The sequence below is a fragment of the Flavivirga jejuensis genome, from assembly GCF_030540765.1.
Lineage (GTDB): Bacteria > Bacteroidota > Bacteroidia > Flavobacteriales > Flavobacteriaceae > Flavivirga > Flavivirga jejuensis.
Window position 1 is genome coordinate 881,835 of the sequence record NZ_JAUOEL010000002.1, and the last position, 52,057, is coordinate 933,891.

General features: G+C 33.3%; 30 protein-coding genes, 1 tRNA gene and 2 pseudogenes. 9 read left to right on the forward strand and 24 right to left on the reverse strand.

The features are described from left to right. Nucleotides 1–1,799 (reverse strand): BspA family leucine-rich repeat surface protein (locus Q4Q40_RS08690; protein WP_303301395.1); only part of this gene is annotated, 1,799 nt, incomplete at its 3' end. Between the two features lie 379 nt (nucleotides 1,800–2,178). Here Q4Q40_RS08690 and Q4Q40_RS08695 point away from each other — a divergent pair. The 3 genes and pseudogenes from Q4Q40_RS08695 to Q4Q40_RS08700 all read left to right on the forward strand — a co-directional run. Continuing rightward, nucleotides 2,179–2,631, forward strand: a pseudogene (locus Q4Q40_RS08695) (IS6 family transposase); the annotation flags it as partial. 70 nt (nucleotides 2,632–2,701) lie between these two features. After that, a pseudogene (locus Q4Q40_RS24060) lies at nucleotides 2,702–2,926 on the forward strand (DUF2188 domain-containing protein); the annotation flags it as partial. A gap of 282 nt (nucleotides 2,927–3,208) precedes the next feature. Then, a complete protein-coding gene (locus Q4Q40_RS08700) occupies nucleotides 3,209–4,297 on the forward strand; it encodes a Fic family protein (RefSeq protein ID WP_303301396.1) in 1,089 nt (362 codons plus the stop codon). Between the two features lie 161 nt (nucleotides 4,298–4,458). Here the strand turns inward: Q4Q40_RS08700 and Q4Q40_RS08705 are convergent, their stop codons facing one another. Further along, nucleotides 4,459–5,019, reverse strand: a complete 561-nt coding sequence (locus tag Q4Q40_RS08705; protein WP_303301397.1) for a BfmA/BtgA family mobilization protein — start codon at nucleotides 5,017–5,019, stop codon at nucleotides 4,459–4,461. 787 nt (nucleotides 5,020–5,806) lie between these two features. Here Q4Q40_RS08705 and Q4Q40_RS08710 point away from each other — a divergent pair. Together Q4Q40_RS08710 and Q4Q40_RS08715 are read left to right on the forward strand one after the other, a co-directional pair. Continuing rightward, nucleotides 5,807–6,883 (forward strand): hypothetical protein, encoded by a 1,077-nt coding sequence (locus tag Q4Q40_RS08710; RefSeq protein WP_303301398.1) that lies wholly within the window; start codon nucleotides 5,807–5,809, stop codon nucleotides 6,881–6,883. Nucleotides 6,884–6,894: 11 nt separating this feature from the next. After that, on the forward strand, nucleotides 6,895–7,200 hold the full coding sequence (locus Q4Q40_RS08715) for a hypothetical protein (protein ID WP_303301399.1): 306 nt from the start codon (nucleotides 6,895–6,897) through the stop codon (nucleotides 7,198–7,200). A 99-nt stretch (nucleotides 7,201–7,299) separates the two neighbouring features. Here Q4Q40_RS08715 and Q4Q40_RS08720 read toward each other — a convergent pair whose 3' ends face one another. The 3 genes from Q4Q40_RS08720 to trxB form a co-directional block, all read right to left on the reverse strand. After that, a complete protein-coding gene (locus tag Q4Q40_RS08720; RefSeq protein WP_303301400.1) occupies nucleotides 7,300–8,364 on the reverse strand; it encodes a site-specific integrase in 1,065 nt (354 codons plus the stop codon). 249 nt (nucleotides 8,365–8,613) lie between these two features. Beyond that, nucleotides 8,614–8,688 (reverse strand) — tRNA-Pro (locus Q4Q40_RS08725). A gap of 65 nt (nucleotides 8,689–8,753) precedes the next feature. After that, nucleotides 8,754–9,701 (reverse strand): thioredoxin-disulfide reductase, encoded by a 948-nt coding sequence (gene trxB, locus Q4Q40_RS08730; RefSeq protein WP_303301401.1) that lies wholly within the window; start codon nucleotides 9,699–9,701, stop codon nucleotides 8,754–8,756. 118 nt (nucleotides 9,702–9,819) lie between these two features. Between trxB and Q4Q40_RS08735 the strand changes: the two genes are divergently transcribed. After that, a complete protein-coding gene (locus Q4Q40_RS08735) occupies nucleotides 9,820–10,005 on the forward strand; it encodes a hypothetical protein (RefSeq protein ID WP_303301402.1) in 186 nt (61 codons plus the stop codon). Between the two features lie 163 nt (nucleotides 10,006–10,168). Here Q4Q40_RS08735 and Q4Q40_RS08740 read toward each other — a convergent pair whose 3' ends face one another. The 15 genes from Q4Q40_RS08740 to Q4Q40_RS08805 all read right to left on the reverse strand — a co-directional run bounded on the left by Q4Q40_RS08740 (nucleotide 10,169) and on the right by Q4Q40_RS08805 (nucleotide 34,816). Further along, nucleotides 10,169–11,065 carry a DUF6999 family protein gene (locus tag Q4Q40_RS08740; protein ID WP_303301403.1) on the reverse strand — a complete coding sequence of 299 codons (897 nt, stop codon included), beginning with the start codon at nucleotides 11,063–11,065 and terminating at the stop codon, nucleotides 10,169–10,171. Between the two features lie 9 nt (nucleotides 11,066–11,074). Beyond that, nucleotides 11,075–12,919 (reverse strand): beta-ketoacyl-ACP synthase III, encoded by a 1,845-nt coding sequence (locus Q4Q40_RS08745; RefSeq protein ID WP_303301404.1) that lies wholly within the window; start codon nucleotides 12,917–12,919, stop codon nucleotides 11,075–11,077. Between the two features lie 3 nt (nucleotides 12,920–12,922). Further along, the gene (locus tag Q4Q40_RS08750; RefSeq protein WP_303301405.1) at nucleotides 12,923–13,642 is read right to left on the reverse strand and encodes a sterol desaturase family protein; all 720 of its coding nucleotides are present in this window, start codon (nucleotides 13,640–13,642) and stop codon (nucleotides 12,923–12,925) included. 176 nt (nucleotides 13,643–13,818) lie between these two features. Beyond that, a complete protein-coding gene (locus Q4Q40_RS24065; RefSeq protein WP_367892780.1) occupies nucleotides 13,819–14,079 on the reverse strand; it encodes a type II toxin-antitoxin system RelE/ParE family toxin in 261 nt (86 codons plus the stop codon). A 69-nt stretch (nucleotides 14,080–14,148) separates the two neighbouring features. Continuing rightward, nucleotides 14,149–15,570 carry an alkaline phosphatase D family protein gene (locus tag Q4Q40_RS08755; protein ID WP_303301406.1) on the reverse strand — a complete coding sequence of 474 codons (1,422 nt, stop codon included), beginning with the start codon at nucleotides 15,568–15,570 and terminating at the stop codon, nucleotides 14,149–14,151. A 174-nt stretch (nucleotides 15,571–15,744) separates the two neighbouring features. Then, nucleotides 15,745–18,738, reverse strand: a complete 2,994-nt coding sequence (locus Q4Q40_RS08760) for a CBM96 family carbohydrate-binding protein (protein WP_303301407.1) — start codon at nucleotides 18,736–18,738, stop codon at nucleotides 15,745–15,747. A 185-nt stretch (nucleotides 18,739–18,923) separates the two neighbouring features. Next, nucleotides 18,924–20,558 carry a right-handed parallel beta-helix repeat-containing protein gene (locus tag Q4Q40_RS08765; RefSeq protein ID WP_303301408.1) on the reverse strand — a complete coding sequence of 545 codons (1,635 nt, stop codon included), beginning with the start codon at nucleotides 20,556–20,558 and terminating at the stop codon, nucleotides 18,924–18,926. Beyond that, on the reverse strand, nucleotides 20,558–21,349 hold the full coding sequence (locus Q4Q40_RS08770) for a sialate O-acetylesterase (protein ID WP_303301409.1): 792 nt from the start codon (nucleotides 21,347–21,349) through the stop codon (nucleotides 20,558–20,560). Before Q4Q40_RS08770 ends, Q4Q40_RS08765 begins: the two co-directional genes overlap by 1 nt. Before the next feature lie 6 nt (nucleotides 21,350–21,355). Next, nucleotides 21,356–22,945, reverse strand: a complete 1,590-nt coding sequence (locus tag Q4Q40_RS08775; RefSeq protein ID WP_303301410.1) for a sulfatase — start codon at nucleotides 22,943–22,945, stop codon at nucleotides 21,356–21,358. 13 nt (nucleotides 22,946–22,958) lie between these two features. Next, entirely contained in the window at nucleotides 22,959–24,380 is a 1,422-nt protein-coding gene (locus Q4Q40_RS08780) for a glycoside hydrolase family protein (protein ID WP_303301411.1), read from the reverse strand. 24 nt (nucleotides 24,381–24,404) lie between these two features. Further along, on the reverse strand, nucleotides 24,405–25,826 hold the full coding sequence (locus Q4Q40_RS08785) for a sulfatase-like hydrolase/transferase (protein ID WP_303301412.1): 1,422 nt from the start codon (nucleotides 25,824–25,826) through the stop codon (nucleotides 24,405–24,407). 105 nt (nucleotides 25,827–25,931) lie between these two features. After that, nucleotides 25,932–27,566, reverse strand: coding sequence for a RagB/SusD family nutrient uptake outer membrane protein (locus tag Q4Q40_RS08790; protein WP_303301413.1), 1,635 nt, complete (start codon nucleotides 27,564–27,566; stop codon nucleotides 25,932–25,934). A 23-nt stretch (nucleotides 27,567–27,589) separates the two neighbouring features. Next, complete coding sequence (locus Q4Q40_RS08795) at nucleotides 27,590–30,544, reverse strand: SusC/RagA family TonB-linked outer membrane protein (RefSeq protein WP_303301414.1); 2,955 nt, start codon at nucleotides 30,542–30,544, stop codon at nucleotides 27,590–27,592. Nucleotides 30,545–30,560: 16 nt separating this feature from the next. Beyond that, nucleotides 30,561–31,760 (reverse strand): glycoside hydrolase family 88 protein, encoded by a 1,200-nt coding sequence (locus tag Q4Q40_RS08800; RefSeq protein WP_303301415.1) that lies wholly within the window; start codon nucleotides 31,758–31,760, stop codon nucleotides 30,561–30,563. Nucleotides 31,761–33,004: 1,244 nt separating this feature from the next. Then, on the reverse strand, nucleotides 33,005–34,816 hold the full coding sequence (locus Q4Q40_RS08805) for a glycoside hydrolase family 2 protein (RefSeq protein WP_303301416.1): 1,812 nt from the start codon (nucleotides 34,814–34,816) through the stop codon (nucleotides 33,005–33,007). A gap of 258 nt (nucleotides 34,817–35,074) precedes the next feature. Between Q4Q40_RS08805 and Q4Q40_RS08810 the strand changes: the two genes are divergently transcribed. Next, the gene (locus Q4Q40_RS08810; protein ID WP_303301417.1) at nucleotides 35,075–39,169 is read left to right on the forward strand and encodes a hybrid sensor histidine kinase/response regulator transcription factor; all 4,095 of its coding nucleotides are present in this window, start codon (nucleotides 35,075–35,077) and stop codon (nucleotides 39,167–39,169) included. Nucleotides 39,170–39,481: 312 nt separating this feature from the next. After that, the gene (locus Q4Q40_RS08815) at nucleotides 39,482–43,981 is read left to right on the forward strand and encodes a DUF8693 domain-containing protein (protein ID WP_303301418.1); all 4,500 of its coding nucleotides are present in this window, start codon (nucleotides 39,482–39,484) and stop codon (nucleotides 43,979–43,981) included. 319 nt (nucleotides 43,982–44,300) lie between these two features. Here the strand turns inward: Q4Q40_RS08815 and xylE are convergent, their stop codons facing one another. The 4 genes from xylE to Q4Q40_RS08835 all read right to left on the reverse strand — a co-directional run bounded on the left by xylE (nucleotide 44,301) and on the right by Q4Q40_RS08835 (nucleotide 49,721). Beyond that, nucleotides 44,301–45,719 (reverse strand): D-xylose transporter XylE, encoded by a 1,419-nt coding sequence (gene xylE / locus Q4Q40_RS08820; protein WP_303301419.1) that lies wholly within the window; start codon nucleotides 45,717–45,719, stop codon nucleotides 44,301–44,303. Between the two features lie 29 nt (nucleotides 45,720–45,748). After that, the gene (gene xylA, locus Q4Q40_RS08825; protein WP_303301420.1) at nucleotides 45,749–47,074 is read right to left on the reverse strand and encodes a xylose isomerase; all 1,326 of its coding nucleotides are present in this window, start codon (nucleotides 47,072–47,074) and stop codon (nucleotides 45,749–45,751) included. Between the two features lie 146 nt (nucleotides 47,075–47,220). Further along, nucleotides 47,221–48,705, reverse strand: coding sequence for a xylulokinase (locus Q4Q40_RS08830; protein ID WP_303301421.1), 1,485 nt, complete (start codon nucleotides 48,703–48,705; stop codon nucleotides 47,221–47,223). Between the two features lie 2 nt (nucleotides 48,706–48,707). Further along, nucleotides 48,708–49,721: a GntR family transcriptional regulator gene (locus tag Q4Q40_RS08835; protein WP_303301422.1), complete on the reverse strand. Its 1,014-nt coding sequence runs from the start codon at nucleotides 49,719–49,721 to the stop codon at nucleotides 48,708–48,710. A gap of 580 nt (nucleotides 49,722–50,301) precedes the next feature. On the opposite strand from Q4Q40_RS08835, the gene Q4Q40_RS08840 reads away from it, so the two are divergent. Then, entirely contained in the window at nucleotides 50,302–51,858 is a 1,557-nt protein-coding gene (locus tag Q4Q40_RS08840; RefSeq protein ID WP_303301423.1) for a T9SS type A sorting domain-containing protein, read from the forward strand. The last annotated feature ends 199 nt before the right edge of the window (nucleotides 51,859–52,057 follow it).

A 52,057-nucleotide genomic window follows, 5' to 3' on the forward strand; every position in this document is an offset into this window, starting at 1 on the left:
ATGTTTTCCACCTTGCTTACATTCCAATCGCCGATGTCCGCATTGAAGGCTCTGGCATACCGGAACATATTAGTCATAATGGTGACCTGGCTTACATTCCACTTTCCTAGATTCTCTCCTTCGAACTCATAGGCCTCATTAAACATGGAAAACATATTTCCCACTTTACCCACATTCCAGGCACCGAGGTCTTGATTGAATTTTTCGGCATGTTGGAACATATATTCCATCTGGGTTACATTGCCTACCTTCCAATCGCTGATGTCTGCATTGAAGGAGGTTGCTCCGTTAAATACACTGTACATGTTTTTGACATTGCTCACATCCCAGTCGTTGAAATGCTCGTTTCCTACCAGCAAGGAAGCATTATGGAACATAGAAGCCATATTGGTTACATTTGACAAATCGGGTACATCTTCGGCTATGACATCCAGGTTAGAACATCCATAGAAGGCTCCTTCCATACTCTGCCACACGATGTCACCCCAGGCATTGACTAATATTATCTTCTCTTTGTCCGATGAACTGCTATTGTTAAAAAAGATCCTGGGGAAATCTCCGGCAATGGAAATTGTTTTCTCTCCAGCACTTGTGTATTCATGGGTAAGAAGATCGGAAGAATAATTGGGATCACTGGTATCAATATCTGTTGCCGTACTGCCATCGCCCCAGTCCACGGTAAAGTCATAATCACCATTGATAGGGATCGTGACCGTCCGGTCTCCGTCTCCATAATCATCGTCCCCTACCATCCAGGTGGTGACGAAAGGAAGAGGTACGCGGATGTTGAAGCCCGTCCAGCCGTTAGCCAAATATGCTTGTAATGTGCCCGTGGGCACTACGAGGTCTATTTGAACAGGGTTTGAAAAGCTATTGCCTTGAATATCTGGAGGAGTCGTGGCTAATGCCGTTACTTTTGTGATTGGATTGTTGGCAAAGGCTTCTTCACCAATACTGGTAATACCATCAGGTATGATCACATGGGTCAATTGATTGTCCGCAAAAGCGTCATCGCCAATAGCGGTCACGGCAAAGTCGGTATCAAGGTACTGGACTGTCTGAGGGATGGCCAGAGTGGTTCCTCCCTCAGTGTCGTAGTCTACCACTGTTACCTCTTTAACGGGGTTTAGTTCAGTGACTAAGTAGGTGATATCGTCGGCCATGAACTCGTCATTGACTCTGACATCCAATATGGATTGGAAGCCCGTCCAGCCGTTATCCAAATATGCTTGTCCTGTGCCACTGGGTACGAGTACATCTATTGCACCACGGCCATCATTAGTTGAAAAGGCATTGCCTCCAAGGCTTGGAGGGTCTGTGGCCAGTACCTCTACTTGGGTAAGATCTCGGATGGAACCAAAGGTACCTTCCCCAATAGCGGTGATCCCTGCCGGAATGGTCACATGGGTCATCTCATCATTGTTCCAAAAAATGTATTCCTCTAGTGTGGTTAAACCCTCAGGAATCTCCACACTGCCCAAAGCGCAATTAAAAAAGGCTCTTTCTCCAATGCTGGTCACCGTATTGGGCATGACTACGCTGGCCAACTCATCATTACCAGAAAAGGCATACCCTCCAATGCTGGTCACGGTATAGGACGTAAGATTATATTCAACCGATTCAGGGATGGTCAAATGCCCTCCGGAACCTTCGTAATTGGTCACTTCTACGGTATTGGGACTGGTGGATATCACATTATAGGTGAAATCACCATCCATAAAAGATTGGCCGTAGGTGGCCGTGCCCAACAGGGCAAAGAAAAGTAAGAGCGAAAATTGTAAAAGTAGTTTTGTTCTCATAATAGCGTATAATTTTTACCAAGGCTAGTTTGTGTATACAAAATCCCTAAAGACCTAACATTTGATTAAAATTTAGAAACAAATGGTAATTCTGATTTTACTTTGCTTCTATTTTAAATATTGAAATATCAAGAATAATACTTTCCTTAAACCTTTTGTTAAAAAAAGTGCCAAAAACTTTTAAATATGGGACGAGCTAATGGTTTTTAGGGATTTCTTTAAAATAGCTGCAGGTAGTTACTGCCAATATCATTTATAAAAAATGAATTAATTGGAGGGGGCTATATTTTTTACCAGTTTTAAAGTGGTTTTAAGTTTGCTAAAGAGATTGAGTACAATATCAATCAGCGTAAAAAGCAAGTAACTAAATAGTTGGAGGTTAGATGAAACTTATATTAAAGTCTCTGGTAATGACAGGTTCTTATATAGAGCTGTTGACAAACAAGGAAATACTATAGATTTCCTACTAACCAAAAGAAGAATGAAAGGTTCTGCTCAGAAGTTCTTGAATAAAGCGATTAGAAACAATGGTAAACCTAGAATCATAAACATAGATAAAAGCGGTGCCAATACTGCTGGAATAAAGACTTGGAATAAAAGAAGCTTCACTAGAAAAAAGATAAAGATTAGACAAGTCAAATACTTGAACAATATGATAGAGCAAGACCATCGGAGCATTAAAAGAAGAATATTAATTTCAACAGGGTTTAAAGAATTTGAGTCAGCACAAAGAACACTAGCTAGAATAGAAATAATAAACATAATTAGAAAGAATCAAATCTTGAAACCTAAATCTTCAACGTTTAAAACATTCTGCGCTCTAGCTTCGTGAATTCAGATTCTCTTTTAAAAATACAACTCTTTCTAATTAATGCGACAGAACCGCAAATTATCATGTTACCCAAAAAAAAGGACAAAAAGATTGGAATGTTCAAAAGGAAGGTGGGCAGAAAGCCTCGGCAAAAGCACAAACCCAGAGAGAAGCAGAGAAAATTGCAAAGCAGTTTTCAAAGAATAACGGAGGAGGCGAAGTTAGGATTCATAAGCCAAATGGAGGTCCAATTCGAGATAGTGATACGGTAAAACCAGGAAATGACCCTAGGTCGGTAAAGGATACGAAATATTAATTTATCTCATTCCATACACATTACCACTTCGCTCCTATCATCGCTTTGGCAAAGAGTATTTCATTACATTTTTAGGAAGTTTATAGAAAGGAAAAAAGGAAAGAGAAAGCAGAGAATACCAAGCACACTAGTGCTTATCTTTGTTTTCTCTTTCCTTTTTAACATTATAGTTCAGACACTATTAAAACGAAGGTAATATTTACCCTTATAATTTGAACGAGTGTAATATTTTGCTATATTTACTCTCGTTTAATTTACAGATGTAATCATTACTCTTGAAAAATGACTAAATTTAGTAGAACAATACCGTATAACAATTTACCTTCATTACCACCAAAGAAGGATTTAGAAACTACAAAAGTATTACGCAAAACTATTGATGCTAGTAGAGCTTTGGCTCAGCTTAATGGCATGCTTACCAATTTGCCAAATCCTACATTGTTTTTAGATACTATACACTTACAAGAGGCTAAAGCTAGTTCTGAAATAGAAAATATCATTACGACTAATGATGATTTATATAAAGCTATAGTGGCTGACAAAAAATTTGATAATCCTGCAACCAAAGAAGTTATAAGTTATAAAGAAGCACTTTGGGATGGTTTACGAGACATTGAGAAACGCCCTTTTATAACTACTAATTTATGTGTAGACATCGTACAAAGCATAAAAAAGAATACTGCTGGTATAAGAACAACCCCAGGAACTGCTCTTAAAAATGCAAAAGGAGATACTATTTATACACCGCCAACTGGGGAAGACACTATAAGAGAAAAACTAGCTAATCTTGAAAATTTCATTAATGGAGAAGACACTATTGACCCACTGATTAAAATGGCGTTAATGCATTACCAATTTGAAACCATACACCCCTTTAGTGATGGTAATGGTAGAACTGGTCGTATTTTATTATTACTTTATTTAAAGATTGAAAACCTATTAGATACGCCTGCTATTTATTTGAGTGAATATATTATTAAAAATAAAGCAGATTACTATGTGAAATTACGAAATGTTACAGAAAATGAAGATTGGGAAGCATGGATAATTTATATGCTTGAGATGATAAAGTTTACTGCAAATAAAGGCTTAAAGCGTTTAAAGGATGTAACAGCACTTATGAAGATTATGGCGGAAGAGGTAAAAGCAACAATACCCAAAGTATATTCTAAAGAACTTATAGAAATATTATTTAGATTGCCTTATACAAAACGTCAATTTTTAATTGATGCGGGACTAGGAACTCCAAAAACTGTTGGTAATTATCTTATGGAATTAGAACATGCTGGTTTTTTAACTTCTGAAAAAGTAGGTAAAGAAAAATTATACTTAAACCATCGTTTGATGGCTGTTTTAGAAAAAGAGTCATAAATTTATTTCACGAGGCAAAATGACATAGGTGCAAGTAATTTTTAACTACTTATTATTTAGATTTTTCTAACTAATTATTTTTAAGCAGGTTTGTTTTACTTTAAACATATCAAAAAAGCAAAATACAATACCTTTTAATAACATATAGCTATCCACATAATCTATGAATTTTTTATTACTCTTTTAAATTTTTCGATTTCTTGTTCATTAAGTCCTAACCTCAAATAATTTTTTCCAAAGCTGCTTTTTACAACTTTAACATTATCTAACACATAACTAAAATCCCTTTTTAGCTCACCCATTTTATACTCTAATCGTTCATATCGAATTCTGGGAACGGTGGTCTCTTCCATCCACTGTTCCTCATCATTACCATTTTCAAATTTCTTTTCTATAAAATCAAAGTCATCCTCAAAATCACTCTCCTCTTGTTCTTTAGAATTCTGTTCAAATAGAGAATGCAACATAGCCATAATTGGTAGAGTCTGGCTCTTTTCTATATCCTTTATGATGGCTATGGATGCATTGGTACGTTTTCGGTTCTTTATGATTTCCTCTACCATACTCTTCCCGAAACGGTCTGAAGGCAAAAAACCGTGCCACTCAAAAAAGTGCATGACCATATCTAAAGTTTTAGAATAGTTATTAGAAACCTTTCTTGAAAAGCTCTTAAACCTTATTAATGTTTTCTTTTTTATCCGTACTGTTTTAAAATCATCCATTTGAGTTCTATTTTATAGTCTATTGTGACAATATTTTTTAATGTTTATGGGGCTTATCAAAGGTTTTGTGACAATTTATTTTATTGCTTCAAAACACACGAAACCTCAAAACACCAATAAACAGGGGCTTTACGGAGTAAATGAGATATGTAGCGCTGCTTTAGCACGCTACCCTCTTGCTATTCCATTTTTCCCGTTGGTCAAAATTCCGAGCCAACTGACTAAAAAGTCAGTTACCTTACTCTTAAAAAATTACTTCTTCTTGATGGGTACTGTTATCTAGAAAGTCAAATCAAAAAAAGTGGATAACCGTACTTAAAAAAATGCCGCGTTCAGCTTCATAAATATAATCCATAAATAATTGAAATGAAAACAGTATTTGTTCCCATTTGATACGTTTTGACACTAAAAAAAATGATTTTAGAGTAATCGTAAATTCAAAGTGCCAATTTGGATTGTTCGGCTCTGTTTCCTAAGTGATTTTTTTATAAAATCAATATTAGAAAGTTTCCTTTCTCTTAATTTTTATTGCTCTTTCTTTAGTTTTAATAATCCCACAAACCTTTGATTACGTCCCATTTTTAAAGAATTTTAACACTTTTTATTGGATAATTTGTATAAAGAATTAACCTTATAACACAAATCACATTCCAATTCCTAGAATTGCCGCCAATGGAAATTCTAGGAATTGGTCTTCTATGTTATGGGCTATTAAGACGAGCATAACAATCTGAATTAGCTAAAAAAAGATAAAAACAGAAGTTAAGTATAATTAAAATTATTCAAAATGAAAGTAAAAAACCACAAAATTTACATTTTACTATTACTAAGCTTTTTAGCTTTAACTACAAATTCGTGTTCTAATTCGGAAAATGATGAAAATATAAACAGTGAGTCAAAATTAAGCAACAACTTATTAATCAAAAACTTTAATTCGAATGAATTAAATATATCTCAAACGTTTAAAAATACAATATTTTCATTTGAAGTTAATAAATCTGACCATGATATAAATTCAAATTTCACTATAGCTAATTTGGACAACAAGGTTATTTATGAAACACAATACGACATAAATACTTCAACAGAAAATTATAAATTATATCAAACAGAAAAAGTTATAGATATTGCTAATAACATTAATTATGACTTTAAACAAAGTACTTATGCAGAAATAGAATACAATATGCATATATTTTTAATAAATACACTCAACGAATTCCACAATAAAAATATTTCTCCAATTTTAAATTTATTGTATTTTCACAACTCCATTGTTAGTGTAAAAAAAAGAAGTAAAGAAACTTTCGAAAAAGATTGTGAATGCACATTGCATCCAGGGTATTTACTTGATAAGACAGGTTTTATTTGTCAGGAAGATTTTTTCGTTCCAATAGAAATCTTGAATGATTTATCGACTGATTCCAATGAGGATATATTTGATAATGAAACGGATGAGAAGAAAGTCTTCAAACAATACATAGAACCTCTAACAAATTCAAATGAAAAGTATGTAACATTTGACAAATTCTATTCATTTTTTGTTAGTAAGGAAAGATTTAATGCGTCAATAGAAATTTTTAAAAGAGAGCAAACAAAAATCACAGAAAAAAGTAATAGTTGGTGTTTGCTTGGTTCAGGTTCTTCTCATGGGTGTTGTGGTAATTATAGTGGTTGTTGCTATTATGTAAACCCTATTTGTTATGTTCATGACAAGTTATGTACCAATTGTACTCCTCGCTGGTTTTGTTTTAGTGGCTGCGTTCCAGATTATCAACAACCATATGAGGAATTACCATATTTTGAACCTGAGCTGTTACCTTCTAAAGGCGATTTAGATAATGGTATATTAATTAATCCTTAAATATGGAACTTATGAAACCTTCTTTAAACTTAAAAAAAACAACAAATAGTAAGTTAGTCCTTTTAGGTGCCATTATATGCTTAATTTACTTTATACTCTTAGTAATTCTTTCTATTTATAAAGTAGATATTATAATTTTAGGTGTGCTTATTGAATTATTTACAATTCCTTTTATCCTTTTATTACTTTTCTTAACATTTATATCTATAAAGAATAACATCAAAAATAGATTTAATATAAAATCAAATTATTTTTTTTCATTTTTACTTTTAGGGTTATCAATCATCATTTTAACAATTGCAACTATTTACGATTAAAAAAAACAATAAAACAATAATGATGTAATGCTTGTTGAACTGGAAACAACTCGACCTTAGGAAGAGTTGTTCTATTTCAACAATGCCACATACTGTTTTTCAATAATTGCTTACGGTTTTACTTCTCTTTTGCTCAAACCGCTCCAACAAGTTACCTATGTCCTCGCTTATTTTACTCTCTACTACCCTCGCATAGATTTGTGTAGTGGATAGCTTGGTATGTCCCAAAAGTTTGGATACCGTTTCAATAGGAACTCCATTGGACAGCATTACCGTTGTGGCAAATGTATGTCTGGCAACATGAAACGAAATGGTTTTATGGATACCACAAGACTCCATTATTTCTTTTAAATACGTATTTACTTTTTGGTTAGAGCTTAGGGGCAACAACCTGTCTTTGACAATCATTTCTTGGGATGTCCTATATTTTTCAATAATTGACCATGCTTTGGGCAATATGGGCACTTTTACCGATTCATCCGTCTTTTCTCTTTTGGTATATATCCAGTAGTTGTTATCTATCCCTTTAACGATGTTCTTTTCTGTAAGTTCCTTGACATCTATATAAGATAACCCTGTGTAACAGGAAAAAATAAAACAATCTTTTACTCGTTGTAAGCGTTCACTCCTAAAGTGAGTTTCCTCCAATAGTTTTAGTTCTCTCTCATTTAAATAGACCCTATCGTATTTCTTGAATTTTAGCTGGAATTGATTAAATGGTTTTTTGTTCATCCATTCCAGTTTAACAGCTAGGTTTGCCATTTTCTTTAAACGTTCCAGATGTTTCATCACTCCGTTATTTCCAAGAACAAGCTCCTTTTGAGAGTTTTTGTAGTTTCTTAAATAATGTTCAAAATCTGTAATAAACCTAAGGTTCAATTGTTTTAGGAAGACATCGTTTACCTTTCTTTTTTTCTGTAAAAACCGTTCTAGATACCTTTCTGTGGTGTAATAGTTCTTCATGGTTCCCGCTTTAAGCACATGAATCATATTATTGTTATGATAGGCTATTAAATCCTTTAGTGTTTTACTGTTCTCATCTTCCCCTAGGTATCGGGACTTAATGGCATCGGAAGTTATTATTTTATCCTCTTCTAATAGCTGTTTATGGCATTGGAGTAGTTTGCCATACACTTGGTCTAAATAGGCATTTAGGACTCTCATTTTCTCAGAATTTACCTTGCCATTTTACGTGATTTGTATTAAACAATAATTTGCAAAGACGAAAGTCAAATCACGCTTCAAAGCTCCATAAAGTTAGTGCATTTATGATTAAAAACTGCACACCTATTTGCACACCTTCTTATTGGTTTTATTTGGTATTATTTGGCATCAAAAAAAATGAGTAAAAACAAAAAAACACTGATAATCATACGATTAACAGTGTTTTGATAGTACCTATTTCTAGGTTCGTCGGGATGACAGGATTTGAACCTGCGACCACACGACCCCCAGCCGTGTACGCTAACCGGACTGCGCCACATCCCGAATTAATTAAGGAAAAAGCCTAGCATAAAACTAGGCAATTTAAATATTTTTGAGCTATTACAAATCTACCCTTTTGCTGCTAAATAGCGTTCGGCATCAAGAGCTGCCATACATCCTGTTCCTGCTGCAGTAACTGCTTGTCTGTAAACATGATCTGCTGCATCTCCAGAAACGAAAACACCTTCAACATTCGTTTTAGATGTTCCAGGTACATTAATAATATACCCTGTTTCATCTAAATCTAAGAATCCTTTAAAGATATCTGTGTTAGGTTTGTGCCCAATAGCAACGAAAAACCCAGTAGCTGGAATTTCATGCTTTTCATTTGTTTTATTATTAAAAACTCTAACACCAGTAACTACTTGATCATCTCCTAAAACCTCATCAGTTTCTGTATTAAATAGTATTTCAATATTTTCAGTGTCTTTAACTCTTTTAGCCATGATCTTAGATGCTCTAAATTCATCACGTCTCACTAACATAGTAACTTTAGAACATAACTTGGATAAATAATGAGCTTCCTCACAAGCAGAATCCCCTGCTCCAACAATGACAACTTCTTGACCTCTATAAAAGAATCCATCACATACCGCGCAAGCAGACACACCGCCTCCTAGTTTTAAATATTTTTGCTCAGAATCTAGTCCTAAATATTTTGCAGATGCTCCCGTAGAAATTATTACAGTATCACAATGAATTTCTTTAGTATCATTAACCCATACTTTATGAACATCACCAGAGAAATCAACTTTTGTAACCCAGCCATCTCGTACATCGGTATCAAAACGTTCTGCTTGTTTTTGTAATTCAATCATCATTTCTGGTCCCGTAACACCTTCTGGATACCCTGGAAAATTCTCAACCTCGTTAGTTGTTGTTAGTTGACCTCCTGGTTGTGTCCCTTGATATAAAACTGGCGACATATTAGCCCTAGCTGCATATATAGCTGCTGTATAACCAGCTGGCCCAGAACCTATAATTAAACATTTTATTTTTTCTATTGTATCAGACATAATATTTGTAAAATTTAATCAAAACAAAAGTAGAATTTTTGATTCAAAACTTACATAGAAGTTATTAACAGTTTTTATAATTATATATCTAAAATCTATAATGGTTTTATCTCTTGGTATGAGGCTCAATACATCTCTTCAATTTGGAACAAGTATTTGGACAGAAATGGTTGCAGATAACTTTATTGAACCAGTTGATCAAATAAAAGATATAAAACCTCAAAGACCAGCCCTGAACCCAATAATAGGTATCGACCCAAGGGTCGGGGTATTAAACTTAGACTCTACTAAAAAACAGGATTAGCCTACCATGGCAAAGGCGTGGTTCAACTTACAATTTTAAGTACCTTTTACAGACTTCTTAAAAATGGGGTTTCCAGACAGGCATTAAGCGTGGACTAATAAACTCAAATTAAAAAGCATGCTTATTTCTACAGGTCATGCCTTTTTAGACATTATAAAACGTTTTATGCTTTTGGAGTCACAACACCATCTGGATTTTTATTAAGTTTCATTTTTACCAATACTTCATGTAGTGTTTCTGCGGCCAGCCCATGTAAAACCAGTCTATAAGCGGCGCTATAAGTAGTAACAGGCACCATAGGGTGTTTATTATTAACTAATCCTAAATGACCAGGAGTACCTAAGATTTGTGAGGTATAAATCGCTATTGTTTCATCTAATTGTAATGAATTTGAAGCTCTTACAAAATCATTGGATGTTAAAAATAATTGATAAAAAGGCGTAAAAAGCTCAATGGCCGACCGTAGATCCAAAAAGTTTGTCCACTTATTAGGAAAACTAATATGGTCAAATTGATCTTCCGTAATCATATTTAAGTTGATTTTTTCGGGCGGGCTAATCGTTATATTTTTCTCCTTCAATTGGCTGTTTAAACGAATAACAAAATTGTATAGGTTCAAATCATGATTTAAAAACAAATCATCTTTTACATCTTCAAAATTTTTCGGTTTTAAAGGATTTCCTTTTACTTCTACATTCGGAATATTACCTCCTATAAACTGCAAAATTTCTGTGCCGACATGAAAATGCCTAAATATAAGCAAGTTCGCATCTGGACTAACAAATCTTCTAAGCCCCCATGCTAAAATGCGGTGTAAGAACTTTGAAGAGTTGATAAGTTTCGGGAAGAAAAACTTGAATATATGAATAAAAAACATGGTCATCTTAGACCCGAATTGAATTAATGGTAAAAAGTACTTCGCCGATTTTGAGGCGTTATCTTTCATCAACGCCAACTTTGTTGATTGATTAATAGGAATGCTATCGTCTAAAAATAATGCCAACCAAGGATTAGGATCCCTTTCATCGTGCATTGACATGTCCATGTTTTCGTCTATCATAATTTCAGTTTAATAATTTCCTAATTCTTCTAACTGCATTTTGTACAATTTGGCTGTAGTTTTAGCTGTTTTCACTATCTTTTTAGCGACTTCCATATTCATTTTAGGGTGGTTTAGTGCTTCTTCTAAGTTATGAAAATGGTTTTCATCGGCCACCCCATGATAGGTAAAAAAGGATACTTGATTGTCTTTCAGGTTTAATTGATCTTTAATCATGGCTCCCCAATAACCTGCTAAGCGTTTACCTATGCCTTCTATAATAAACATGGCGCCTAACAAATCGATAGGATTAGGTTTGCTCGCTTGTTGAAACATAAAAGAGGTTAACGCTATACTACCTATGTTCTTTTCACCTGTTCTTATGGTGTCTATAGGTTCTCCTAAAGCCTCAAAATTCCTTTCTAGCATTTGATAGTCTTTATGCTCTGTTGCGGTATGTTTTATGAATGCTGAGCGTAATTCAAATAGATCGATATCGATATTCGAAGCTGCACGAGAGATCCATTGAGATCCATCTATTACTTGTTGCCTAAGATCTATCAATAATAATTTATAGTCTGAAACACTCAGTTTTCCATCATGGATTTTCGCTACAATAGGTACTTTAAGTAGTTCTGTTTCAAAGTCAATCCAGATTTGAGCAAGGTTTCTAATTAACCATTCGGAGGTTTCATTTTTATTAATGATCAACTCTGGCGATTCAATTTTTCTTAAAGGATACCGCTTTGTGTTTACATTCCCTGTTACTGTGAGCTGCATATAGGATGTCACAAAACGACCACTTTCTGGTACCATACAAAGTATTTTATCATGCATCTTTAATTTCCCAGAATGCATCAATTCATCTAACATTATAAAAATAGATGCTGCTCCTGTATTTCCTTTTGAAGTCAGGTTGCTAAACCATTTCTCGTCCGCAATTTCACCACCACCTTTTAGCATGAGCTCTTTTATTGGTTCTTTAAATACCTCGGAAGAGTAATGGCAGCATAACCAATCTATAGAATCTTTGTTAATTTTTCCTTGATCGATTAAATCAAAATAGTGTGCTACTCCTGTTTTAATAACCTTATCTAACAGTCTTGTGTCTTGCTTTAAATTAATAGCACCTGCTTTAGATGCTTCTTCGTAACTTGGGTAATCTAACCAGGTTTTCTCGTTTTCATTTTTGTTATCTGTTTTTCCTGTATACATACAAACGGGAAATTCATTTGCATGAGATTTTATATCAATCCAATCAATTTTTAAGGAAATACCGTTTTCATTTTTCTTATTTTGAAGTACAAATGCACCAGCTCCATCAGATAGCATCCATCTTAAAAATTCGGCATCAAATGGCAATGAATCTACTTTCTGAGCTTCAAAACGTGATGCTTTAAACATTCTACTAGCCAACTCACTTCCTACGCAAACGGCATTTTGTTTTTCATCACTTTTAATTTGAGAGTATGCATTTTTTAATGCCATTATTCCACTAGCACATACACTTTGAAAACTGGCAACTTCGCACCTATTAAAATCTAAACCTGCATGCACCATACTGGCAAAACCAGGTATAGGTAAATCGCCTTGTGTTGTTCCTGTACATAGCAATTCAACATCGGTGCTTCTTAGACTACTTTTTTGCAATGCATCATTTACTGCATGTACTGCCAATTGTGAATTTGAATGTGTTGTTTCTTGGTTCTGATTTATGGCATAGTGTCGCGTTTTAATACCATTTTGTTTTAATACACGTTCTTTTGCTCGGCTATTTTCACCGTTTATTCGACCTAAGAAATCTTCCATTTCTTCATTAGAAACAGATTTGTTTGGCAAAAATGTACCCGAGCTTGTTATATAGACTTCGTTCATTTATTATTTATTATGCTTGGAGAATAATTTATCCAAGAAGTTAAGAGAAAACCCATAGTTTCTTCTGCCTCTACTATGGTGTTCGTTATGATAGGTTCCAAAAAGCTTCCAACTAGTACCTTTCCCATTTCCGAATCGGTAATTGCAATGTCCTGCAAAATTCAATAGAATACTCACCAATGGGTATATAGAGATCGCTACTATAGAAAAAGGAATAAACGGGACAATCGTTAATGGTATGGTACTTAACAACAAGGCTTCCAACCAATGAAAACTGTAAACAGAATATACTGTTGAAATTCTAGATTTATGATGAATAAAATGAACATGCTTCATCATAAATTTTTGATGCATTATTCTATGTACTATATAAAAATGGACTTCATTCCATAGTGTGAGTAAAATAACTCCTATTAATATATTAAGCCATGTATTTGGTAGTAGTTCTATTAAGTCAACCCTTATTAAATATACAATAGGTATAATTGAAAACCCAAAAACAACTATCGATTTTATGGAGTGTTTTATTTCAAAAGTAATCTGTTCTTTAGAAACTTCTTTATCTTTAATTTTATTGAGTAGGTGTTTCCGTTCTAAAATTTTACAAACAGATAAAAACAAAAAACCTATTCCAAAATATAGAAATGCAAAGTACCCAAAAGTCAACCCATATAAAACAGTATAGGAATAGTTAAATAAGATGTTTTCAATAAGGGACTCCAAAGTAATTATCTTATTTTATAGTTATTCTTATCAACGGGAATCTTTCGCATTTACTATATTTATAGTTCTGAGAATCTCGTATTTAATTTTTTCTCAGGCATTCCCCCAAATATACTTTAATTTAAAATAAGTTTTTGTACAGTCTTACTGGTTTACCAACTATATACTTAACTAAGTCAAGTGATTTTTTCTAAATCTTGTCTTCCAATGATAGACATAATTTCAACAATATCGTTTTCAATTTTATAGTAAATATTATCAGAACCACATGGGCACCGCCTATATCCAGTTTTTATAAAGCCAACAGCTTCAAAAACAAATGGTCTTTGAGATATAATATTACAATCTTCAAAAAAAGAATTAAAATATTTGTCAGCTTGTACTATTCCATTTTTTTTGACGCCATAATGATAAGCATTCAGGCTTATAAATTCGATATAAACATTAGTTTATAAACTGATATGATATATTAAAATATAAAATAGCGTTAATAAGTTACTGGTATCTTACTTTGACTTAATAATTTCTTCATGTACTACATTTCCATCAACATCATAATGGCTAAAGTTAATAGTCGGAATATTATCTTTTCTAAATACCGATACATAAAGAAACCCACCTTTTACTCTTAAAAATTGGTGCTCTGGCCTATAATCATTAGGATCCCAACCTTGTGCATGAACATCACTCGTTGGCCCTTGGCTAAACTCTAAAAGCCCTGTTACTAAATCTTTTGAAACGTATTGCCAATGCCTATCACCATTAACAACAAACGTGTTTTCTTGAGACGCAAGTAATTCTCGAAGCCAATTGCCTTCTGTTTTGTATGATTTGTTAGAATGATTATCTATTTTCCCCTTAGCTCTATCTGGACCAACAACTGGTGTTGGAGACATTAAAATTTTAAAGGTCGCATTTGAAGATTCAATGGAAGCCTTTAACCACGCTTTTTGTTCTTTTCCAAAAATTGACTTTTCATCGCCATCTGCATCTTTATTATCACTTCTAAATTCGCGAGCTTCTACTAACCAGACTTCCAAATCTTTTCCCCATCTAACGGTTCTAAAAGGTTTATCATTTAAAGGAACTTGCTCATGCCAAATTTGTAAAGCATCATCAAAAGTTAATTCTCCAAATGGTTCAGAATTTGGGGACGCATCGTCTTTTAAAATGTCGTGGTCATCTTTTTGTAAATAAGACGGTACTTTTGAGTAAAAATCAACTAATGAAGGCCAAGCGTTTATAGCATGCCACTTATGTCTTGCCAATGCTATGTTATATGACATTGGGCCTGGCTTATCATAATATACATAATCGCCTGTTTGGCAGTGAAAATCTGGATTCAATTCCTGCATACTATCATAAGCTTTAAACCCTCTAATTGGATCGTCATAATCCCAAAAGTATTGACAGGTAGATGATGTAAAACCTACTGGCTCTATTGTTTCTGATGAAGGTGCCGTCTTGAATGCCCCTGATATGTCTGTAATAGGGCTATTTTTGTCTTTTCTACCTTGTAACAAAACATGATACTCCGTATTGGGATTTAAACCATGTATTGCTTCCATAATGGTATAATCTTTATATGGTGATACATGTTTCCAGTCAATTGTAATAATGGTATCTTTGTTAAACACTTTTATTTTAACCTCCCCAAATGTCCCTTCTACAGCACCATCCATTTTATTGACAGGCATATTATTATTAAAATCAAGAGGTGTTCTAAAGGGAGCTTCTTTTTGTTTATGGGAAATTGGAACTGCGTTGGGGAACTTGCATAATCGCGTCCATATAATGGCACTTGTATTGGTTACTTCCTGAATTTTTAGTCCGTTTGTAAAATAAACTTCACCATCTTGTTTCAGAGCAAATGAGGTCATAAAAACAAAAAGAATGCCCCCTAATAACTTATACATTTGTTTATTCATTATATATTGAAATTTAATCATTATTTTCAAAAACACCTCTATTGGATCTACCTTATTGGGTTTCTATAAATAATCTAGTAACCTAGGTTAGTAATAAGGTATTAACCTTAGGGCAACCTCTGAACCTATTAAAACAGTATCACCCCAAGGAATTATTAATACTCCATTTTTATATTATTCTTTCAATATTCTCTTTATAACAGTACCAAAATCACCATCTAATTTCACAAGATAAATACCCTTTTGAAGTCTTAAATCATCCAAAGAGATACTTGTTGATGGTTTATTAAAAACAGTTACTAATTGCCCTACAGTGTTATATATACTTATTTTTTCTACTTCAACATCTGACAGCATATTTATTTTCATCTCATTAGAAACTGGGTTCGATAGTGACAAAAACTGGTTAACATCATTTTTCTCATTCAATGCGAGATCAAAATCACTTTCAAAGGGTCCTATATCTAATGATACACCTTTATATAGTGACTGGTTTTGAAAATCAACCAAAGGTATTTCTGTAATAGTATTGGTACTTCCTGCATCTATTGCTGGAGAAGATTCAGATAAACCAAACCCATTAAGAAAATCATAACTTACACTTCCTGTAGGCAATCCATCAGTATCTAATAAAACATAGCCTCCAATATCTTGGACTGGTACTGTACCATTTTCAAATAATGGATCAGCAGTTACCAAGTTAGCGTCGTTTGGGTATTGGTAAGTCGCATCTATACCATAATATAGATTATTACTGTATTTCACTTCTTCAAATCTAGTGTCGGTAGCTTCAACATCGGCTGTAAATGTACCGTTGTTATTCGTTGTATAAAAAATGTTATTTGTAACTACAGAGTTAATGGGACCTTGAGGAGTTACATTACTCAAATGTGTAAATACCAAACTATTGTCTTTACTTGCATCATCATAGTAAACTAAATTATTATGTACATAAAGATTGGTATTTTGGTTACAAATTCGAATACTATTAATGCCATTATTAATTAAAACATTATAACGAATAATTGTATTATCATTAAACGATCCGCCAAAGCTTCCACCTGTAGTAATAACACCTCCGTATTCATTATTATGACAGTAATTATATTCTATAAGCGTGTTTTTAGACCGAAGATCTGCGTCTATACCTGCTCCATCAGATTTTCCTTCGGTATATTCTGTAAAACAAGATTCATTGTACCTCCAAACAGCGCCTGTTGTTTTAGAATTAAAGCAAGCATTATCTGAACCTCTACCTATTGAACAGTAATAGAAAAGATTATACTCCATAATTGGATTTTCAGCCGTACGGATAATCATCCCCTGAGAATTAATATTTTCAAACCGATTGCGTTTTATAACCACATTTTTACTAGGCACAAAATTATGAATGTAATGCTCGTCTAAAGTTCCTGGTACTGTATTGCTACTAAAATCTGAATTCAATTCTAAATCGGACCAATGAGAGATATTAGCAAAACCTGTATTTGACACATCATAAAAATAGGTTTTATCCAGTAAGATATCGTCAAAATAGGTTTGAACATCGTCACCTCGTATTTCTAAAAGAATAGCTCCCGAACGTTTTTCGTCATCAGTATTAGCATAAACACCCGCATCAAGCCCATCGGTTCCATTTATATCGGTAAATTTAAGATTGGAAAAATGTAAATGATGAAGTACTCCAAAATTATCGGCAACCACATGAATACCTCTTCGTAACCCATCTTTTTCTAATCCTAAATTGGTTATATGGATGTTTGAAATTTCGATATATTCTTGATTAAACAATTTTATGAGTCCTGTTGATTGTCCTAACCCTTTTAATAATGGTTTATCGCCAGTACTATAAGCATCAATAACGATAGGATTTCCATCTGTTCCAGAACCTTTAAACACTATCTCTTGTCTGCTCCAAACACTTCCTCGTTTTAAAAGTATTTGGCTTCCAGGAGCAAGCGTAACGCCTTCTAGTTTTGTTAAATTTTGCCATGCTGTAGCTTCTGATGTTCCATTGTTATTATCATCGCCATTTTCTGAATCAAAATAAAAAGTTCCAAACATCGTTGTAGGCGCAACATAACTGCCAGAATTAGAACTTACCATTAATTGAGGTCCATCACTGGTTGCTTCTTTTGAGTTAAATGAAATTTTTGCGCCTTCATTTTCTTTTACAATCAGTGTTAAATCATCCCAACCTGCCTCAATAGCTTTATTGACATAGTTAGTAACATCTAACGTTACAAATCCTGTCGAGAAAATTGAATATATATCAATACGCTCGGTTGCCAATGGTTTACTAGCTCCTGTAATGGTTGTTTCACTCCAAGTAGCTTCTGTAGCGGTTCCATATACTGAAATTTCTGAAGCGCGTTCAACCTCAAAAGCATATAATTTTAAAAGTATTTTTTCTCTAGCTCCTGTAATACTGCTAATATCGAATTGAATATAGCTGTCTGTACAACTACTTACATTATCGTCATAACGAACAGATAAGTTGTCACTATCTCCATAATTTTTATCGTAAGAAGGTCTCCCCCAATAAAAAATTTCGGAATCTTGTGAGGCTGAAATAGCTGATAGATTAGGATCATCTATAGTAATTGCTATATGTGGTATATTAAGCCCTCCTTCTTTACTGTTAAAACCTATGGTGATTTTTGACTCATCAGGGTCGCCTAAAGCTATTGATACTATTTTATCTCCACTTAATTGAGTTTGTACATACGATGTAATATCCCACTCATAATACATACCACTATCTCCCATTACTACAGAAGCAATCTGCCCTCCTATGGTTGGTACATTATCCCAAGTTACTGTAGATTCTAACCAAGCATCATCTAATTCATAAGCGTTAATAGTTGCTAGTTCGGAATCGTTAGCATGCAAACGTAATACCGCTTTAGCAGAGCCACTCAAGTTATAGGATGTATCCGATAGGTCAAATTTAAGAATTGTTTTTCTATAATTGTTTTCATTGGATGGTGTTCCTTTTGCTAGCAGTTCTAGTTCACTACCATAATTCAAATCACTATTTTCTCCGCCTCTTATATAAGTATCTTCGTCTACCTCGTGTATAAACGTACCATAAGTTTGAGCTTTTAAGCAAAAAGAAGTTGTCAAATAGATTAAAGTAATAAAAATAATTTTGTTCAATTGTTTCATTGTTTTTAGTTTTTAGTAGAAGGGGTTTAAACTTTTTTAATGGGCTGCAAAATGCTCTTTCTTACTCAATTTTTGACTTTTTATTACGCCACAGCATTACTATGAATTGTAAAAAAATGCTTTAATTGATCATAAAAACAGTTACTTTTCATTTCAATCAAGAAGGTTTAGACCACTTCTTTAATTTAGTTATTGTTATGTTTTTCAAAAACACCTCTATCAGGTTTCCCAATTATGGGATTTCCCAAAAAATCTTTCATTGGGTGTCCTGCTATATCGATTCCTGTATCAATTTCGGGGGATTTAATTTGCAGTATAAATCGCAAATAAGGTTTCCAATTAGTTTCAGAATCAATGGCTCTTATAAACAAGGGATTTTCTTTACTTTTAGCTTCATCTTCGGGCTCATTTTTTATGTTGCCATAAAAAGTATTCGCCTCAAACATATTGTTGGTACTTTTTCCTAAATCAAACTCATTTCCTTCTCCTAAAGCGTAAAAAATATTGTTTGTATAGGATGTCGTGTCTGGAAAGCCTCCCCAACTTTTATGATATAACAACTGTACAGCATCTTGTTCTTTTCCTGCAAAAAAAACATTGTTATAAATTTTTGTATTGGTAGTTGTCCCAGAATTTCTAACAATATGGTGGTTGTTACTTTCAAAAATATTATATCTAATTATGGTGCCGTCATTAAAACTGGTTTTACTAGTGCCATTACAACAAATAAGAATACCTCCATGACCATTATGGTGGCTATAATTGTACTGAATGATTGTGTTCTTACAATTCCAATCACTATCAAAGCCTCCTGCATCTACATCTGGTTTATGATCCCAGCTTGTTGCTTCGGTATTATAAAACGTATATGACGCTTCATTATATTGAAAAAGGGCATCATCACAATTAAATGGAAATGAGGCGTTACCACTACCTTTTAATCCATTATGTTTAAATGAACAATACGTCACTACAGGTGATGAAGCTACCCGCACTATTAAAGCATTTGCACCAGCCCTTTCAAACTTATTGTTTCTATGTACAATCTGTTTACTTGGATACCAATTATGAATGCTACCATTTGCCAAAGTATCTCCTCGTTTACTATATAGTGATCTACGGTTCCAAACGGATCTATTAGACCAACCAGTACGATCTACATCATGAATGTAACAGCCTTCTGTATATAAGCCTTCAAAATTTGATTTTACGCGTTTGGTAACATCTTTGTTCCATGTAATTTCAGCGAAAACACCACCATTATTTTTTGTACTCATATCGCCGTTAACATCACAAATTTCTAAATTGATTAAATGAATATTATGAAGTGTCCCACAGTCTTTAGCTTCAATATAGATACCATTTTTGGGAGCGTTTACATAGGTGGTAGTGTGTTTTAAAACCAATTTTCGCGGTTCTTCAGAAGCTTTATAATTTCTAATTTTTAAATCTCTTATTTCTATATAGTCTTGATTGAAAAGACGGATGGTATGCGACGCCTTTTCGTTAATAGCAACCATGCCTTTTGCATCTAAAACAGGTGCTTTACCGTAACCATAAGCACCAATAACAATGGAGGCCTTTTTAGAACCACTTCCTCTGGGTATAAGGTTACCTATCCATTGTCCGCCTCTACGAAAAAGTACTGAATCTCCAGGTTTAAGATGTACCTTATTAATGATTTCCATACTTTTAAATGGCATTTTTTTAGATATGCCTTTATTAGTATCATCACCTATTAGATTATCTACAAAATAAGTTGTTTGTGTATGAGCAATTACACCCCAAAACAATAAACAACAGATGATTTCACTTTTCATTAGTATGGGGTAATTAGCTTTAACATGTTTTTTGCATACCTTTTCCCCAAAAGTCTTTGACTTGCGCTATCAAAATGTGTGCTATCAATAGTACTTAACTTTTCTGTTAGAACTACGCTCGCATTTTTTACATGATTGGGAAGTTCTAAAATCATTTTATTAAAATTATTCCGTTTCGGTTTATCTGATGAAAGTTGACCAACAACAAAAGGTAAATCTGGTAATTCTAAATCTTGACGTAATGCCGTGATTAATTCAATAATCTTAGGCATATACTCATTATATTTTGATGCATTTGCTTCGCCTTGATGCCATAAAACACCTTTTAAAACACCATGTTTTAGTGCTTTTTTTGTTTGGCTTAGGGCTTCATTGTAAAGAACATCTCCAGGTTTCCATGCTTCAATAGAAGTGCCCCCCTTTGCATTTACTACCAATCCTATTTTATTTCCTTCATTTGTCTTTGCCATTTCTTTTGCAAAACCATAACCAGGACCTAACTTCTGCATGGCTATTTTTTTACGAACAGTAGAATATTTATTTAAAGGATTTGCCGCTTTTTCCCAAGGTTTTTTTTCATTTCCTGTAAATAGAAATACATGGTTAATACTGTCTTGATCTTGAAGTTCTATAGCCGCTCGTCCAGCCATATTAGATTGACCAATCAACAAATAAATTTCCATAGGGTTGGATTGATTTTTAATCACTTCCTCCTCTCCTAAGTTTGTTGTTGTTTTACATTGATAAAAGAAAACAACTAACACGATTATAAGTATTCTATAATGCTTCATTTTTAATTATCTTAACCATAAAGGAATGGAGTCATTAGCAATCCAACCTTCAATTCTTCTATCTAAATTATCACCTTCCCATTTGGTTGAACCTGCTGGTAGTGCATCCTGTTTTGGCAACCATTTTTTATGTGCTTCAATAATCATAGCATATTCAGGGTTACCAGCTAAATTTATATGCTCGCCAGGATCTGTTTTATGGTTATACAATTCTTCGCCACCATCGCGATAATGTATGTACCTCCAATCATTACTTCTTACTGCATGGTTTTTATAGTACCAAGTAGTTAACACAGATCTATTTTGTATAGTTTCTGGCGCATTAATAAGCGGCACTAAACTTTCGCCTTCTACTTGTTCTACTTTTGGAAGGTTACATAATTCTGTAAGTGTTGGATAGATATCTAAAAGACTAACGACTTGACTGCTGCGTTGTCCATTTTTTTCATTATTTGGAATTTTAAAAAATAGTGGCACTTTAGTCGCTTCTTCCCAAAGGGCTTGTTTTCTAAAATGTCTTTTTTCTCCTAAATGCTGCCCATGGTCGGACCACAACACGATTATGGTATTTTTTGCATGCGGACTTTTCTCTAATGCTTCTACAACTTTGCCTATTTGATCGTCTACAAAAGACACACAAGCTAAATAGGACTGTACCAATTCTGGAAGTATTTCCTTTTTTTCTGAAACATCTTGCCACCCTCCTTTTGGTGTATAACCATGTGCAATAGCCTTACCCATTATAGGAATGTCTTCAAATTCATTTTCTGGAACAACAGGCACTTGTATATTTTCTATGGGATATAAATCAAAATACTTTTTAGGAGCTGTGTAAGGTACATGGGGTCTTATAAAACCTACTGCTAAGAAAAAGGGATCTTTATGTGGTTCGTTAATTTTGTTAATAGCCCAGTCTCTAATTTGTTCATCGTACATCCCTTTTTCTGGAATATCTTCTGCTTCTAAAGGGCCTCCACACAACGAATAAAATCTTTTTCGCGTTTTATAATAATTATTAATGGTATCTTTTCCATATAACTCTACTAACTGCCCACCATTTTTAGGAAACGGATAAAACATGGTACCTCTGTAACCGTATCCATTTTCTTTTATATGTGTTTCCATATTTTTCCAAAAATGGGGTGAAAATTCGGTCCAGTAATCTGTTTTTTTATCTGAGTAATCAGATTCCCCACTATGAAAAACTTTCCCAGTAGCGTAGGTATTATAGCCATTCGCTTTGAAATATTCTGGAAGCATCATATGATTTGCCATAACGGTATCATAATTCTTCTTCATGTTCTTAGTTGCACTATACCAACCAGATGACGTAGGGTGCACCCCACTTATTATAGAGTTTCTTGATGCGGTACATACAGGTTGCGAACAATGGGCATTTGTAAACAAAATACCTTCAGAAAAAAGCTTATCCATATTAGGTGTTTTAGCTTGTGGGTGCCCCAATAAGGCACCTTCCCAATCGTTTAAATCATCTACCGAAATAAAAAGGACATTCGGTTTTGTGTTTTCTTTAGCTTTATTACTATTACAATTCGTTAGTAATAAAAGCCCCAATACTAATATGATGAATTTCATAAAAAAATTATATTTATTGTTCTGTATCAAAGTATTCGATCAAATTATAAGCTTGTGTGTTTAATTCTTGCATTTTTTCCATCATAGGTGTCCACACTTGGTATTCATTGTTTACGATACCCTTGTTAGCATCAATATTTGAAGGGTCTACTCCTTTTGCGGTAGGGTCGTTATCTTGATATTTAAAATAGTGCCACCCCACGCAATTTTTAGATTCTAATAAAGCCAGGTTATAATTTTGATAAAAGAGACCTCGGTCTTTTTGTGTTCTTACTATCCAACCTGCTCCACTTGTGTTACCCATTCCAGAATCTTCTCCTTTGGTATAGTATTCGGTTATTATAAATGGTTTCCCCGTCCATTTGCCCCAGTTTTCCATTTGTTCTGTATCTGGTGTCCAATGGTTATAATAATTGTTTGAAATGATATCGAGATACTTGCCAGCAGCTTTCATAAATTCGGCATGATTCTTTTCATTTGAATAAAAACGAGATCCTATATACATATGGTTTGGATCGTATTTTTTAATCGCTTTGGAAACTATTGAAAAGTATTTATCTCCAACGTATGCCATAAATAGTTCTCGGTGGTTATCTGTAATCTGTTCTTTTGTTATGCCTTGCTTTTCCATCCATGCTTTAGCAGCCAAATGCCCATGGTCATTTTCGGGCAATCCCAAATAATTATCAAGGGCTTTAAATTTGAAAGGCATTTCATTATCTGAAAAATGACCAAACAAATTAGGATCCTCTTTGTAAGCTAATAATTGCTTGGCATGCGCATCACAAAACGTCTCAAATTCAGGGTCAAAAACAAAAATGGCATTATTAGGATACCCCGTATGCCCAGGTTGTTGATAGGTACCACCTCGCTTACGACCATAACTGCTCATAAAGTTCCAGTTTATGGTATAAGCAAATGGTTTTTTAAGGGTTTGGTTTGCTGCAACAATAGCTTCGGTATCAGACCATGATCCAGCACAATTAAAACCATTTTCTTGTAACATTTGTACGGTTTCATTAATCCAGTTTTTTTTTGTACCAAACTTATTCTTTAAAGACTCTTTATTTCTATCAGTTTTTCCTGTGTTAATACTGTTTAAAGCAATATTAAGGTATGGATATCCCAAGGGGTCTATACCCCACCAACGATTGCCTATTTTTTTTACATGGAAAAACCCAGTTGCATGGTTTTTGGGATGTTCTAATGCCCCACCATACTTACTTAATTTAATTTCTTTTACAAGCTTATAATCTGAGAGTAATTCTAAAGTCCGTGTTTTAAACGGCTTGTAATTTTTATAACTTCTGGTTCCATCATCATTATATACTTTTATTTTAGCATCAACTAACACATAGTCTTGTTTTGCTTTTTTTTCAGTGTTTTTACACCCAAAAAGAACAAATACCAGACTCACGATGATTATATTTTTCATTTACTATTTTGTTGTTTAAATCTTTTACCACCGATAATCTTGACCTTCTCTACTGGCTTTCCACGATGTTTTTACTTTTTCTAACTCTGCCATCATTGTTTTTAACAATTCTGGTTTTTCAGATGCTAGATTATGTGTTTCTCCTGGATCATTTTTTAAATCGAAAAGCATCATTTCTTTTCCTACTTCTGGTATGCAAATCTTATATTGTCCACTTACAAAAGCATATAATTCGGTGTTTTTATAAAGACGCTGATATCCAAAAGCAAGTGGGTTATCTGCAATAACAGATCCTCCATTTATTAGTGGTTTTAAACTAACCCCATCTATTGGAATTTTTTTATTGGGTTTAATATTTAAAAGATCAAGTATTGTTGGAAAATAATCGTTGGTAGATGTTTGAAGATTAGATGCTACTCCTTCTTTTATATGTCCTGGCCACGAAATTAAAGAGGGTACACGTAAGCCCCCTTCCCACATTTGATGTTTGTGACCTCTAAAAGGTCCTGCAGATGCAATGCCCTTTTTTGCTAGCGGATCTGAAGGGCCATTATCACTACAGAAAAAGATTATCGTATTTTCTTCTATATTCTTATCTTTTAAGAATTGGTTTAAACGACCAATTTGTTCATCCATGGCTGTTATAGCTCCATATAGATGTTTTTTACCTTCTGAAAGTTTTGGATATTTTGCCAAATATTCTGGTCCTGCAACTACAGGTTCATGTGGTGTGTGAAACCAAATAGTAGCAAAAAAAGGTGTTTCTTTTGAAATAGATTCTTCAATAAATGGAATGGCTCTATCCATTATAATACGGCTATCGTCGCCTTCTAAATTAGTGGTAACAGGTTTACCGTTTTGTACATAAATGGATCCTCCCCAAGACCCATCATCTTTTGCTCCAAAACTCGTCCATCCTTTGGGTGTTTTTGTAGGATCCCATGTTGGTACGGCACTTTTAGTAGCAAAAGTTTCATCATAACCATGATGCCACGGTGGCGAATACATGCCTCTAGATTCTACTTTATCTGGCTCTATCCACCCTAAGTGCCATTTGCCAAAAAACCCTGTTTTATAGCCTTCTTTTTTTAAAACCTCAGCAATGGTTTTTTCTGCTGGTCTCATACCTCCAGTATGGGCTGCAAAAATACCCTGTCTAAAAGGGCTTCTTCCTGTTAATACACTTGCACGAGTTGGTGAACATAAAGGGGCTGCTGCATAAAAATTTGTAAAAGTGATCCCTTCTTTAGACATTTTATCTAATGAAGGTGTTATTACGTTTTTATTTCCATTAAACCCTACATCCCCATAGCCCAAATCGTCAGCCATAATAAGGATAATATTAGGTTCTGTATTTTTTGAAATAGTTTTCTGGGCATAACAGCCTAGTATTAAAAAATTAATACTAATAGCAAGTATTAGCTTACAGTAAAATAGGTTTTTCATTTTCTACTTTATTTATTTAGTCTCTTAAAATACATATTTATTTATTTTTAAATAACACAAAAAAACGACCTCACTTTTTTTATAAAGGAGGTCGTTTTTTTAATATTAATTATAACCTGTGTTTTGCTCCATAGGTATTCCTGTATTGGCATCTATAATACCTTGCGGGATCGGTAAGTATTCATTGTACTCGTTTACTTTGCTAGCGTCTAATCGGGGATTATACATAATAGCCCATTCATAAAACTTATCTGTACGCACCAAGGTGTGTCTTCTATATTCTTCAGTAACTAATTCCCTGGAGCGCTCTTTAAGGATAAAGTCTAATGTAACATCGGCTCCAGATATTGCAGACGCATTAGATCTCGCTCTTAATATATTTAAATAGTCGGCGGCTCTATCATTTTTATTTTGCTTCATTAACGCCTCTGCAGCAAGCAGATATGTTTCGGCCAATCTCATAAACATTTGATCGTCATATTGACTTGCATTTGAAGCGTTTCCAAAAACAACAGGATCGTTATACTCCCATTTTCTTACCCATGGCCAAATATAATTATCCTCTAAATCACTGTCTTCATCAAAGTCTGTAGAGGTGTATTTAATAATATCAAAAGTTGTAGCTCCTTCATCTGCAGGATAGATATAATATTTTTTTACGGCATGTTCTGAATACCTATCATCAAAAGATTCATACCAATCGAAAGCAGCATCTGAAACGGAAATACGACCAGCTCCTTTACCTCCATTATAAGTGTACAGGGAATCTAAATCTAATTTTTTTAAAACGTTATCTTTTCCATAATGGGGTGTCCATGTATTTTTCACGTAACCAGACTCACTTCCTACCACATCTGCATAGGCATTGTTCATGACCCATAAAACTTCTTTATTCCCATCTTCTGGTTTTGGGTTATCAAAAATATCGGAAAACGCATTACCAGTTTCAGAGACATTCACTCCAAACCTGGAGGTCATTAGTTGGTATTCCGAACTATTTATAACCCTAAGCGCTTCAGTTTCTGCTTTAGAATCTTCTCCCATATCCAGGTACAATTCGGCCAACATAGTACTTGCCACAGCGCTGTTAACTTTTCCTGTTTGTTCTTTCATTTCCAGATGATCTCTAGCAAATGTTAAATCAATTTCCATTTGGGCGTTTATTTCTGCAATAGAGTTTCGTTCCCAATCATTACGATACGTGGTGCCATCAATTTCTTGAAGGCTTAAAGGAACAGCTCCCCAACCATAGCGTAAGTGACGATAAGACCAAGCCCTTATTAACCTTGCTTGTCCTATTATTTTATTTTGATTTATCAGGTCGTTCGCTTCATTTCCGCCCATCCAGTCAACATCTGTTGTTTCTGCTCTGTTAATAATTAAATTACTTGAATTAATAATTTTGTAGAGTAAATTAAAATTAGATGCTACTAAACTATTTTCAGAATTCAAATCATTATAATTGTTAAAAGGGTCTGTTTGTGCAGCGCCTCCGTTTACAAATGCATTATCTGTACCCATTTGCCATAAAGCTGCTCGTGTTACATTATTTTGCGATAACCTATCTTCTCGTACTAATGCATATAGTGCATTTAAACCGTTCTCAAAACCATCGTAATTAAGAAATAGGTTTTCGGCAAAAATATCATCTTTAGGTTCTTCCAATAAAAAAGTGTCTTCGTTACAAGAACTCATAAAAACCGAACCAATAACTGTTAATAATATCAGTATTTTTTTCATGCTGTTATTTTTTAATATTTTAATTATAAGCTAACTTTTAAACCTAACAAAAAAGAGGTCGTTTGAGGAGCTGCAGTTTGTCTGGAGACTCCACCAGAGGTAGGTGCATAAAATTCTGGATCTAAACCAATCCAATCTGTATTTGTATATAAGTTTTTTATATTGGCAAATAGTTCAAGGTTTTCAATTTTAAATTTCTTTAATGTTTCAGAAGGGAATTGATAATTGATGGTAATATCTTGCAACCTTATAAAATCTGTGCTGCGATAAAATTTCATACTACGCGGATTTACATTAGCGTGCCTATCATTTCTTGGGTAGCTATTGCTTTGGTTTTCTGGAGTCCAAAATGGGACATTATATCTATTTTCTCTCAGATCAATATCGTTAGTGTATAGTAATTCGTTGGAATATGTTATACCAGAAACCATATTTAAAAAGAAGCTTAATGTCCAGTTTTTGTATTCAAATGTATTGGTTAGTCCAGCAATAAAATCTGGTATTTGACGTCCAATAACTTGTTTATCATCTGGAGTAATTTCACCATCACCATCTGCATCTAAATAGCGAATATCTCCTGCTTCTACATCCCCTTGTGGTGTGTCTGTAGTGGCTTCCTGGTATATTCCATCAAAAACATAATCATAATTAACATTAACTGGCTCACCTATAAACCACTCATTATCAATATCATCAATATACTTCCCATCGTTATCTGTTAAACCAACATTAACAATTTTAGTATTATAATGTGCTATATTAAAATCGGTAGTCCATTTAAAGTTCTCGTTTCTCAAATTTACAGTTGATATTTGAAATTCAATTCCTGTATTGGAAGTTTCACCAATATTTTGGGTAATGGAACTCGTACCATTAACATTTGAGATTGATTTTTTTAATAAAAGGTCTGTGGTTTTTGATGAGTAGACATCAATTAACCCTCTAACTTTATTACTGAAAAATCCAAAATCCAGACCTGCATTGAAGGATGTTGTTGTTTCCCAGCCTAGTGTAGGGTCTCCCAAACTACTTGGATGAAAACCAAACAATGTGCCATCATCTCCATCTACATAATCAACTGATGTTAGAACAGGAAGTGTAGAATAAGCAGACACAGCCTCATTACCAGTTTCACCATAAGACAATCTTAGTTTCAAGTTATTTATATTATCGGAACCTTTCAAGAATTCCTCATTCGTCATGTTCCACCCTAGTGCTGCTGATGGAAAAACACCGAATTTGCTATCTGTTCCAAAAGCAGAATATCCATCACGTCGCATCGTTAATGTTACCAAATACCTAGAATCGTAAGCATAGTTGGTTCTTATCATTTGCGATAAGTGCGTTCTTTTTGTATAAGATGTACTAGGTTCTATAAGGTTGGCACTACTTGCCTGATAATATGTTCTTACATCATTAGGAAATCCTTCTGCACTAACATCATGGTCTTCAGACCATTCACTTTGTGCACTATACAATCCTGTTAAAAATATGTTGTGCTTACCAAACGTATTTTTATAACTGATAATATTCTCTACAAGCCAATCCTCATCATATTCGTTTTCTAAATCCAATGATCCTCCAACACTTAAACCTGTTCGTGTATTTCGGCCTCTATAGGTTTTCTTTAATCTAGATCGATAATCATACCCTGTATTTAATTTATAAGACAATCCTTTTATAAAAGGAACATCAATTAATATACTATTGTTGGATGTAAAACGTCTTGCTATATCACTATTATTATATAAAAGACCTGCTAAAGGGTTTGTTACATAAACCCCATCATCCCAAGTTTCTAAAGTTTGCGAACCATCTTCGTTAAATGGAACTCCTAAAGGATTCATAGAAAATGCACCAGAAAAACTGGCATTGTTTCCACTTCGGTCATAATGACCGTATCGAGAACTCGTGTTAAACGTCATCCAAGGCAACAGTTTATGATCTAAATTGATTCTTAACGTGGAACGTTTAAATTCATCACCAAGCGCTGTTCCTTCAGAGTTTAAATAAGATAACGAAACATAATATTTTGTTTTTTCGGAACCTCCTAAAAATGACAAATCGTGTTGCAACGTTTTACCTGTTCTTGTAGCAATATCAACCCAATCGGTGTTTCTACCAGCAGCGTAACCTTCGTCTTCAACAAGTGATGTGGTTAATCCTCTATCTAATTTCGTTTCATAAAATGTTTCACCATCCATTAAGCTTGGTATGTTTACTGGGGTGTTAAATGTTGTAGCTATCGAATAATTTACTTTCATTTGGCCTTCTTTGCCTTTTTTTGAAGTAATAAGAACAACGCCATTTGCTCCTCTTGATCCGTAAATTGCTGAGGCTGATGCATCTTTTAATACTTCAAGACGTCCCACATCTTTCGGATTTATTTCTGATAAATTTCCTGAAAATGGCACACCATCGAAAATAATTAAAGGACCATTTGAAGCCGAAATGGAGTTTTGCCCACGAATTAACATAGTGTTGGAAGAACCCTCTGCATTTGATCCGTTTATAGTGATGTTCATCCCAGCCATAGTACCTTGTAGCATTTGTTCTAAACTAGTTCTGGGTCTTGATTCTAAAACCTCAGTACTCACCGTAACAACAGATCCTGTTACATCACTCTTCTTTTGTGTACCATAACCAACCACAACAACTTCATCGAGGTCTATTCCCGAAGACTTCAGGGTTGCATTGATAGTTGTATTACTCCCAATCGCTATTTCCAGCTCCTCCATACCTAAATAACTAAAAACAAGAACAATAGACTGATCACTTACATGTAAAGTGTACCCACCATCGAAATCTGTCATTGTTCCTATATTCGTTCCTTTAACTAATACTGAAGCTCCCGAAAGCGGTTTGCCTTCTTCGTCTGTAACTTTTCCTGAAAGACTTTTATTTTGTGCATTACTGCTAAATGAAAATAAAATAAAAAGCAAGAATGTTAATTTAATTAATAATTGTTTTTTCTTCATAGATTTGGTTTTTGTGTTAGTTGTTTTTAATTTTAATTTTTCTTGATAAGGCTTCTAAGTAATAATAATCAGCATAAATTAAAGGGACATCAATTTCTGAATTCATTGGTTTATGCCCTGTTGCATGCTTTAATAAAAAACCATTATTCTCACCCAAAGTATTAAAATATTGATTGGACGACAGTGATTCCATAATACGATTAGCAACCTGTAAGTATATGGTCTTATTATATTCTGTGAAGGTGCTTAATTCAAATAAAGCAGACGCTATAATAGCCGCCGCAGATGTATCTCTAGGTTCTTTTTCGATATCCAGTAGGCTAAAATCCCATAATGGAATATAGTCTTTTGGCAAAGACGCTATGTTAATTATATAATTAGCTATGTTTTCTGCCTGTTTTAAAAATTCTGGGTTCTGTGTTTCTCTATAAATCATTGTATAACCATACAATGCCCATGCCTGCCCTCTTGCCCAACAAGACTCATCTGCATAACCCTGGTATGTGTTTTTAGAGACCACTTTTCCTGAATCACTATTATAACCAACAACATGATACGTACTAAAATCATTTCTAAAATGGTTTTTTTTTGTTGTTTTAGCATGTTTAACGGCTATGTTATAAAACACGGAATCCCCAGTTTCTTTCCATGCCCAAAACAACAATTCAAGATTCATCAAATTATCAATAATTACAGGGAATTCCCATTTATCCTTATTGTGATCCCAAGAACGAATACTCCCTACATTCTCATTAAATCGGGTTACTAATGTTTTAGCTGATCGAATTAATATCTCTCTATAATTTTTATTATTTGTAATCTTATACCCCAAACCGAAACTACTCATCATTTTAAATCCTATATCATGATTTGATGCATTAAATTTTTCACTTTCTAATACTTGTGTGTATTCTATAGCTTTTCCTTTCCAATTGTTCTCCTTTGTTAAATCGTACATCAGCCACAAAACTCCTGGGAAAAAGCCGCTGGTCCAATCTTTTTTATCAACTAACCTAAGCTTGCCTGTTTTATCTGTACTTCTGGGAAATATTTTTTCTTTTGATATGTAATCAAATTTTTTTACCGCTGAAGCGTATTGTAATTGATTGAAAGCTTTTTCTATCAACAAAATGTCATCATTAGTATCATGCTCCCTATTGATTTTACAAGAGTTTGTTAAAATTATTACTAAACAGATACTAAAAAGTCTCATCATTTATTGATTAAATCATAAGTCAAAATTACTAGACATCTTTGAATCGAATTCAGTCTAATGTTCCCAATACCTAGCAATAGTGTTACATATTTATACATATGTATCTAAAAACAACATATGTACTAGTTTTATAATTCTTGTTCAGCTATTTTTTTTTGATTATTTAAATTAATGATTACAGAAGCGTTATACTTATTAGTAAAATACCCCCCTCTTAAAGACTTCTGTTACCCCTCTTTCTTTCTGTATGACATTGAGAAAACTTTATTTTATTCAAAAGGGTAGTGTCTTCAGGACATTCCGACAATTGTCGGAGTTGAAGAATTTTAAAATAAAAAACGAGTATAGATTCTTCTGTCGTTCCGCCTTCTGAATGACATTGAGAGACTTATAGAAAGGTTAGTAGTGTCACTCAGAGCGAAACGAAGAATCTCTCTATTTTTAGACCAAAAAAAATTGGAGATTCATATAACTAACTATTACACTTATACCCTATTAATAAAATAGTACCGTTTTAGGGATTTCTGTCGTTCCGCCTTCTGAATGACATTGAGAGACTTATTGAAAGGTTAGTAGTGTCACTCAGAGCGAAACGAAGAATCTCTCTATTTTTAGATCAAAAAAATTGGAGATTCATATAACTAACTATTACACTTATACCCTATTAATAAAATAGTACCGTTTTAGGGGTTTCTCTCGTTCCGCCTACCATTGACGTGTTTTATAAATAACTAACTTCCAACCACTTGTCATTCATAGCGCAGCGAAGAATCTTTATAATTAATCTCTAAAGATTCTTCAGTCGTACCTCCTTCTGAATGACACCCGTATTACGTCATTTCATCCGCTAGTTAAAATTTTTAACACAGATCTCTGAATAACATTGAGAAACTACTTATTAAAAGATTAGTGCCATTCAGAGCGAAACAAAGAATATCTCTATTTTTAAATCAAAAAAAAATGGAGATTCAAATAACTAAACTATTACACTTATACCCTATTAGTAAAATAATACCGTTTTAGGGGTTTCTCTCGTTCCGCCCTGTCCGACAGGCTTCTTAATCACATTCTCATCTTATTTTCTTCAAAGGTTAGTGTCATTCATAGCATTCCGACAATTGTCGGAGTAAAAGAATCTTATTTATCTAAAAACCAAAACAATAAATTTTTTAGAGATTCTTCATTGCATTCAGAATGACACTTTTTAAACGCCCCTTTTCTTTTAATTCTGTACTTATAGTTGACTAATTTTCTTCCAAATAAAATTTTTGTAATCTATAGAATGCTTTTTTAGGAATGCCTTTTTCCGAAATAAGCCCTTTCCTATTAAAATCGTTTTGGATGCGTCTTAAATGTCTTCTATGCGACTTAAAATCCATCAAAATCCAAGGTGAAGCACCCGCTAAGAAATCAATATTTCTCATCATTTCTATGTTATACTTATACACCTCATCTTGATATTCCTCTGTCCATCGTTCATTGGCTTCCCCATGAAGCCCTTGTAAAGCACCAGCGCCAACCTCACTCATAATCATTGGTTTTTTGTAATGGTTAATCCATTTCCAATTAGCACAAGACTCTGGAGCACCACCATACCAACCACAATAGCTATTAATACCAATAACATCTACATAAGCCCCTAGAGGATCTTCTATTATATGGTTATTATCATTTCCTTTTTGGGTATCTAAAGCTGCTGTAACTAATCTTACCTCGTCTAATGCCTTCACTTTTTTAGTAAGCTTCTTTAAAAATAAATTTCTGGAATCGCTTTCTGGAGTTTCGTTAGCTACAGACCATAAAATAATTGCTGCCCGATTTTTATCTCTAGAAATCATATCACTCAATTGATTTTCTGCATTTAAATAGGTATCAGGATTATCAAATAAAACGGTCCAATACACTGGAATTTCAGACCAAATTAAAAACCCCATCTTTTCTGCTTCTCTAACCATAGCTTCACTATGTGGATAATGTGCCAATCTTATAAAGTTACAACCCAATTCTTTCGCCCATTTTAAAAGTGTTATGCATTCTTCTTTTGTTGTTACCCTCCCCGAGTTAAATGGCGCTTCTTCATGAATACTTATCCCTTTAAGAAAAATAGGTTTTCCATTTAAAAGGATTTTGCTTTCTTTTGTTTCTATGGTTCTAAAACCTATTTGATCTGATATTTTATCATGCTTTGAAGTAATATTGACGGTATACAATTTGGGTTTTTGAGGATTCCACAACAATGGTTTAGCATTTACCTTAAACGTGGCTATTCCTTTTTTTACTTTTGTATTAATGTCTATCCCTAATTCGGTAATTTTAATTTTTATAGTATCGTCGTCATGAGTGTTATTTAGTTTAACCCAACCTTCTATACTATTAATTTCTCCTTTAGATAGTTGAATGGAATAGTCTTGTATATGTTCTGGAGGCACAGAAACCAGATGTACAGACCTGGTGATGCCTCCATAATTCCACCAATCTGTATTAATAGTTGGTATCGCCTCTCTTTTACGTTTATTATCTACCTTTATTATTAAGTGATTATCCTTATTTTTTAGCTTGTTAGTAACATCAAACTGAAAAGGTGTATACCCCCCAATATGTGTTCCTAATTTTTCACCATTTAGATATACATTGGCTTCATAATTAATAGCTTCAAAATAAAGGTAGTTTTTAACAGCTTCTACATCATGGTAATCGAATGTTTTTTTATACCAAACCGTCCCCTCATAATAGTATAATTTTTCCATTTGAGAATTCCAGTCGCCAGGAACTGTTAATTGATAATCGGAATCGAAATCATACTCAATTAAATCTGATGGTTTTTTCATTTTCTTATTTACAAAAAAACCTTCTTCTCTGGGAGTCCATCTATGGTTATAGTACCCATTTTCTAACGGATCTATAATAATTTGCCACAAACCATTTAAACTTTCCTTATTTCTTGAGTTTATATTTTGTAATAGCTCATTTTTATTTTCTAATGCTACCTGCGCATTATTTGTTAAATATAAAAAGCAAAATAATATTACTATACAAACCTGTTTAATATTGGTCATTTAATTACTTTCATTTCAAATTAATACTTTGGTGTAAAATAAACTTATTACTTTCCACTTCTAACTTCTTCTTCATTAAGGAATTTTAAAAGTACTTCATAATCTCAAGCTTTACTTGTTCTATTATCCCCAATTACTAGCAATAGTGTTCCATGATTGTAGACATGTTCCCAAAAGCAACATAAGTACTAGTTTTGGTTAGATACATATTTATTTTCAGAGCTTATTATTATTATTTTTACATCTTTAAAATGCCCCATGAATTTCTGGTTTTCCTACATATTAATTAGTTTAGTGACTTCTGTGGTTTTTAGTACTAATAACCCAGATCCATATATCTCATTATCTAAAATAACTCCAGATGGGGGCGTTGCTTACTCGCAAGTCACCTCTATAGTAGAAGATAATCAAGGGCTTATTTGGTTTAGTACTAATAACGGTTTGTTTTCTTACAACACCGTTAAAATTAAGAGATATAGCCACTTACAAAACGATAGCACAACGGTTTCAACCAACAGAATTAATACCCTTTATAAAGACAACCAAGGTAACATGTGGGTGGCCACAGAAAATGGATTGTGTTCTTATAATTTAAAGCATGATAATTTTAAAAGATGGCATATAAGAGATCAATTTGATAATTATATAGGTAAAAACATTACCTCTTTTTTTCAAGACGATGATGGCGCATATTGGTTTTCGGATGAAAAAGGTATTGGTGTTATTAATTTTAAAACAAATCGTGCTTTTTACAAAAACATAAATAGCAAAACAAATTCGGTTTATTATCTTAACATCGACGAAAATCAGTCCATTTGGGCATTTTATAATGATGGTGGCATTTATTATTTACCCAAAGGTTCTAATACGTTTCAGTATTTCACTAAAGGATTAAAAAACAGAATAAGATCTGTTCTGGTTGAAAATGATTTTATCTGGATTGGCTACGAATCCAGAGGGTTGTATTGTATAAGCACCATAGATGGTACAGTGATTAATCATTTTGAAGCTAACAACAGTGCATCAAGCATCCCTAACAACCAAGTAAGAAGTTTGCTAAAAGATTCGAATAACCGTATTTGGGTGGGCACTTATGAAGGTATAGCGATTATTGAAGACTTTGAGGTTAAGCTTATAATTGATCAACAAAAGTATTCTAGTTTACCAAATCATTCTATTTGGTCTTTATATCAAGATTCTCATAAAAATGTTTGGATAGGAACTTGGATGGGAGGTTTAGCCTTTCATAACGATTGTAATAATTCTTTTTTACATTATAACCAATCCACTTCAAAAAAATCGATAAGTGATAATGTTATAAGTTCTTTTATTGAAACACCAGATAAACAGCATATACTAATAGGTATTGATGATGGCGATTTAAATGTATTTAACCCAAAAACCAACACATTTACTACGAAGCCTATTATTTATAATCGTGATACAATTCAAAACATTAAAGCATTAGCTTATGATAAAAATGAAACATTATGGGTTGGAACCTATGGGAATGGTGTTTTATATCAACGAAAAAACGAACAAACATTTAAGCGCTTAATACCACCATTTACATCTGGCTTTCAGGCTTTAGATATTTTAACAACTAACGATGGTATTTGGGTTAGTGACTATCCTTTAGGAGTCTATTTTTATCATTTTGATTCTAAAACATTCACCAAATACTTACATAACCCGTTAAATATAAATTCACTATCAAATAATAACGTTCGTCATATCATTGAGGACGAGAAAGGAAATATTTGGTTTGCGACAGAAAATGGACTCAATCTTCTAAAAAAGGATGCATCAAAATTCATTCATTTTTTTAACCAAGAAAATAACCCTCAAAGTATTTCTGCTAATTACATTTATTGTCTTCATGAAGATAGTAAAGGTTTTTTATGGCTTGGAACTAATGGGCAGGGACTTGATAAATTCGATCCAAAAACGGGGATCGCAGCGCATTTTACGGTAAAAGAAAGACTACCCAGAAATGAAATATTTTCTATATTAGAAGATAACAATCATAATTTATGGCTAACAACCGAAAATGGTTTATGCAAATTTAACTCCCAAAGTAATACCATGCAATCTTATGTTAGCAATAAAGGCATTAAGAATAATCGATTTCACCCTATAGCTGCTTTAAGATCGTTAAATGGAGAATTATATTTTGGCGGGTCTAATGGGTTAATTCGTTTTTTACCCAATAAAATTAACACAAATCCTACGTCTCCAAAACCCACTATAACTCGTATTTATGTAAATAATATAGAGGTTTTCCCAGAAGTTAATACGAGTTCTTTAGAGCGTTTTTTAAAATTAAACCACACACAAAACTCTATTAGCTTACAATTTATATCAAACAATTACATAAACCCACAAAACAACAAATTTAAGTATCGTTTAGTAGGGTTTGATAATGATTGGATTTATACAGACTTTAATGGTAAAGCCCATTTTACAAACATTCCTCCTAACAATTATACTTTTGAGGTAAAAGCTGCTAATAATGATGGTGTATGGAATGAAAACCCTACTAAAATTTCAATTAATATTATTCCCCCTATTTGGAAAAGGTGGTATGCCTATTTGCTATATATTTCATTATTTATTTATTCGATTTATTTCTACAGAAAACAGGTTATAAACCGTCAAAAACTAAAATCAGAAATTAGCTTAGGGAAAATTCAAAGAGAAAATGAAGAGCAGATGTACCAAATGAAGCTTCAGTTTTTTACAAATATCTCTCATGAATTCAGAACGCCCTTAACTTTAATACAAGGTCCTGTAAATAGATTATTAAAAACGGATGCTAATAACGAATCATCAAACAAGCAATTAACCCTAATTAAAAACAACACAGATAGATTACTACGATTAGTCAATCAGTTTCTTGATTTTAGAAGAGCTAATTCTGGAACATTAAAACTTAATCCTATAAATACTGATATTGTATCGTTTTGTAAAAATATTTTTAAGAGTTTTGAAGAACATGCAAACCATAGGGGGTTTGATTTTAGCTTCAAATCTAGCATTCCAAATCTTAAAATGGATTTTGATACTGATAAATTAGATAAAGTATTGGTTAACATCCTTTCGAATGCATTTAAAAACACATCAAACAATGGCGCTGTTACACTAAAAATACAAAGTAATACAAAATCAATCTACAATTCCAAGTGGAGCCAGCATACTATAGGCGAAAATATTAGTAGGGATTTTATAGAAATAAGTATTTCGGACACTGGAAATGGTATACCTACAGACAAACTCCCATTAATTTTCGAACGTTTTTTTCAAGTTGAGAATAATTATAATAAAGGCACTGGAATAGGGCTCTCTTTATCTACAAACTATATCTCATTGCACCACGGTCAATTAACTGTAAGTACGAAAGAAACAAAAGGCACCACCATTTACATATACATCCCCCAATATCATGCAGAAAGTTTAAGGGATAATTCTGATAAAAGCAAGCATCTCAACACTTCAGATTTCACCTCTGAAGCTTCTTCTGCTATGGATGCAAAAATTAAGAATGAGGAATCTGATGAAAACCAGGATTCCTTAATATTAATTGCCGAAGACCACCCAGAATTATTAGATTTCTTGGGAGATTCTCTACAAAATCATTTTAGAATAGCGAGAGCAAAAGATGGAAAAGATGCTTACGAGCAAGTACACTCCTTATATCCAGACTTAGTAGTTTCTGATATTATGATGCCTGAAATAAATGGTATTGAGTTATGTGAAAAAATAAAAAACGATGTAAGAACCAGTCATATTCCTTTTATTTTGCTAACAGCACTAGATTCTATTCAAGATAAAATAGCAGGGATGCATTCTGGTGCAGATGCTTACCTGGATAAACCTTTTGATAACGACCTTTTAATAGCTCAAATTAATAATTTATTAGACTCAAGAAAAACTTTACGCGAATCGTTTTCTGGAATACAAGAAGGATTTGAAGACAGCCTGGAGATACATGATTTAGATAAAAAATTGCTTATTAAAGCTGTATATATAATCGATAAAAATTTATCCAACTCAGAATTTACAGTAGAAGATTTGGCAGCGAATTTAAACCTTAGTAGAACGCATCTTCACAGAAAGTTAAAATCTATCACAAATCAATCTGCAACCGAATTTATTAGAAGCATCAGATTAAAACATGCTATTAAATTAATGAAAGAAGGTAAATATATAGTAAAGGAAATTGGTTATGCCGTAGGTTTTAGTTCTCATAATTATTTTACTAAAACGTTTAAAAAACAGTATGGTAAATCTCCAAGTGAATTTATCAAAGAAAATTTTGAGAATTTACAAACAACAAGCCTAAAAAATGAATAATTTCATAAATAACACGTACAATAAGTCTATAAAAAAACAAGAAATTGAATTTTCTACTCAGACTAAAATTTGCTTCGTTACATTCTTATGAACTCATGAAATAAAAGTAAGAAATTACTGTGTTAAATTATCGTGTTTTTCGTTATTATTTTTTGTTTTTGCCCTACATTATACTTAATTTGTTGGGTATAAAATTGGACTATTTAATCAGTTATATTAACCTCAAATCAAAAAAAATCATACCTATTTATTACCTAAGCATTTGTACTGCATTTTGTTTTTTTTTGATCCAGATTCCCTACAAATTTAATCATGAAAAAAAACCACAACGAGAGAACCTTTATTTTTATTTTTTTAATCGCTTCATTTTTTAAAACATCCTGGTCCCAAACAACTATACGATCTCAAGGTTTTGATGGGGTAAGTAATTGGAGCTATACAGCAAGTCATACTAATGGGAATTCAAGTATTGATAATTCAAAATCATACAATACACCTGGCAGCCTGGTGTTAAAAAATTTTGGGAATGATAATTCTGCCATAACTTTTAGTACCATTGATATTTCATCTTATACCAATGTTCAATTTTCCATAGCTTACGAATCTGTCGGTGAAACAGATAATAACGATAATCTATATATTGATTATTATTATTTTGATGCAGGAACATGGGTCACTGTTTCTACAAAAATAGCAGATGGTAATACAGCTCCAAACACGGTACCTTTTGGCACAACTGGTAATACTGGGAAAGCCAACCCTTTTGTGGCATCGATACCCAATTCTGCAACAAGTTTTTATGCTGTAGTTAGAGGTAGGTATAATAACGATAATGGTGGAGATCATGACAGATATTATATTGATGATGTCATACTCACGGCTACATCACCCGATTACTCCATTTCGAAAAACGATGATTTATCAACAGTAACAAAAATTAAAGGGATTCAAACATTCCCAGATACAGATAATGATGGTGTACCAGACAATATAGATCTAGATGATGATAACGATGGCCTTCTGGACTCTGATGAAGATTCTAATTGTAAAACATATTCAACAGCTTCTACTACTAGAACCGTTTTCTTAAATGAAAATTTTGGTGTTGGCACAGATAGAATCCCTATAAATGGTAATTTATCTGGTGCTAGTTCAACTTATAATTATAATAATGGTAATTCATCAGATCTATATGATGGACAATATACAGTTTATCATAACTCTGGGAGCGATATAGCAAGTTTCTCACCTGCCTATTGGTATCAAGGAGAAGATTACACTTCTGGAGATACTAATGGTAGAATGGCTATATTTAATGCCAATCACAGTCCTGGTATATTTTATGAAGCATCAATTGAAGGGGTAACCCCTAACGTAGATATAACGTACGGTTTTGCAGTCATTAATCTGGATAGATCTGACGCTCCTGGCATATCTAACAGAGAAAAACCAGAGGTTTTAATGGAAATATTAGACCCTAATAATCTTGTTATTTCTTCAACTTCTTCTGGTTTAATTCAACCAACAGATGCTGCAAATTTATCTGGAGATTGGGTTCTAATAGAAACGACCTTTAAATCATCTTATACAGAATTTACAGTAAGATTAAGTAACGCACAACCTGGTGGTTTGGGTAACGATCTTGCCATTGATGATATTTCTATCTACCAAATCTTATGTGATTTAGATGGTGATGGCATAGCAGATAGTATTGATTTAGATAATGATAATGATGGGATCCCTAACATTGTTGAATTAGGCTTAGGTGCGCAGGATACAGACAAAGACGCTACTGTATTCGGAGTCGACTGGCTTGATGCCAATCTTAATGGTGTGCATGATGCTTACGAGTCTGGCATTACTAAAATAGACTCTGATAATGATGGAGTTCCAGATTATTCAGATTTAGATTCAGACAACGATGGTATTTTTGATGCTCTTGAATATGATGGTTTTGGAGATATAGATATTTCTGGAAACGGCGTAGGAAACGGAACAGATATTAGTACTGGTATTGATGATGATGCTAGTGATGGAGATGGTTTATTAGCTATAATTGATAATAACGATACCGATAGCGATAGTTCAGATCATGGCACTAACGGATATGCAGACCCTTTAGATACAGATGGCGATACCATTCCAGATTATTTAGACCCCCATAACGACGTAACTGGTATTGATGATATTGATACCACATTATATTCTAATTTAGATGCCGATAATGATGGCCTAATTGATGGCACTACAGATGTTGATTCTGATGGTATACTTGATAGTTTTGACACCAACACAAGTGCATATGGCTCTCCAAGAGACCTTAACGGTGCTTATAGCTTATTTTTTGATGGACGCAATGATTATATAGAAGACACCAATGTGCTAACCTCTGGAGACGCTACCATTATGGCTTTTGTTAAATCTAATGGTACAAATACTTTAAATACAAATCGCGTAGTTATTGGGCAGACTAATTATTATATCTGTATAAATACAGATAATACAATAAGTGTTTTATTAAATGGTAATACTATTATAACATCTCCTACTGCAATTCCTGATAATATTTGGGTAAACCTTACAGCTACAACAACTTCTGGAGAAACTATTTTATATATAAATGGAGAAGCTATTGGTAGCAGTACTTCTGGCTCAATAACATCAGATAGTTCAAATTTTACAATAGGAAGACTTGCAAATACAGATGTCGATTATTTTAAAGGGGAGATAGAAGAAGTACGCGTATTCAACAAAGCTCTAACAGCACTTGAACTGCAACGTACCATATATCAAGAATTAGATGATACTAATAATTTTGATAGCGGAAAAATAATACCTTATAGTGTTTCTACTTCTTTTGGTACTTCTCTACTAAAATATTATAAAATGAATATTTATACAGATGATATTGTTGACGATAAAAAAACGACAGCTATAGACCTGGTGGGTGCTAAATTATATAACTTTAAAGATATTCATTTACAAACAGCACCACTACCTTATGAAACCGTTACAGACGGCGATTGGTCTCAATCTGCAACATGGTTACATGGCGATGTATGGGATATTACAAACAATGGAACTAATATAGATTGGTCTATAGTACATGTTAAAAATAACATAACCACATCCAATAGTCATGAATTGGCAGGATTACTAGTTGATGCTAATAGTAAACTAGAAATAAATAATGATACCTATTTACAAAATAGCTGGTATTTAAAACTGGATGGCTTTATAGACCTTGTAGGCGAATGTCAACTTATTCAAACCGCAACGAGTACCTTAGTTACTGGTTCAAATGGTAAATTAGAAAGAGACCAACAAGGTACAGAAAACTTATATACCTATAATTGTTGGTCTTCACCAGTACATGCTAACAATCCAGATACAGCTATAGATGGTAATGAAACGTATACCGTAGCCTCTGTGTTATTTGATGGAACAAATTTATTAAACCCATTAGCTATTAATTTTGTTGGTGGTTATAATGGGAGTAATTTATCAACCCCAATAAGTATTGCAAACTATTGGATACTCAAATTTGATAATAGAATAAGTAATTACTACCAATGGCAACGGATATTAAGTACTGGAACATTAAAAGTAGGAGAAGGTTATACCATGAAAGGACCTGGTTTTGGATCTATATCAAATGATCAAAACTATGTATTTACGGGCAAACCAAATAATGGTACCATTATTTTACCTATAAATGCAGGCAATGAGTATTTAGTTGGAAACCCCTACCCTTCTGCCATAGATGCTGTAGAATTTTTAAATGATAATCCACATTTAGATGGAACATTATATTTCTGGGAACATTATGGAGGCTATTCTCATCTACTAGCAGAATATCAAGGTGGTTATGGTATCTATAATTATTCTGGAGGAGTTCCTGCGTTGAGTGGAATAATAGCAACACCAGATCCAGATGTAAGTCAGTCTGGTACAGCAACTAAAATACCTAAACGATACATTCCTGTAGCTCAAGGTTTTTTTGTTACTGCTTTATCTACGGGAGATATAAAATTTGAAAATGATCAAAGAATTTTTGTAAGAGAAACAGGAGGTACGAACTCTACATTTATAAAAAGTACTAAACAATCGAAACAATCAGCTTTCAGTTTAGAAGATTCAAGACCAAAATTCAGGCTAAATTATAAGTCACCAAAAGGCTATACACGACAGCTATTAACGACCATTGATGATAAAGCATCAATCGGTTATGATTGGGGCTTTGATGGGCTTTTAATTGAAAATAATACCGAAGACATGTATTGGAATATTGAAGATAAAAACTATACCATTCAAGGTATAAATACTCCAACAGAGAATACGGCATTGCCTTTAAGCGTAAAAACACAAAATGGTGGTATTATTGAAATAAATATAGAAGCATTAGAAAATGTAGGTGATGATTTTAATCTGTATTTAAGAGATAATAATAATGATGCATATCACGATTTAAGAACCTCATCTTATATGACAACTTTAGATGCAGGAGTTATTAGCGACCGTTTCGAAATTGTTTTTACAAAACACACACTATCGGTTACCAATTCCAATATAGACAATTTGTTTAAAATATATTATAATGCAGTAACCTCGTCTATAGTAATAAATAACTCAAAAAACCTCCAAATACAAAAACTTACTGCAACAAATATGTTAGGACAAAAAGCATTTGAAACGAACTTAAATACCTCTGAAAAAGATATTACATTACCAGTGAATTTAACTACTGGAGCTTATTTATTAACAATTGAAAGCACTGAGAATTTTACAAAAAAAATAATTATAACCAAATAAGTCACCTATTTAACCTGAGTTCGATGCAAGAATCATAGATAAAAGTCAATAAATATGTTAGATTCAACTTATAATTATTATAGACTAGCTAGCTAGTTTATGATAATTTAAGGAAGAGGATGGTATGTTTATTGGTTTTTAGCTTGAAACTAATAGATTTGAATATATTTCAGATATCTAAAATTCATTTTATTGAAAGAGGCTGTCTAAAACATGTCATTCAGAATAACACGTTTTAGACAGCCTCTTTTTTGTTTCTTCTATTAGGCTGTTTTTTATAAAAATATAATAATAATTATACTTCTATTTACTCATTGTTCTATTTTTTCCAAAGACCTTCCATTTCTTCTAAGGTTTTCCCTTTGGTTTCAGGAACAAATTTCCAAACAAACCACATAGCTAATAACGACATGACGCCATAAACCCAATAGGCAAAACCGTGATTAAACTGTTCTGTTAAAACTGAATTATCGTTCATCATAGGAAATGTTAAAGACACTAAGTAATTAGAAACCCATTGTGCTGCAACTGCTACTGCCATGGCTTTTCCTCTTATTTTATTAGGAAAAATTTCTGAAAGCAATACCCAAACTACTGGCCCCCAACTTAAAGCAAAACTTGCCACATACAACATCATACACCCTAAAGCTAAATAACCTGTTGCACCCGAGAAAAATACAAACCCAAGCGATAGCATAGCTACTGCCATTCCCAAAGCACCAATAAGCATGAGTGGTTTTCTACCATATTTATCGACTGTTTTAACGGCAATGATGGTGAATAAAAAGTTTACGATTCCCACAATAATGGTTAATAATAAAGCGCCATCTGTATTTGGATCTATAGATTTAAAAATTTCGGGAGCATAATATAACACTACATTTATTCCAATAAATTGCTGAAAAACAGAAAGTGCGATACCTATTATAATAATTAACCAACCGTATGATAATAATTTACCCGAAGTATCTAGCACAGAACTTTCTATTTCGGTTAAAATTTTGACACCTTCTTCCTCCCCATTTACTTTTACAAGAACTTTTAAGGCTTCTTCTGGTTTGTTTTTCAACATTAAAGAACGTGGTGTATCTGGCACAAAAAATAATAGAACTAAAAACAATCCAGCTGGAATAACTTCTGAAGCAAACATCCATCTCCAACCTATTTCATTTAACCAGGCATCTGAACCGCCACCTCTTGATATAAAATAGTTTACAAAATAAACCACCATAAAACCACCAACTATAGCTAATTGATTAAAAGATACCAATTTCCCTCTACTATCTGCTGGTGCTATTTCGGCGATATAAAGTGGCGACAGCATAGAGGCTAACCCAACACCTATACCACCAATAATTCTATAGCATATAAAAATTGTAGAAAACGTATGGTCTAACTCACCAATAGGTGCAATAAGCATTTCTGGCATAGCAGAACCTAATGCTGATATTAAAAATAATATGGCCGCTAGAATAAGTCCTTTTTTTCTACCTAACTTTTTACTTACAAGTCCACCAAAAATACCTCCAATAATACATCCAATTAAAGCACTGGCTACTAAAAACCCTTTAAAGGCATTTGCTGCACCTTCAGATAAGCCTTTAGGTATTACAAAAAAACTTTCTAAAGAACCTACTGTTCCTGAAATTACACCTGTATCGTATCCAAACAAAAGTCCGCCAAGTGTTGCAACTAATGTTAGTTTAATTAAGTATTTTGAATTGGTTGATGTTCCCATAATGCTTAGTTTAGTTTAGTCTGTTTAGTTTATATGTATTGATTTATAATATTCTCAAACAACTCTTGTTTACCGCTTTTTAGTTGCAGTTCTCCATTTTCTTGAGCCATTTTATATAAGTCTTGTAAACTTAATTTTCCATTTTCAAAATCTTTTCCTTTTCCCGAATCAAAAGAGCTATATCTTTCTTTTCTCAGTTTTTCATAAGGTGATGATGTCATTATCTTATCCGCAATCAATAAAGCACGTGCAAAGGTATCTGCGCCTCCAATGTGTGCGTAAAATACATCTTCAATATCTGTGGAATTTCTTCTAATTTTTGCATCAAAATTTACGCCCCCACCTTGTAAACCGCCTGCTTTTAAAAATACTAGCATAGCCTCTGTGGTTTCCTGGATGTTATTAGGAAATTGGTCTGTATCCCAACCATTTTGATAATCGCCTCGGTTGGCATCTAAACTTCCTAACATGCCTGCTTTGGCTGCTACTTCCATTTCGTGTTGGAAGGTATGTTGTGCTAAAGTGGCGTGATTTACTTCAATGTTTATTTTAAAATCTTTATCTAAACCATATTCTTTTAAGAAACCTATTGCTGTTGCAGTATCAAAATCGTATTGGTGTTTTGAAGGTTCCATTGGTTTAGGCTCAATAAAGAAATTACCTTTAAATCCTTGACCTCTGGCATAGTCTCTACACATTGCTAAGAACTGCCCCATATGGTCTAACTCACGTCCCATATCTGTATTTAAAAGCGACATATACCCTTCACGGCCACCCCAGAAAACATAGTTTTCACCATCTAAAGCCATAGTAGCATCCAAAGCTAATTTTATTTGTCCGCCAGCTCTTGCAACGATATCAAAATCTGGGTTGGTTGCAGCACCATTCATGTAACGTGGATTCGAAAAACAGTTTGCTGTTCCCCAAAGTAATTTAATACCCGATGCGGCTTTTTTTTCTTTTATGTAATCTGTAATGGTAGCCAATCGGTTTTCAGATTCTGCAAAAGTGGCTCCTTCTTTAATTAAATCGAAATCGTGAAAACAGAAATAATCAAATCCCATTTTTGAAATAAATTCGAAAGCAGCATCTGCTTTGTCTTTTGCTGCTTGAATTGGATCTGATGATTTGTCCCATTCAAAATTTTGAGTTCCTGGACCAAACGGGTCACTTCCTTCTCCGCAGAATGTATGCCAATACGCAATTGCAAATCTAAAATGCTCGCGCATCGTTTTTCCTGCTACAACCTGTTCTGGGTTGTAATATTTGAATGCTAAAGGGTTGTCTGAATCCTTTCCTTCAAATTTAATGTCTCCAATACCTTTGTAGTATTCTTTGTCTCCAATAATTGCCATAATTAAAATTGTTTTTTCTCTTAATTGATTTGTTTTAAATAGACCTTACCCTTTTACGTTAGGGGTTGCAGTGAAAATCCTTTTTTGAGGAACGAAAAAAAGATTGCAACGGAAAACCCGACCCGTAGGGTAACGCCCAAATACTTTTATTTTTTATTTAATATGAGTTCTAACTCTTTTTTCCAGTTATTATATGCCTCTACATAAGCTTGTTTATCTTTAAAAGGTATCACCGTCATCACATGGTCGTTATCCATAATTGCTTTTCCAAAACTTTTAAAATCGCCTTTGTGTAAATTAGCTGCTCGGGCTGCACCAATAGCCCCCGTGGTATTATAAATTTCAATTTCTTGTCCTATTAAAGTAGCCACGGTATTTGCAAATATTTCTGACCGAAACAGGTTATCATTCCCCGTTCTAATTACTTTTGCTTTAATACCATCAGACTTTAATATTTCCATTCCGTAAACAAATGAGAAAGCAATGCCTTCTAAAGCTGCTCTACACATGTGCCCTTTATGGTGATTATTTAAATTAATATTAACTAATCTTGTGCCTATATCTTTATTATTAAGCATGCGTTCTGCACCGTTACCAAATGGTAACATACACACCCCATCTGAACCTATAGGGATTTTTGAAGCTAAGGCGTTCATCTCTTCATACGAAATAACATCTAAATTATTAAGTAGCCAGCGGTATTGAATACCTGCACCGTTAATATTGAGTAGCTTTCCTATACTTAGATTAGATTTTGTATAGTTTACATGTGCAAAATTATTAACTCGGGTACTTTCTTTTCCCGATAAATTATCAGTAACAGCATACACAACACCCGATGTACCTCCAGTAGCAGCGACTTCGCCTGAGTTAAATACGTTTAATGATAAAGCATTATTAGGTTGATCGCCAGCTCTATAATAAATAGGTGTGCCTGCTGCAATACCACTCTCTAACGCGCCTTTTTTATCAACTACAGATTGTAAACCAAAAGTCTCTACTATTTCTGGAACCAATGCTTTGTCTATACCGTAATGCTCTAAGAGGACATTGGCGATTTCGTTATTTTTGAAATCCCAAAAAATCCCTTCAGACAATCCAGAAATCGTCGTGTTTATAACGTTTGAAAATTTATAGGCAATGTAATCACCTGGCAACATAAATTTATCAATCTGGTCGTAAATATCTGGTTCATTCTCTTTAACCCATTTTAATTTTGATGCTGTAAAATTTGCAGGCGAGTTTAAAAGGTTTGATGCGCAGGTTGCTTCTCCAATGGTTTCAAATGCTTTGTTCCCAATTTCAACAGCGCGACTATCACACCATATAATACTCTTTCGTAAAGGGTTCCCATCTTTATCAACCACCACCAAACCATGCATTTGGTACGATATTCCAATCCCTTTTATTTGGGTACTTGATATATTATGTTGTTGTTTTAATTTAGCTATAGCTCTACAGATATGCCCCCACCAATCATCTGGATCTTGTTCTGCCCATCCATTTTTTTTGGCGAACATGGTCATCTCTTCTTTTGGCTCTTGTACAACATCTATACTTTTGCCTGTTTCTATCTCAACCAAAGCAGCCTTGATACTCGAACTGCCAATATCTAATCCTAAATAATACATAATTATAATGAGTCTCTTAATATTAATTTTGTAGGTACATAACACTGCATACCGTCTCCTTTTGTAATAAATTCGGCAGCTTTAGTTCCTAAAGCTTTAAAATCTGTCGAAATCACAGAAATACCTTTATAAATAAACTTTTTCATTGGGGTTTCGTTATAAGATAAAAAACCAACATCGACCCCTGGCTCAAATTCCTGGATTCTACATTGTTCTAAAAATCGCCCTAAAACCCTATCACTTACACTCATGTAGGCGATGCCTTTCTCAATATTCAAATCTTTGGCATTGGTGATTATTTTATAATCAAAATGAAAAGCTTTACAAAATTTCTTAAAGGCTAAGACTGTTTCTTCGGGGTGATTTGTGAATGTTGGGTATATAAAATGAATGGCTTTATACTTTTTAAACAAATCTGCAGATTCTGATAAAATCTCATAGACTGATTTACCAAAATCTTGAAAAACAAAATTATTATGCGCCTCCCTATTAATATCCCAATCTATCAGTAATAACTTGTCATTATCAATGACAGAAATAACAGAGGGGATCTCTTTATGATTAAAATTCATAACAATGTACTTATAATATTTTCCTTTGCTATTATTTATAATCGTCTTAAAATTCTCAAAATTATAATGATGAAATTGCACATCTGTAATAATGTTTTTTGGCAAATTATTAATGAAAGAATGATACAACACTTCTTTATAAGCCTTAAAAGTATCAAGTACTAAAAGTACTTTCATAATCTTTATTGCTACGTAATACCCCTTATTTGGGACAGACTTAATAACATCTTGTTCTTTTAAAATGGAATAGGCCTTAAAAACAGTATCTCTAGATAATTGACAGGTTTTACAAATAGAGTTTACAGAGGGCAATGCATCTCCAATAGAGAATTCGTTATTAGTAATAGAATAGTTAATAGCATCTATTAATTGTTGATATTTAGGAGTATCGCTATTGTGATTTACTTTGAAAAAAAAATCTTTATTCTTTATTTTATATGCCATACTGTACTGTTCTGTTCTGTTACACAAACTTAATGTAATTAAACTTTTATTGCAAATAAATTTTAATTAGATTATTCTATCTATATGGCATCATTTTATGCTGCTATTTTATGCTACTTTAATGGTATCTAAAAAAGAATTATGAATCGAATAAATGAGCGTTTTTAAAACAAAAAAAGCCAATAACTAAATAATTATCAGAGTTTTACAAAATGTTAGTTTCATAAAGAAATAATTATATTATATCGGTATGAATTGAGAAAAAAGCACTCGTTTTAACAAATAATTTCTCTTGATATTTTTTTTACATTTCACAATACAATGTGCTAAAATTCAGTCATTTGCCAAACACTTTTGTATCTTGTGCAACAATAAAAAAATTCTTGAAACTGACTATCCCCGAGGCAAGCCATAGAGGTATTTCGCCAGTTTCATTTTGCCTTTATAGAGGCAAAAATCGAATTTTGTTATTTTGCCTCACCCAGAACTGCCTTTTTTTGCAGTTCTGAACTCTCCAAAGGAGAGGTTAATTGGAACCCCAGACCCAAGGGTCGGAGAATTTTTAGATTAAAAAAAGCGTATGAAAAAAAATTATATTATTGTTCTAACTCTTATTATTTCAATTCCTCTTTTATCACAAGAAAATTGGACTATTTATAATACGACTAATTCTGACTTGACATTCAATGAAATCGGTGATATTGAATTTGATAGTCAGGGTAACAAATGGATTGCCTCTAGCTTTAATAATGATCCTGCTGGAATTGCAAAATTTAATAATACTAACTGGACGCTATTTAACACTGATAATTCACAAGGAACATCAGATATTCATAAAATTGAATTTTCAACAGGAGTATTGGAAAATTGGGTGTCTGTTTATGCTACAACATTAATTCACTTTTCTGATGGTACAGAAACAACCATTAATTCAAATCATAATTCTACAACAAATGTTTTAACTATAGACATACCTGCCAATGCAACAGATTTTCAAATTGAATATTATATAGAAAATTCATCATCTGTTAACATAGTGTTTTATAATGTAAATTCTAACAATATAATTCATCAAGAAACTTTTTCTGGTCAAATGACTTTTAATTACGATTATACATTTTTTACAAATATTGTAACAAACAAAATTGTCGATATTTCCATTGATAACCTTGATAATAAATGGCTTGGAACCTGGCAAAACGGTTTGATGAAATTTGATGACATAAATTGGACAAATTTCACAACTTCCAATTCGGGTTTACCTAACGACCAAATTAATTGCATTGCTAATGATGCTGCTGGTAATGTTTGGATTGGAACCTCATCTGGTCTTACTAAATTCGACGGAATTAATTGGACTAATTATAATACAACCAACTCAGATTTACCAACTAATTCAATTGTATCAATAGCAATAGACAATACTAATAATGTATGGTTAACTACAGCAAATGAGCTTGTAGAGTTTACAGGAACTATTTGGAATATTTACAATGACAATTCTGTTGGAAATTGGTTTGGAAGCGCAAATTCTTTAAGAATTGATAACAACAATAAAAAATGGATGAGTGCTGGCTATGGAATAAAAAGCTTTGATGGTAGCAATTGGGAATATTTCAACTATTTAGGTTCGAACAATTCTTGCTTACTTGATTGCCAAACAGCCTCATTAGGGATTGATACAAATAATGACATTTGGGTTGGTGCCAGTCCAGAATGTGACACTGGTGGTTTATTAAATTTTAGCCAATGTAATTCCTATTTAACATCAAATTCTGAGATTCCTAACAATAGAATTTTGGCTCTAAATATTGATGTTAATGGTATTAAATGGATTGGTACTTCTAATGGTTTGGTTAAACTGGAAAATGCACCATTAAGCATAGATAAAAACATCTTAAATGACATAAAAATTCAATTTTATCCTAACCCAATTAATGATTATCTAAATATAGAAATTGAGAAAGAATTTATAGATAGCAGATTTTCGATTTTCGAAATTAGCGGAAAAGCTATAAAAAGTGGGACGTTTGAAAACAAACTGAATTCAATTGATTTAGAAAATATATCTAATGGAGTTTATTTTTTAACCATTAATAAGGATCATTTAACAAAAACAATAAAGTTTATAAAATAGAGGTGCACATAACACTAGTAACCGCTCAAGCTCTACAAAATGATGAACTTTGTCATTCCATGCTTGTAAAAGGTAAGTGTCATTCAGAGAATTGAGATAAAAAAAATTATCAAGCGGATATAATGACGTAACATTGCTGAAACAAACCAAATTGTAAAATAATCGATATTGAATTAGTGTTTCCATACCTGTTTCAGAG

Excerpts from the sequence above, each read along its gene's own strand:
- Q4Q40_RS08700 (WP_303301396.1), top strand. The coding sequence starts at position 3,209 with ATGACTAAATTTAGTAGAACAATACCGTATAACAATTTACCTTCATTA.
- Q4Q40_RS08705 (WP_303301397.1), bottom strand. The coding sequence starts at position 5,019 with ATGGATGATTTTAAAACAGTACGGATAAAAAAGAAAACATTAATAAGG.
- Q4Q40_RS08710 (WP_303301398.1), top strand. The coding sequence starts at position 5,807 with ATGAAAGTAAAAAACCACAAAATTTACATTTTACTATTACTAAGCTTT.
- Q4Q40_RS08715 (WP_303301399.1), top strand. The coding sequence starts at position 6,895 with ATGAAACCTTCTTTAAACTTAAAAAAAACAACAAATAGTAAGTTAGTC.
- Q4Q40_RS08720 (WP_303301400.1), bottom strand. The coding sequence starts at position 8,364 with ATGAGAGTCCTAAATGCCTATTTAGACCAAGTGTATGGCAAACTACTC.
- trxB (WP_303301401.1), bottom strand. The coding sequence starts at position 9,701 with ATGTCTGATACAATAGAAAAAATAAAATGTTTAATTATAGGTTCTGGG.
- Q4Q40_RS08735 (WP_303301402.1), top strand. The coding sequence starts at position 9,820 with ATGAGGCTCAATACATCTCTTCAATTTGGAACAAGTATTTGGACAGAA.
- Q4Q40_RS08740 (WP_303301403.1), bottom strand. The coding sequence starts at position 11,065 with ATGATAGACGAAAACATGGACATGTCAATGCACGATGAAAGGGATCCT.
- Q4Q40_RS08745 (WP_303301404.1), bottom strand. The coding sequence starts at position 12,919 with ATGAACGAAGTCTATATAACAAGCTCGGGTACATTTTTGCCAAACAAA.
- Q4Q40_RS08755 (WP_303301406.1), bottom strand. The coding sequence starts at position 15,570 with ATGAATAAACAAATGTATAAGTTATTAGGGGGCATTCTTTTTGTTTTT.
- Q4Q40_RS08760 (WP_303301407.1), bottom strand. The coding sequence starts at position 18,738 with ATGAAACAATTGAACAAAATTATTTTTATTACTTTAATCTATTTGACA.
- Q4Q40_RS08765 (WP_303301408.1), bottom strand. The coding sequence starts at position 20,558 with ATGAAAAGTGAAATCATCTGTTGTTTATTGTTTTGGGGTGTAATTGCT.
- Q4Q40_RS08770 (WP_303301409.1), bottom strand. The coding sequence starts at position 21,349 with ATGAAGCATTATAGAATACTTATAATCGTGTTAGTTGTTTTCTTTTAT.
- Q4Q40_RS08775 (WP_303301410.1), bottom strand. The coding sequence starts at position 22,945 with ATGAAATTCATCATATTAGTATTGGGGCTTTTATTACTAACGAATTGT.
- Q4Q40_RS08780 (WP_303301411.1), bottom strand. The coding sequence starts at position 24,380 with ATGAAAAATATAATCATCGTGAGTCTGGTATTTGTTCTTTTTGGGTGT.
- Q4Q40_RS08785 (WP_303301412.1), bottom strand. The coding sequence starts at position 25,826 with ATGAAAAACCTATTTTACTGTAAGCTAATACTTGCTATTAGTATTAAT.
- Q4Q40_RS08790 (WP_303301413.1), bottom strand. The coding sequence starts at position 27,566 with ATGAAAAAAATACTGATATTATTAACAGTTATTGGTTCGGTTTTTATG.
- Q4Q40_RS08795 (WP_303301414.1), bottom strand. The coding sequence starts at position 30,544 with ATGAAGAAAAAACAATTATTAATTAAATTAACATTCTTGCTTTTTATT.
- Q4Q40_RS08800 (WP_303301415.1), bottom strand. The coding sequence starts at position 31,760 with ATGATGAGACTTTTTAGTATCTGTTTAGTAATAATTTTAACAAACTCT.
- Q4Q40_RS08805 (WP_303301416.1), bottom strand. The coding sequence starts at position 34,816 with ATGACCAATATTAAACAGGTTTGTATAGTAATATTATTTTGCTTTTTA.
- Q4Q40_RS08810 (WP_303301417.1), top strand. The coding sequence starts at position 35,075 with ATGAATTTCTGGTTTTCCTACATATTAATTAGTTTAGTGACTTCTGTG.
- Q4Q40_RS08815 (WP_303301418.1), top strand. The coding sequence starts at position 39,482 with ATGAAAAAAAACCACAACGAGAGAACCTTTATTTTTATTTTTTTAATC.
- xylE (WP_303301419.1), bottom strand. The coding sequence starts at position 45,719 with ATGGGAACATCAACCAATTCAAAATACTTAATTAAACTAACATTAGTT.
- xylA (WP_303301420.1), bottom strand. The coding sequence starts at position 47,074 with ATGGCAATTATTGGAGACAAAGAATACTACAAAGGTATTGGAGACATT.
- Q4Q40_RS08830 (WP_303301421.1), bottom strand. The coding sequence starts at position 48,705 with ATGTATTATTTAGGATTAGATATTGGCAGTTCGAGTATCAAGGCTGCT.
- Q4Q40_RS08835 (WP_303301422.1), bottom strand. The coding sequence starts at position 49,721 with ATGGCATATAAAATAAAGAATAAAGATTTTTTTTTCAAAGTAAATCAC.
- Q4Q40_RS08840 (WP_303301423.1), top strand. The coding sequence starts at position 50,302 with ATGAAAAAAAATTATATTATTGTTCTAACTCTTATTATTTCAATTCCT.